The sequence below is a fragment of the Cupriavidus necator N-1 genome, assembly GCF_000219215.1.
In the GTDB taxonomy this organism is placed as follows: domain Bacteria; phylum Pseudomonadota; class Gammaproteobacteria; order Burkholderiales; family Burkholderiaceae; genus Cupriavidus; species Cupriavidus necator.
Genome location: NC_015727.1, coordinates 575,608 through 633,278, shown reverse-complemented (window position 1 = coordinate 633,278; position 57,671 = coordinate 575,608). Strand labels below are relative to the sequence as shown.

Below are 57,671 nucleotides of genomic sequence, written 5' to 3'. Positions count from 1 at the left end.
TTCACGCGTGAGATCGGCGCGTCAGCGATCGGCAGGCATCGCCACCCTTGCTGCGCATAGTGCACCTGAGTGGCTGCCATCGGCTGAACCGTGGCCCCGCCCCCTTTCGCCACATAAAGCATAACGAGCTGGACCGAGTCAATCTCGGCAAGGATCTCGACGGAGAGGTTGGCGCGCTCCAGTTCGCTGGTAAAGCGGCGTCGCAAGTTGTGGCTTGGCGACGACAGCACCATGGGCAGCGCCGCTGCTTCAGCAAGCGTCAACGACGTCTTGTCCGGCGCGATCAGCTGGCTGTCCGCAGGCACGATCACGAACACGTCCTCCTCGAGGAGCGGCTCGAAGACCAGGTCGCTGGCTGCTGTCTTGCTAAAAAGAATCGCGACGTCGAGTTCATCGCGCCGTGCCCTTTCTTCCAGATGCTGCGGCAGTGCCGAAACCACGTTCAGCACGATGCCGGGATAGTTTTCCTTCATATGCAGCAGCAGTGGCAGCCCCACCATGCATGTGGTGGTTGGCGCCAGGCCCAGCGTAACGCGGCCCTTCACGTTGGAGGACTCCTGACGTGCAATCAGCACTGCCTCGTCGAGCTGACGCAGCATCAGCTTGGCGTGGCGATATAGCGCGGCCCCATTCGGCGTGGGCACGACGCCCCGCGCAGACCGCACCAGCAGGGGCTTGCCGACCTCATCTTCAAGCCGGGCGATCTGCTGGCTGAGCGCGGGTTGAGCGACGAAGAACTGGCGCGATGCCTTGGTCAGGCTGCCACTCTCGACCACCTGGACGAAGTACCGCAGTCCACGCACGTCCATCAACGACTCCGTATAGCGACGTCAGGTGTTACCGACATCCTGGGTGAACGAGCCTATCATAAAGGGTTCCGTTATATAGCCACGGTTCCATTGTATGGAATATAGCATCGCTACCCATCGGGTTGCGGCCTGCGCATGCAGGACCATTCGCGAAGCAGAGCCTTGGCATCCAGCCAATCGCGGGTATCGAACCCCTCCGCGAATGTGCCATGAACTTCGGCCAGCAAATCACGGGCGGCGTCACGCTTGCCCTGCAGATCCCAGAGGCGGGCCAGGCTCAGCGCACATTGCAGCTCAACCGACCGCGCGCCTTGCTCACGTGCGAGCGCGACGGCCCTGCTGAGGCAGGATTCCGCTTCATTGTGCGCGGCAGCAATGCTTACGACGCCCCTTCCTGTCATCAGCAACAGTTCTGCCCGCCGGCGCAGCAGTGCAGCTCGATCGAACCGCTCGCCTGTGCATTCCGTCAGCGCGAGCGCATGGCCCAACACCCGATCCGCGGATTCGAACTTCCCCGCACTGCCATATGCATCGGCAAGAAGACCCAACAGTGATGGCCGCCCCAGCGCGGATTTCGTCGCCCGGTGAGCGCGAAGTCCCGATCGCATTTGCACGATGCCTTCCTCCCGCTTACCCAGTCGAGCGAGCGCCCATCCGCGAAGGATCGTTCCCCATGCGCCATAGAGCGGGAACCCGCGCTCGCTCGATACGGCAATGGCGGCATCTGCGTATTCCAGCGACTTCTGGACCTCATCCCGGCGCTGATATAGTTCCGCCGCGAAGATAAGACTCAGCGCCAGGCCAAACGGATCGGACGCCGCCTTGGCCAACTCCAGTGCCTCTTCGCAGCGATTGCGCGACTGATCCGGTAAGCCGAGATACCACAGGATCCAGCTAAGGGTGCTGCGTATATGGACCCCGGGGTTTCGTATAAGGCGTAGCAGGTGGTCATAGGATTGCCGACCGGGACGGTGCAGTGTCAAGGCCTGCTCCATGTGATGACGCGCCAGCCCGATCCTCCCCAGGCGAAGGAGTGTAACGCCCAAAGCCCGGTGAGCCTCCGCAAGCCTTTCCACGTCGTTTGTGTTCTGCGCCAGGCCCAGCAGACGCTCTGCCAGGGCGAGTGCCCGCTCCAGCTCCGCCCGCAATAGAAAGTGAGACCAAAGGCCTGACTGCGCGGAGAACTGCTCCGGCATTCCCCCGTCGCGTTCGCACAAGGCTAATGCGTGGGTGTAGGTTTCCTCGACCTCTGTCGACCCATGGCCGCGGGCGGCGATCCAGGCAGGACCGAGTGTCAGCAGCAGGCGGATCTCCTCGCGAGTCCGTTCGGGGGTATCCGGCAAGGCCCTTAGAAGCTCCAGGGCTGTACCGAGATGACGGATCCCTTCACGCTGCGCGCACTGCTGTAATGCCTGCTCGCCGGCAAGATGCAGATACTGGATCGCTTTGCTGGCATTCCCGCTTTTGCTGTAATGGTGGGCCAGCTCGTTAACGTAGTCGTCCAGCCGACCGGGAAACAGGGACTCTATTGCCTCGGCGGTGCGCTCATGCAGCTTGATCCGTTGACTGAGCAGCAGGGAATTGGCGGCAACTTCCTGGATCAGCGCGTGCTTGAACGCGTACTCGACTTCCGGGAATGCGGGACGCTCAAAAATGAAATCGCTGCGCTGGAGATGGTCGAGTAGCGGCGGCAGCTTCTGCTCGGGCAAGGCGGCAACACACCGGACCAGGCTTAATGAAAAGTCCTTACCGATAATCGCCAGGGTCTGCAACAGCTCCTTCTGCGCTTGGGGCAAGCGGTCAATGCGCGAGGCGATCACGCCCTGCACGGTGGTCGGGATATGAAGCGACACAGGGGCCGTCTGGATCCGGTAGCTGCCCGGCTCGCCCAGGATAATGCCTTCTTCCGCTAGCGTCCTGACTACTTCCTCCATGAAGAACGGATTGCCCTCCGTCTTCGCCGAAATCAGCTCCTTCAGCGGCCCAAGCCCGGGTTGATCACCCAATAGCGTCGTGAGTAGCCCCTGTGCATCGGTTTGACCCAGAGGGTCCAGATGCAACTGGAGGTAGCAAGGCAGGCATTCCCAGTCATGCGTGTAATCCTGCCGGTAGTTGAAAAGCAACAGGATCCTGGAACCCGGCACATGCTCTACGAGCGCATCAATAAATGCTTCGGTCTCACTGTCCAGCCATTGCAAATCTTCAAACAACAACAAGACGGGCTGGTTCTGGCTTTCTCTTACCAGTAGACGGATAACCGCTTCAAAAGTGCGCTGGCGCCGGAGCCGGGGATCCATCATTGGCACAGTTGACGACGGTTCCCGGATACCCAGCAGATCGAGCAGATAGGGGAGTTGATCCTCCAGCGCGCGGTCCAGCCTCAGCAGCCTGCCGGTAACCTTTTCGCGATACAACCGCTCATCATCAGACGTTACGATCTGGAAGTAGTTTTTCAACAGATCGATCAACGGAAGGTAGGGGAATGCTTTCCCATGCGAAACCGAGAAAGTTTCCAGCACCAGGCAACCCTGCTGCGAACGGGCTTTGAATTCGTGGAACAAGCGCGACTTACCAACACCAGCTTCGCCCGCCACGCCGATAATCCGTCCGTGCCTTGCGTTGGTCGAGACCAGCGCCGCATGCAAACATTCGAGTTCACGCTCGCGTCCGACGAACTTCGCCAGGCCCCGATAGGCCGACACTTGCAGTCGCGTGCGCAATGTACCAAGCCCGAGCAGCTGATAGACGTAAAGCGGAGTCCGAATGCCTTTTACGTTTGTGGCGCCGAGCGCTTTGAAATGGAAGTATCCGTCCGCAAGCTTGTACGTCGAGTCGCTAACGAGCACCGACGACGGCGCCGCCATCCCTTCCATCCGAGAAGCGATATGAATGGTGTGGCCAACCGGGTCATAGTCGGTGTGTAGATCGTCTTTTCGAATAGAGCGCACCACCACTTCGCCGGTGTGAATGCCAACCCGGACCTGCAGCGGGATACCCTTCTCCAGACGGATGCTGGCGCCATGGCGGCGCATCGCTTCCTGCATCCGCAATGCCGTATACAACGCTCGCAACGGGTGGTCTTCGTGCGCAATCGGGGCACCAAACAGTGCCAGGATGCCATCCCCTAATGACTTGGCGACGTACCCTTCATAGTGATGTACGGCTTCCATCATGATGGCCACGACCGGATCGATCAGCTCTCGCGCTTCCTCCGGATCGAGGTCCTGAATCATCGCCGTCGACTCGGCCATATCGGCGAACAGCGCGGTAATCGTCTTGCGCTCGCCAGCTTCCTGCCCTCTGGCCTCCATGGCTGCCCGTTCGGCCAGAATACGCTCGGCCAAGTGCGCAGGCGTGTACAGAACCGGCGCACCGACGAAATTCGCTGAAACGCTACCAGAGGCCAAAAGACTGCCAGGCGCAGGTAAGGCGGCGCCGCATGCACCGCAGAACTTTGCCGTGGCGGGGGACTGGTGGCCGCATTGCAGACAGGTCCGGCCCAATACATGGCCACATTCCTCACAGAACCTTCCTCGCGCGGGGTTGTCGAACCCACACTTTGTGCAGCGCATAGCACCCTCGAACAGCCCTTGGCTCCTACCATTACAGGCGCAAAGCACGTGCCTCGCAAGGCGGTTATGGCTGCCCGGGTCGCGTAGTGAGGTAAAAAGAAGGCCGGAGCCTGTCGTTCCGCCACAATGCCAGGCCAGACAGGCTCCGCGGGGAGCAAATGGAGAGCTGTGAAGGAGGAAGCGCCCCGATCCTTTTAATCCAGCCCCGCAGTCGATGACCGACTCACGACTTCGCGAGGACAATCCCCACTGGGACTCAAAAGCGCGGCCGTATCAAACAGGTCGCAGCGGCATGGCATCCGCAGCAATCATGTCGGCGGCCTTCTCGCCGATCATCATGGACGGTGCATTGGTATTTCCGGATGTCACCCGTGGCATGATCGAAGCATCAGCAATGCGTAAGCGTTCCACGCCCCGGACGCGGAGCCGCTCGTCCACGACGGCAAGGTCGTCGGTGCCCATCTTGCAAGTCCCCGCGGGATGAAAGGCCGAATTCCCGTGCTGCTGCATGAAGGCCATCAGTTCATCATCCGTTTCTACACCGGGCCCGGGCAGCGTCTCCTGGCGGATTCGCGACGCCATCGGCTCGGTAGCCATGATGGCGCGTATTTTGCGGATACCGCTGATCATGGCGCCAATGTCTTCGTAATGTGTCAGGAAGTTAGGGTTCAATACCGGTGGGTGTGAAGGATCCGCAGACCTAAGCGTTACGGTGCCACTTGCGGCGGGCCGGACGCGATACACCGAGGCAGCAACGGCTGGCGCGGGGTCAACCTCGATCCTGCCACCTTCGTGATAGGTGAACGTCATCGGTCGGAAGCTTATCTGCAGGTCAGCGTGGGGCTGCGCCTCCCCGCTTTTGACAAACGCCGCCACTTGGGACGAACCGAGCGCGAGGTAGCCACCGCCCGTCGCAAGATAGCGCATTCCCTCCCAGTACTTGCGCAACCCGCTGATATGACGGTTATAGGAGCTGTCATCGGCTGCCTGGAAGCTGCAGTGGATATAGAAATGGTCCTGCAGGTTCTGACCAACGCCTGGTACATCGCAGCGCACAGGTATGCCGTGGCGCTGCAACTCGTTGCCGGGGCCGATTCCCGACAGCATGAGCAACTGCGGAGAATTCAACGCGCCGGCGCTGACAATCACTTCGCGCGCGGACATGAACGTGATTCGTTGCCCATTCAGTATGACCTCGACACCGTAGGCTTGTCGCTCTTGAAGCAGGATACGCGTTACTAGGCAGTCCGATTGCACGACAAGGTTCTGCCGATGGCGCACCGGTTCCACATAGGCACTGTAGGCGGAATGACGGCGGCCACGCCGGATATTGTGCTGGATATAACCAACACCGTCATGGATCTCGCCGTTTAGATCCGAGCTTCTCGCTATGCCCTGGCGAACCGCGGCCTCGATGAAGTCCGCGGAGCTCGGATGCAATACCGCGGGATCACTAATGTAGAGCGGGCCGCCGATGCCACGATAGGCATCCTCTCCACGCGCGTTGTGCTCCATGCGCTTGAAATACGGCAGCACGTCTTCAAAGCCCCAGCCAGCGTTTCCTTCATTTCGCCAATCGTCAAAATCCTGCCGGTGCCCTCGGATATAGACCATCCCATTGATGGCGCTGGAACCACCCAGCCCACGGCCCCGGGGCCAGTACATGCGCCGGTGATGTAGCTGCGGCATGGGCTCGGTGAAGTAGTTCCAGTTGAGCTGCTTGTGGAAGAACATCTTGGCCATGCCGGCCGGCGTATTTACCCAAAAGCGGTCAGTCGACGGCCCGGCTTCAATCAGCAGGACCCGTATCTTCGGGTCTTCGCTAAGGCGGCGCGCAAGCACGCATCCCGCAGAGCCCGCCCCGACGACAATATAGTCAAATTTTTGCATTGCAATTCCGACTTTCTTTTGCGTATATCAAGCACGCGACAACATCCTGGGTCGCCGCGTGCAAGCGGTGCTGTCACTCTTTGACGAATTTCAGGTCGGCTGCCATCTTTTCCAGACTGGAAAATTCCGTGGCGAGCCGTTCGTCGAACGCTTCGGGCGAAAGAATATACGGTTCGGCACCATCGGCCTGGAATCGTTGCACCAACGCCTTATCGGTCAATGCGTACCTGAGTGCGTCCGAAAGACGGGTCATCACATCCTTGGGCGTACCGGACTTCGCCAACAGGCCGAGCCAGACACTGAAGGTGTAATCGAGCCCTTGCTCCCTGAAGGTCGGGATATCCGGTGCGGCGGGCAGACGCTGCGCCGACGTGACGGCCAGCGCCCGCATCTTCCCGCTCTTCACATAGCCAGAGCTGCTGATATACGCGTCAAAGAACATCGATACGCGACCGGCCATGACGTCCGTCATCGCAGCACCGTTGCCCTTATAGGGGACGGGCAGCACGTTTGACCCGTAGGAGCGCAGCACCGACTCGGCCGCGATATGCGGAGCACTTGCTATTCCGCCATGCCCATAGCTGAGATCTCCAGCGCTGGCTTTGGCAATGTACTCCTTCAGCGAACGCGCTCCGCCAGCACCCACCAGCATCAGAAACGGGGCGCGAGTCATCGGCCCGATCCCGCTGAAGTCCTTGATGGTGTAACCGGGATCCTTCTTGGTGTAAGGAAGCGTCAGGAAGCCCAACGACTGCGCTAGGATGGTAGATGTTCTTATCCGGCAGAGGTACAAGCGAATCAGAGGAATGCGTCAGATACGGTTCAGGATGCGGCCGCCATCGACCAGCATCGATACGCCGGTGATGAAGTTCGCCTCATCGGAAGCGAGGAATAATGCCGCATTGGCAACGTCCCAGCCAGTGCCCTGGCGGCCGAGGGGAACCTTGGCGTTACGCTCTGTGGAGACCTGTTCCCGAGACTGCTTCCATTCGCGCACGCGCGTGTCCACTGCCATGGGCGTTGCGATTAGGCCTGGCAACACGCAGTTGGCGCGGATGCCATATTGGGCATTCTGTAGCGCGAGTTGCTCGGTGAACGCGACAACGCCCGCCTTGGCCGCCTTATAGGCGACGTACGGATACTTGCCGACCGCGGCAGCCGACGAAACGTTGACGATCGCCCCGCCGCCTTGCTTGCGCATGATCGCCACGGCGTGCTTGCATGCAAACACGGTGCCGCGCAGATTGATGCGGCAGACGTTGTCGAAGTTTTCCTCGGTGATATCGAGCAGGTCGGCATCCCCGCCGGCAATGCTTACCCCCACATTGTTGTGCAGCACGTCAAGTGAGCCCCATTTCTGGGTAGCTTCGGCCATCGCACGCGCCAGATCTTCTTCGCGGGTGACATCCGCGGCAAAGCTGACGCATTCGAAGCCCTCTGCGCGGATGAGCTCCGCGGTCTCCTCGGCGGATTCCAGGCGCCGATCGACAGCGAGTACCCGAGCGCCCTCGCGCGCGAAGCGCATCGCCGCTGCGCGGCCATTACCGACCCCTTCGCCGGGGCTCTGACCTGCTCCGATGACCACCGCGACCTTGCCTTCCAGCCGTTTTGCGGACGTCCAACCCTGATTGCCTTCCGATGTGTTCATAGCACTTGCCTCCTGTTCTTTCGTAGCTGTTCGATTTCAGCCCGCGACATTCACGTGTTTGCTGAAGCGGGCCCATTTGTCGGTATCTTCCTGAATGACCTTGCGCAGGTCGTCAGGACTGCCGGATCTTGGCTCCGCGTAGTATTTCTCCCGGACTTGCGCTGCGGACACCGGCTCGCGCGATACGCGGTTAACGGCCACATTCAGTTTCGTGGCCACGGAGGCAGGCAAGCCTTTCGGCCCAACGAGACCGTAGTAGGTGTAAGGATCCAGGCCTTCCACTCCGCTGATACCGGCTTCCGCCAGGCTTGGTACTTCCGGTAGCACCTTCACCCGGTGCGTGCCCGTTACCGCCAGCGCCCGGACCTTCCCATTGCTGATTGCCGCCATCGCCCCTTGGGCCGGTGCGATGCCGACATGGACGGACCCTGTGTACATCGCCTGCACGATATCCGCATCCGCCTTATAGGGAATGTGGGTCATGGTGATGCCGGCAACGTTGCTCAAGTACGCGCCCGCCAAATGACTGGCTGAACCGATACCGGACGAACCGAAGTTCAGTTTCGTCGGGTTCGCCTTGGAATAGGCAGCAAGGTCGCGCAAGGAACGCACCGGCAGGTCGCGGTTGACCACGATCACGCCAGGCGCGGCAGCCACCAGCCCGACCATGGCGAAGTCCTTCAACGGCTCATAGGACAACGTGCCGCGCTGAACCCCCGGTGTCTGCGAAAGGGCGCTGCCGGTGCCCATGTAGAGCGTATACCCGTCCGCCGGCGCGGCCTTCAGTGCCTTGATCGCAACGATCTGGCCCGCACCGGGCTTGTTCTCCACGACAACCGGCGTCTTCAACTCGACGGCCAGCTTCTGGGCATAAAAGCGGGCAATCGCATCAGTACTGCCACCCGCGGCGAATCCCACCAGGATACGGATCGGACGGGCCGGGTACTCCGCGGCGTGCGTCGCCACGCTGAACATCGCTGCCATGCCAATGGGAAGGAAGCGCGTGACTGAACGGATAGCCATAAATTGTCTCCTGCACAAACTTCGCACGTGATCTGGCCTCACAACCGCATCAGCACGGACTTGGTCTGGCTATACGCGTCAATCGACTCCGCACCCATCTCCCGACCATAGCCGGATTGCTTGTATCCGCCAATGGCCATCACGGGGTCGGTTTCGGCATAGGTGTTGATCCACACGCGCCCGGACTTCAGCGCGCGGGCGACCCGGTGTGCGCGGCTGACATCACGGGTCCAGACCGCCGCAGCGAGCCCGTACTCGGTATCGTTGCCCATCGCGACAACGTCGGCCTCATCCTTGAACGGGATGATGGACAGCACCGGGCCGAAAATTTCTTCTCGCGCGATCCGCATCGCATTGGACACTCCGCTGAATACGGTCGGCTCGACGAAGTAGCCTGTATCACCAACGCGCGAACCACCCAGCACAAGACGGGCACCATCTTCACGTCCGGCGTCCACATAGGACAGGACGCGATGCATCTGGCGCTCGGAAATAATGGGACCCATCTGGGTGTCCGGTGCCAGTGGCGACCCGACCCGGTACGTTGCGGCGATCTCCGCTACGCGCCCGGCGATCTCGTCATGCAAGCTCTCATGAACGAACAGGCGCGTGCCAGCGGAACAAATCTGTCCGGAGTTCCTGCAGAACGCCACCACGGCGGTCTCAATGGCACGGTCAAGATCGGCATCCGGGAAAATGATATTGGGTGACTTGCCGCCAAGCTCTAGCGTCACCTTCTTCATGTTGCCTGCCGACGCCTGGAGAATCTGCCTGCCAACCCCCGTTGAGCCGGTGAAGGCAATCTTGTCGATATCCGGATGGGCCGCCATGGCCGCGCCCGCTGTCGCCCCATATCCCGGCACGACATTGACCACGCCAGGCGGCAAGTCGAGTTCCTGGATCAGTTCAGCCAACCGAAGCGTCGTCAGCGGCGATTGTTCCGCCGGCTTCAGCACGGCGGTGTTGCCGCAGACTAGCGCCGGCGCCAGCTTGGTCGCCGCCATGACGAGCGGCACGTTCCAGGCATTAATCAGCGCGCACACCCCCATGGGCTCACGCAGCGTATAGATGAAGCGGGACGCGTCCGTGGGATTGGTGGTGCCATGGGTCTTCGTTGCCCAGCCCGCGTAATACCGGAACAGCTCAGCCGCCGATGCGACACGGCCCACCGAAAATGCCAACGGCGCGCCCATGTCGAGGGTCTCCAGCACCGCGAGTTCCTCGGCATGCTGTTCGATGGCATCGGCGATTCTCAGCAGGTACCGGGCGCGGACATGTGGGGAAATCCCGGCCCACGAGGGCGCCTCCAAGGCCTGCCTGGCGGCGCGAACCGCCGCGTCGATATCTTCGCGGTCCGCCTCGGCCACCTCGACCAGCGTCTGCTCGGTGGACGGATCGATGGTGGCGAACGTTTTGCCGGAGACGGCGTTGACCCACTCGCCGCCAATCAGGAGGCGCTTCGGGCCGCTGGCCAGCCAGTCCAATGCCTTGCGATGGCCGGGATTAACTGGTGCGTTAGCCGGTTTGACGTGCGATGAGAAAGATGGCATGCGTTGATCTCCTGAATACTTTCGTGCTGTTGGGTCAGCGCCCTGTCTCGCTGGGCGCATCGCTTCCCCTATTGCTTCTCGAGCTTGATTTCCTTCGACAGCCTGGTGATGTCCTCGACTTCCTTGGCCATGAAGGCGTTGAACTCGGCTGGCGACATATAGGTGTCCTCGATCCCTTCTGCCTTGAATCGCTCCTTGAGGGCCTTGTTGGAATACACGGCATGCAGCGCTTCGGAAAGCTTCTGCACGACTTCCTTAGGGGTGCCTGCCGGCGCCACCAGGCCCATCCATGTATAGAAGCTGTAGCCGGGCACGCCTTGTTCGGCGAGGGTCGGGATATCAGGCGCGGTACTGACGCGGGTCGCCGACGAAACGCCCAGTGCCCTCAGCTTGCCACCGGCCAGATAGCCCTTGCCGCTGCCGTAGGCTTCGAAAATCATGCTGACACGCCCGCTCATCACATCGGGCATGGCCGGGCCATTGCCCTTGTAGGGAACGTGCAGAAGTTGCAGGCCAGCCCTCTGCAGGTACAGCGCTGCGCCAATGTGCGTGCCCGTGCCAACGCCTGCCGAAGCGTAAGTGAGCTTGTTTGGATTGGCCTTGGCATTTCTGATGAAATCCGCAGCGCTCTTGTTGGGACTGTCCGGCGCCACGACGAGGAGAAGCGGCGACTTGCCAAGGAAACCGATGCCGGTGAAGTCCTTGGTCACGTCATAACCAGCGTCTTTCTTCAGCACTTGCTGGTACGTCATGGTTCCCGCCGAGGCGAGCAGCGTGTAGCCATCAGCCTGGGCCGCCTTGACGACGTTGATGCCGATCATGCCGTCTCCGCCAGCGCGGTTCTCGACGATGACTTGCTGCTTCAGTCGCATGCTCATTTCCTGTGCGACCAGGCGCGTGGTGAAATCCACCAGCCCGCCGGGGCCGGTGTTCACCACAATGCGAACAGGACGGCTCGGATATGCATCCGCTGCGAGCGCGGGGGCTGCGCTTGCCATCGCCAGCGGCAGGATGGCGAACAGGTTCCTGACAGACTGCTTCATTTCTTGTCTCCCATACTATTTGTAATTGGGTGTTGGATCGCGATCAGCGCTCCGTTGAGCGCTCAGTGGCCGTAGCGGACCCCTGCCATCGATTCATAAACGCAGCGCATCTGCGAAACATCGGCCGTGTCGGGCAACTGGTTGCTCCCCTGCTCGACCAGGCTGCGGACGACCTGCAGGAGCATCATAGGGGCGCCTGCTGCGACCGCCAGGGCGCAAGTGGACTGGAGTCCATCGACCACGGACCGCAGGCGGATGTCTTCCGCCGCTTGGCCTGACATCAGGGCGGGCAATATAGTCCGCGAAGCCTCACTCCAACCGGAGCTTCGGTTGACGACGGTCGCCATGTCGGCGAGACCAAGGCCAAAACGAAGGCCAACGGCGGTGCATTCATAAGTGACTAGGCGGCATAGGGCCGCCACGCCATGTTCTAGGAGGCGCAGGGTCTGCTGCGCGTCGGGGCTTGCGCTGCCGACAGCGTTGCCCGTGGGCGCCGGCGCGAGTTGCGTCCCCGCCAGGGACGCGATCACCCCAACCATGTCTTCCAGCTTCGCGTTCGGGCCTAAGGTATTAGCGCCGGCTTGCAGCAGGCCCAGTGTCGTGCTGGTGATCGGCATCGGCACGCCAGTCTGGGCACCCAGCGAGACTGCCTGCGCCACGTCCTTCACCATCAACGCCAGTGCGAAGTTCGTCGAAGACTTGCCCTGCACCAGCGCGGGAAGCATCTTGTCGGTGGTCTGGTTCCGTGCCTTCCCACGGTTCAGATAGTCACTCATTGCCGCCAGCGACAAGCCGACCCTTGCGCCAAGCGCCGCCATCTCGAGTGTACCGAGACGGGCACATGCGTTCATGGCGTTGTTGACCGTCTTCATCGCCTGGCCATCGCCGACACGCTGGCCGCAGCGAACGATGGACTCGCTGATCACGCGCAGGACTGGTAGCGCTCTTTCATACACGGCATCCGGGCCGGAAGCCATCAGCGTCGCGCCGCCCTCGGCGACAACATGCGGACTGGCCGATACCGCCGCATCCATCATCTCCACGCCTTGGCAGGCCAACGCTTCGGCTATCTGCTGCGTCTCGCCGGGCACGCCACTGGTCTGGTCGATCACAAGCTTGCCCTTCGACAACCCTGCTGCCAGACCATCGGGCCCAAAGACGAGCCGGTGGACATCGGCACTGCGGGGCAGGCACACCAGGACAACTTCGCATTGCCGCCCCAGTTCCGCCGCGGACGAGGCCACCGCGGCGCCCTGCGACGACAAGTATTCGCATGCGGCCGGATTCAGATCCCACACGCAAAGGTCATGCGCCGGCAGGAAACGCCGGGCGAGCTCCCGGCCCAGTGCGCCGAGGCCGATATATCCAATCTTCAAGTCAGTCTCCTCTATGGTCCCGGCTGGGCGGCGATACCGCATGGCCAGGGAACTTGGCGAATCTCCGGGCTGAGCCGAATCGTCAGATCTCCATCATCTCGAAATCCCCCTTGGCGGCCGAGCACTCAGGACACATCCAGTCGTCCGGCACGTCATGCCAACGCGTGCCTGGGGCAATACCGTCTTCCGGGCAGCCAGCACCTTCGTCGTAGATGTATCCGCACAAGATGCACTGCCAGATCTTGAATGGCACTTCCGAACCGGATAGCTGGCTGGCTGCCTTGCTCGTTGCTTCACGATCTGTCATATCGGACAACTTTTCCAGCAGGCTTTCACTGGCGCCCCATCAGAGTGATGCACCCTTCGCCTCCCGCAGCGCCCCATCGGCCACGGCAATTTCAGCGAGCAGCTTGCTGGGCGCCCAGCGCTTGCCATATCGCTCATGCCATTCGGAAACCTGCTGCAAGACTGCCTGCGCCCCGACGGTATCCGCCCAGAACATTAAGCCGCCGCGATGACGGGGGAAGCCAAAGCCGTACAGCCACATGACGTCGATGTCGCTCGCGCGGTAGGCTTTGCCTTCCTCCAGGATCTTGCAGGCTTCATTGACCGAGGCGAACAGCAAGCGGTGCAGGATTTCTTGGTCGGTGAAGGTGCGCTGCGGAATGCCGAACTCCTCCGCCACCTCCGCGATGACCTGTTTCACCACATCGTCGGGATAGGGGGTACGGTCGCCCTCGCGGTAGGCGTACCAGCCGGCGCCGGTTTTCTGTCCTTTGCGGCCCATTTCCACAAGGCGGTCCGGCACATGCAGCTTGCGGTACTCAGGGTTGGCCTCTGCGCGGCGCTTGCGCCCTTCATAGCTGACATCCAGACCGGAAATGTCGTTGACGGCAAACGGCCCCATCGGGTAGCCGAAGTCGACCATGACCTTGTCGATCTGCTCCGGCGTTGCGCCTTCCTCGAGCATCAGCATTGTCTCGGTCATCATCGGGGCGCGACTTCTGTTCGTGGCAAAGCCGTCGCATGAGCCGGCGACCGCACATACCTTGCCCATGTCGCGCGCCATCTTCATGGCATTCGCCACCGTCTCGGGCGAGGTCTTGCTGCCGCGCACCACCTCACAGAGCTTCATGACGTTTGCCGGCGCAAAGAAGTGCGCACCGGCCACGTCCTGCGGACGCGCGGTGGCGTCCGCCATGATGTCGATATCAATGGCCGACGAGTTTGTCAGCAGCAATGCACCCGGTTTCATCACGGTATCGAGTCGGCCGAAGATCTCCTGCTTGATGTCAATACGCTCAAACACCGCCTCAACGACGGCATCGCAGTCTGCGATGGCTTCGTAGCTCTGCACCCCCTCGATCAGCGCCATCCGTGCATCCATGTCGCCTTGCGACAAGCTGCCTCGCTTGACACGGACCGCATAGGTGTCCTGGATGCGTTGCATGCCGCGATCGAGCGCCTCGCGAGAAACCTCCAACACTTTGACGGGAATGCCCGCATCCGCGTAGGACATGGCAATGCCACTGCCCATCGTGCCCGCACCAATCACGGCAGCGGATCCGATGCGCTGCGTCTTGGCAGCGGGCGCAGCGCCGGGAACCTTGGCGGCTTCGCGCTCGGCGAAGAAGGCGTAGCGAAGTGCTTTTGCCTCATCGGAACTTTCCAGCTCAACAAAGCGTTCCGCCTCCAGCGCTACACCCTCGTCAAACGGCATCGTGAGCGCGGCCTGCACGCATTCGAGCGCATAAGCCGGCGCCTTGACATGCCGCGACTTCTTGGCAATGGACTTGCGCGCGGCGTCGAGTGAAGCCATGGCCGCATCCGTCGCGACGCGCTGCACCATATCGCGCGCACGAGGCAACGGCCGCTGTGAAGCGACGTCCTTGGCGAAGCGAATGGCTGCCGCCTTCAGATCGATACCTTCGACGATGGCATCAACGATGCCGAGTCGCTGCGCCTCCCCGGCGCTGACATGACGGCCGCTGAGGATGACGTCCAGGGCCGCAGTCGGGCCGGCGATACGAGTCAGCCGCTGCGTACCACCGCCCGCGGGGATGATGCCAAGATTGACCTCCGGCAAGCCGAGCCTTGCGTCCGGGCTCGCAATCCGATAGTGGCACGCCAGCGCATGCTCGAGTCCACCGCCTAGCGCATAACCGTGCATGGCCGCCACCACCGGCTTCTCGCTCGCTTCGATCGCCGCGGCGCTGGTGCGGGTGGAAACCGGCCGGGCGCTGCCGAACCGGCGGATGTCCGCGCCAGCGATGAAGTTCTTGCCTTCTCCCAGCAATACGATGGCTTCGATACCGGCGTCCGCATTGGCACGCGCGATGCCCTCCATGATGCCTTCTCGCACACCGGCGGCCAGTGCATTGACCGGAGGATTGTTCACGGCAATCAATGCGACGCCGTCCTCAACGGCATAAGTGACAGTCTGGGCTTGATTCATCAGGTTTCCTTCCAGCCGCTACACGTGAAGCGGGCATGTCCGACGTGGTTTCATGTTCGAATTCATAGTAGCACGAGTTTCATTCAAAGGTATAGGTTTCTCTCAATGGAACTTGGTGCAGGTCGGGGAAGAAGGTGATCGGGCGCACTCATACATGCCTCGTGAGCGATTTCGCGCGCACCCTTAGTATCGAAAACCCTAGTGGTTTCAATCACTAAAACCGATTTCGTTTTATTGACTGGGGAATTCCTGTCGGCTAGAGTTGCCAGCGTTCCTGCCATCTGAAAGTCTCAGTTCTGCGCCGAGGATGCCTTCCGTTGTTACGAAAAGGCTCCTTCGCATTTGATGCCAAGTCCCGGCTGCGAGTCACCGGTGACGCATCAGGCCGGCAAACCCACTACCAATCGGTGTTCCGGATTGCGATGAGCGCTGCGTTCATCGTCCCCTGCAGTCTTGCTTGCTTCACCACTACAACCAAATTGAGGAGACCCCATGAAGTTGAGAGCTAACGTCCTGCTTGCAGCAATCGCTGGCGCCTGTTCCACGGCCGCCGTGGCGCAATCCAGCGTGACGCTGTACGGGTTGGTCGATACCGGCTTCGAGTACATCAACCATCTGACGCCGGGCGATCATTCCGTCCTCCGCATGACGCCAGGCAACATGGCCGGATCGCGCTGGGGGATTCGCGGCGTGGAAGATCTCGGTAGCAACCTGAAAGGCGTGTTCGTCCTCGAAAGCGGCTTTGAGTCCGATACCGGCAGATCATCGCAAGGCGGGCGCCTGTTCGGACGTTCCGCCTATGTGGGCTTGCAGGGGCAGTGGGGCTCGCTGCTGCTGGGTCGCCAGACCAACGCGCTTTATGGCATCGCCGGCGATATCGACCCCATGGGGATCATGGGCCGATACTCGTTGCTGGCCAACGACGGCGCTTTCGTCGGACGCGCGGACAACACCGTCAAGTATGTGGGCAATTTTGGGGGCTTGCAGGCGAGTGCCATGTACAGCTTTGGCGCGGAAAGCGGGACGGCAAACGGCAGCGAGGTCCCCGGCAACAGCAAGCTCGGTCGCGAGTTTGGCGGCAACTTCACGTACACCACGGGCCCCTTTTCCATTGCCGCCGCATATGACGAGCTGAACACGGGCACGACCACTGTCAATCCGGACGCCACGGCACGTCGCGCGACAGTGGCCAGCACCTATGCTTTCCAGAAGGCAAAGGTGTACGTGGGCTATCGCTGGGCCAAGGCTTACGATGGTGCGCTGCTGCCTGGGGCTCCGGTGGCCGGCAACCAACGCTCCAATCTCTGGTGGACCGGCGTGCGCTGGGAGGTCACGCAGCCGCTGCAGATCTCTGCCGCGGTCTACTACCAGGACTTTGCGGATACGAAGGCGGATCCCTGGATGTTTGCCGTGAACGCCGACTACTCCTTCTCCAAGCGCACCGACGCCTATATCTCGGTCGGCTACACGAAGAACCGGAACGGGTCCAACCTCGGCCTTGGCGGCGGCGGCTACGGCTTTGGGACGGTGCAGGCGGGCGCCAACCAGTTCGGTACCGCCATCGGCTTGCGTCACAGGTTCTGACGATCCCGCGCAAAGTGGATATCGAAAGGCCGCGCTGAGCAAGCGCGGCCTTTGTTATTGCGGAGATCGGCTTCGCAGCCGCTACGCCGTCCGGCTTGACGCGGTTCGATCGGCGAGGATCATGTCGGCCCCCTTCTCTCCGATCATGATGGTCGGCGCATTGGTGTTGCCGGAGGTCACGACAGGCATGATCGACGCATCGACAACGCGCAAGCGCTCGACGCCACGCACACGCAGGCGTGCGTCAACCACTGCCATGCTGTCCTTGCCCATCTTGCATGTGCCCGCGGGATGGAACGCGCACTGGCCTTCGCGCTCCATATAGTCGATCCATTGCGCGTCGGTGCGTACCGGGTCGCCCGGCACAAGTTCGCGGACGATCAGCGCAGAGAGCGGCTCCATGGCAAGTATTTCGCGCAAGCGCCGCAACCCCGCCAGCATCGCGCGGACATCTTCAGGATCCTGCAGGTAGTTCGGCACAAAGGCAGGCGACTGCATGGGATCGCTGCTACGCAGTGCCACCTCACCGCGCGAGGCCGGGCGCACGCGATAAACGGACGCGCTGATGGCGGGGAAACTGTCGACTACCGCTTTACTGGACCCATCGTAGGAGAATGTCATGGGCCGGAAACTGAGTTCCATGTCCGCATACTCGACATCTGGCCCGCTGCGCACGAAGGCGGCTGCAATCGATGAGCCGAGTGCAAGGTAGCCACCCTTGGTGATCAGATAGCGCGCGCCCTCAGCGTACTTTCGCCATCCGCCGAGATGCTGGTTGTAGGAGCCGCCAGGCGTGGTCTGCGCCTGCACGCGCACCGCGAAATGGTCCTGCAGGTTTTTGCCGACGCCCGGCACGTGCGCAACGGTCGCGATGCCGTATTGCCGCAGCTGCTGGCCGTCGCCGATGCCGGACAGCATCAGCAGATGCGGCGAACTCAGTGCACCCGCGCACAGTATGACCTCGCGCGCGGCTTCGAACCGCTGGGTCCGTCCCTCCAGCAAGACCTCGATTCCCGTAGCAGCCAGGCCACTGAAGAGCACGCGGCGTACATGCGCACCAGTACGGATCTCGAGATTCGGCCGGCGCCCGGCAACGGGGGCCAGGAATGCGTCATAGGTGGACTGCCGCACGCCGTTGCGAATCGTGGCGCGCAGCAGCCCTACGCCCTCCTGATCGCCTTCGTTGAAGTCATCCAGGCGTGCCAGGCCAGTCTGTTGCGCCGACGCCAGGAACGCCAGCGCCGCAGGGTGCAGGACCGACGGATCGCTCACGGTCAGCAGTCCGTGCGGCCCGCTGGCGGGTTCGGTGTCAGCGGCATCGCACACCGAGCGCCTGAAGTACGGCAACACGTCGTCCCAGCCCCAACCTGGGTTGCCAAGATCCCGCCAATGATCGAAGTCGCGCCGGTTGCCGCGCACATACACCATGCCGTTGATGGCACTGCTGCCACCAAGCGTCTTGCCGCGCGGCCAATAGATCCGGCGATTGCGCAAGCTCGGCACCGGCTCCGTCTGAAAACACCAGTTGTAGCGCTCGGACTTGAACAGCTTGCCCATGCCGGCGGGCGTGCGGATCCAGAAATCGTCAGCGGGCGGGCCCGCCTCCACCAGCAGCACACGCGTGCCGGGATCCTCGCTCAGTCGACGGGCCAGCACGCATCCTGCCGAGCCGGCGCCAACGATGATGTAGTCGTAGCAATTCACGCAGTCAGTCTCCCCTTCCGAAGCCAGCGAGCCGCCACCGGAACCGATGGGCCGTGGAGACGTTGCCGGGCAGCAAAAAAAGCTGGCGCACCGAAGCTTTACGCCTGGGGCTGCGCCAGCAGATTGAATCTCGCTGATCCAGCTCGACCCTCTACGCCCGCTGTTGGCAGGCGAAGAAGGCCCCCGATCAGTCGTCGCCGAGGCGCAGTTCGCTGGGCCTACGTTTCTCAATGTTGGACTTCAACAGCGCTGCGGTGCGCAAGATGCCGTGCGCAAACTTGCCATACGGCAGGGTCGCAAACAAGGCCATCACGACACCGAGGTGTACTGCCAGAAGCAAAGGCATCGCCGCCGTCTCACGTCCCGCCAGCAAGGCCAGTCCGGTCCCGCTGGTCAACAACAGCAACGCAATGAAGCCCCGATCCATCGGCCGCTGTTTCACATCGCCATGCATCGGATGACGCCGCAGGTTCAGCCACAGCAATCCGGCCGGGCCGATCAACAGCCCAATCCCACCCGCGGTTCCCAACAGCACCGGCAGGCTGAATACCGGATACGGCGCATGCCATCCCAATAGATAGTGGTAAGCCGTCGCCACCGTCGTCGAAGCAAAGCACAGCATGAAGCCATAGAACGTGAAATGGTGGAAGCGCCGCCGCGCCAGCGTAAAGCGATCGCTCGCCTCATTGCAGCCATCGCCATGCCCGCCATCCAGGTAGGTCAACGCCAGCACGTTCTTCGCCGCCTCGGCCACGGCAGGCGCGGAGGCCGTGCCGGCCGACACGTCCCGCCAGAAGCGGCGCACTCCGATGCCCAGCGCGATCACCGCAAAGCCGAACACCGCGCCGAACATGCCTGCCAGCGTATTGTGGGGGAAGACCCCATAGAAATTCCCGCCCGCATGCGTGCGCCACAGTGCGCCGCCCACCGTCACGGCCAGCACCAGGAACAACGCCAACCCGATCGCCAGCGCGACCGACACCGTCAGGCCGTTGCGCTTGTACAGCTTGCCCAGCGGCGCCGGCCACGCATATTCGCTATACGTCTCCAGCCGCACCTTCGCCATCGCCTGCGGCACGTTGACGCCGAAGTCATGCGGCGGCGCATACTGGCATGCGTGATAGCACGCCCCGCAGTTATGGCACAAGTTCGCCAGGTAATTGACATCGGCCTTGCCGAACTCAAGCCGGCGCGTCATCGCCGGGAACACCGCGCAGAAGCCTTCGCAGTAACGGCACGCATTGCAGATCTGCATCTGCCGCGCGACTTCGGCTTCATTGTCGGTCAGCGGCAGCACGCGGATCACGCGTCCAGTGCCGGGCGTGGCGATCGCGCCTTCTTCGTTCCCGGCCAGTTGCGCGGCTTCCCGCGCCAGGGCTTCAAGCTTCTGCATGGACGGCTCCCGTGTTGATGCCTGCCGCCAATGCAGCCTGCGTGCCGGCGATGCGCCCAAAAGCCGTGCCGATCGACATGCCGACCCCGGCCGTATATCCCTTTCCGAGCACGTTGCCCGCCATCATTTCTCCCGCCACGAACAGATTCCCACTCGGCTTTCCGCCGAAGTGCACCTGGGCACGATCGTTGACCTTGAGCCCCAGGTAAGTGAAGGTGATGCCCGGCCGCAGCGCGTAGCCGTAGAACGGCGCCCGGTCGAGCGGCCTGGCCCAATGCGTCTTGGCCGGTGCCAGGCCTTCGGTGTGGCAGTCGTCCAGCGCGGTATGGTCGAAGGTGCCGACGCGGCACGCCGCGTTGTAGTCCTGCACCGTGCGCACGAACTGCGCCTCTGGCAGCCCAAGCTTGCGCGCGAGCTCAGGTAGCGTGTCCGCCTTCTCGCCAGGAAACACCGGCGGCATGAAGCGGCCGATGGCTTGGCTGTCGATGATCGAATAGCCGATCTGCCCGGGCTGCTGCGCCACCAGCCGGCCCCAGATCGCATAGCGCTTGGGCCAGAAGTCCTCGCCTTCGTCGTAGAAACGTTCGGCGTCGCGGTTGACCACCACGCCCAGCGACACGCAATCGATGCGCGTGCAGATGCCGCCGTCGTACAGCGGCGCGCGCGCGTCGATGGCGACGCAGTGCGATTGCGATGGGTCGCCGATGGCGTCAGCGCCGGATTCGATCATGTGCTGCAGCAGCACGCCCTGGTTGAAGCGCGTACCGCGGATCAGGAAGTTGTCGGCGGGCCATTCGCCGCGTTCGTTCTGGCCCCAGGCTTCGCGCAGCCATTCGCGGTTGGACTCAAAGCCGCCCGCGGCCAGCACGCAGGTGCGCGCGGTAAAGCGCATGTCGCCGCTGCGTGCGGCGACGAAGCGGTCCCCATCCAGCTCAATGCTGTCGACCGGGGTGTCATAACGGATCTGCACGCCCATCGCTTCGGCGCTGCGGTAATACGCGTTGACCAGCGCCTTGCCGCCGCCCATGAAGAAGGCGTTGGTGCGGGCCACGTGCAGCGCGCCCGAAAGTGGCGGCTGGAAACGCACGCCGTGCCTGCGCATCCACGGCCGGCACGTCGATGACGCGCGGATCGCCAGCCGCGCCAGGTGTTCGTCCGTGATGCCGCCCGTCACCTTGAGCAGGTCCTGCCAGTACTCTTCTTCCGGATAGGCGTCGACCAACACGTCCTGCGGCGCATCATGCATGCATCGCAGGTTGCGGGTGTGTTGCGAGTTGCCACCGCGCCACGCGCGTGGCGCCGACTCCAGCAGCAGTACCGAAACCCCGGCTTCGCGCGCCATCAGCGCGGCGCAGAGCGCGGCATTGCCGCCTCCTATCACTAGTACATCGATCATCCAATTCTCCATCATGGCGCCGCGCGCGGCCGCCAGGATCTGACTGTCACGCCTGCCTGGCGGCTCGGTCGCAAGGCGGGAACACGCACCAGGAACCGTCGGCGTGGCGGAAGAACATCAAGCACAGCGCGCCCGAAGGCCGCTCAACCTCGACCTGCACATAGCCGCGAGGGCTCGCGTCGTCGCGCATGCGGGTGATCCTTGCCATCTCCGCCGCATCTGGCCCGAGCCACTTCTGCATCAGCCCGCGCAGGGACATTCCACCGATTCCCATTTCACCCTCCGTGGCGATCCGGCCTCGCACCGCGCCGGCTTTACCTGTCCTACACCTCGACCATCTCGAAGTCGCTCTTGCCCACCGAGCACTCCGGACACATCCAGTCGTCCGGAATGTCAGCCCAGCGCGTACCCGGCGCAATGCCCTCCTCCGGCATTCCCATCGCTTCGTCGTACACGAAGCCGCACAGTACGCACTGCCAAACCTTGAATTCGGCAAGGACGGCACTCGCACCCGAGTGGTCACCGCTCGCGCATAGCTGGTTCTCCATGGTCCTACTCCTTTCGTCATACCTGCCCCTTGCGGGCTCGGCGCTGGGGGACCTGCCTGCGGACAGCCCCCCCCTCTTGAATCACTAAAACGAGCCATGCCGGCCCTGTCCCGATGTTTTTCAGGTTCCCCACAACCTTGGACACGATGGTATCATGGGTTCTGATCATTAGCATCGATTCCAGTGTATGAAACCGAACGGCAGTTGTCCAGTAACCGACTGCAAGGAGACTCGGCATGACAATCAAAGGCAAGGCCTACATCATCGGGGCGTATGAACACCCCCTGCGCAAAGCGCCGGAGCACTCCGTGGCGCAGCTCCATGCGGAAGTCGCCAAAGGTGCGATCGAAGACGCGGGTCTGTCGCGGGACGACATCGACGGCTTCTTTTGCGCCGGCGACGCACCGGGAGCCAATGTCTGGTCGATGGCGAACTACCTCAACCTGAACCGGCTCCGGCATGTCGATTCCACGGATATGGGCGGATGCTCGTACTTGGCGCACGTGGCCCACGCGGCCGAGGCAATTGCGGCGGGAAAGTGCAACGTGGCACTCATCACTCTGGCCGGACGGCCAAATTCGGAGGGCATCTCCGGCACCCAGGTCCGCGTCCGCGGCGTCAATATGCCTGAGGCGCCCTATGAAATGCCCTACAGCCCGGTCACGCTGAACCTGTACGCCATGTGCGCCATGCGGCATATGCATGAGTTCGGCACGACCAGCGACCAGCTGGCCTGGGTAAAAGTTGCCGCTTCGCACCATGCGCAATACAACGAAAACGCAATGCTGCGCAACGTCGTCTCGGTGGACGACGTATTGGCCTCGCCGATGATCGCGGATCCGCTGCATCGTCTGGATTCATGCGTCGTAAGCGACGGTGGTGGCGCAGTGATCGTGGCGCGCCCGGAGATTGCCAGGGCCCTGGCACGCCCGCGCATCAAGCTGCTGGGCGCAGGCGAATCGACTAAGCATCAGATGGCCGGCAAGGTCGACCTCACTTACACCGGCGCGGCATGGACAGGCCCGCGGGCATTCGAAGAAGCGGGCGTTACCCCTGCCGATATTCAGTATGCGTCGATCTACGACAGCTTCACCATCACCGTGATCCTGCAGCTGGAAGACCTCGGCTTCTGCAAGAAAGGCGAAGGCGGCCGATTCGTTGCTGATGGCAACCTGATCTCCGGCGTGGGCAAGCTTCCGTTCAATACCGACGGTGGCGGCCTGTGCAATAACCATCCGGCAAATCGCGGCGGCATCACAAAGATCATCGAAGCGGTGCGCCAGCTGCGCGGCGAAGCCCACCCGAGCGTGCAAGTGCCAGATTGCACACTTGCCCTGGCCACCGGCATCGGCGGAGCCATTGGCCACCGCCACGGCGCCGCCACGCTCATCATGGAAAGGGAGTAAATGACATGCCGACGTTTTCCGAAGCCCGCAAGATCAGCGACCCCGCCCTGAATCCGGGTGACGAGCCCTATTTCGCCGCCGCTGCCCAAGGAAAGCTGCTGCTCAAGGTTTGCCGCGACTGCGAGCAATCGCATCACTATCCGCGTGCCTTGTGTCCTTTTTGCTGGAGCAGCGATGTGCGATGGGCCGACAGCCAAGGGACCGCCGTGATCTACACCTACAGTGTCACGCGCCGCGGCGCCGGCACGCCATACTGCATCGCATACGTGACTTTGGATGAGGGCCCCACCATCCTGACGAATATCGTGGACACGGATTTGGACACGGTCCGGATCGGCCAGCGCGTCAGGGTGGTCTTCAAGACGTCGGAAGGTGGCACATCGATTCCGATGTTCACGCCAGTTGCCGACAATACGCCCTGATCCGAATACCCACCGGAGAATCCGATGGCAAGATCCATCGCTTTATATAGCGCCGTTGACGACATGCTCACCCATTACGCGGTGGACGTCGATTCCGCTACGCTTGTCAGGAAGGAAACCGTCCGGGTTCCCGCCAAGGTGCAATATGCCTGGCGGCATCCTGCCAAACCGTGCTTGTATGTTTCCACCAGCAACGGCGGCCCGCGGGTCGAATCGGACTACAACCACGTCAGCGCCTTCGCCATCGGTGCGGATGGCGCATTGCTTCCCCATGGGGAAAGCAAGCCATTGCCGCGTCGCGCCGTACATATGTGCGTGGATCCCTCGGGGCGCTATGTCCTGAATGGCCACAACTATCCGTCGAGCGGGGTCACAGTGCATCGCGTAGAGGCCAATGGCGAAATCGGCGATCGCGTCGTGCAGGCCACCGCCCTGGACTACGGTATTTATCCGCATCAGGTCATGGTCACGCCGTCGGGCCGCACCGCAGTGATCGTCGATCGCGGCAACAAGGCGCAGGGCGACAAGCCGGAAGAGCCGGGGGCGTTGCGGACCTTCGGCTTCGAGGATGGTCAACTCTCGGCGGGCGGCGTGGTGGCCCCGCAGGGGGGATATGGATTCGGCCCGCGCCACATCGCGTTCCATCCGTCAAAACCCTGGCTCTACGCATCGGACGAACGCACCAACCGGCTTTATATGTTCCGCTACAGCGAACGCGGCATTGAAGCGGCGCCTGCCTTCGCCTGTCCAACGCTGCGCCAGCCGGAACTGGTGCGCCCGCGACAAATCGGCGGACCGATTCATGTCCATCCGGCCGGTCATTGTGTCTACGTTGCCAATCGGGCCGACCACACCGTCGCCGACGGCGAGCACAAGGTATTCGCAGGCGGCGAAAACAATATCGCGGTTTATGGGATCGACCCGGAAACGGGCGAACCGAAACTTCTCCAGCACGTCAACACACAAACCTTCCACATCCGCACCTTTGCCTGCGATCCGGATGGCCGCCTGCTGGTTACGGCAAGCATCAAGGCCCTGCACGAGCGCGATGGCGACCGTATCCGGCACGTGCCGGCGGCGCTCTCGGTCTTTCGCATCCAGGCCGATGGCTGTCTGGAGTTCTGCCGAAAGTACGATGTAGAGACCTCAGGCAGCCAACTCCAGTACTGGATGGGTATGGTTGGCCTTGACTAGTGGCCGGCAAATTGCCGACGAATGTTTATCCGCCCCACCTTAGTGAGCAAAAAACATGGATCTCGGAATCAAAGGAAAGACTGCGCTGATCACCGCCTCCAGCGGCGGCATGGGCAGGAACATTGCGCACGCCTTGGCTGCAGAGGGCGTCAATGTGGTGCTGTTCGCCCGCTCCGCTGACAAGCTGCAAGCCGTTGCGGATGAGATCGAACAGCAGCACGGCGTGAAGGCCGTTGCGGTCCCAGGCAATATGCTGGTTCGCGCCGACGTGGAACGCCTGGCTTCCTCGCTCCGGCAGAACGACGGTGGACCCGACATTGTCGTCCTGAATACGTCACGCCCCCCCAACCCGATCCGCGCCACACTCGAAGAAACCGACGAGGAGCGCTGGAAAGAGGCGTACCAGAACCAGTTGTGGGGCACCATCCAGGTGGTTACCCACGTCATTCCGCTGATGCTCGACCGCAACTGGGGCCGGGTCATTGCCATCACCTCGGCATCAGTCAAGCAGCCGATGCCGCATCACAGCCTGTCAACGGTGTTTCGGGCCGGCGTTACGGCTTATATGAAGCACCTGGCGAATGAGGTCGGTGCAAGTGGCATCACGGTGAACTGTGTTGCGCCCGCGTTGATCGACACTTCACACCGCAGCGGCGGTGCCGCCTATTCTGCGGAACAAACGGCCGCCCGCAAGAAACTGACGCCGCTGGGTCGACTCGGTACCCAGCAGGAGACAACCGGCGTGGTAACGTTCCTGGCTTCGATGCAGGCAGGATTTGTCAACGGCGCGACGATTCCGGTGGAAGGCGGGATGGTGGGGTCACTGCTCTGACGCCCAAGCGTCCGGCAAGCGGGGGTGAAGGGTGGTAGGCCGCGTGCAGCGTGCCTACCCCATTGGACCGGCTAGTCCAGCTTGCCGCCGAACTGCAGCGAAATATTGGCGGCGGCGCTGACCACTTGCTTGACGAGTTCCTTTTCCCGCGTCTGCAAACGCACCGTCGGCGCACCAAGTGAAATGCAATAGTGCACTTCCTCGTGCACGTCCTTGATGGGAGCCGATATCGCCGAGATGCCTAGCAGGCGCTCCCCGTGCGAGACCGAATAGCCCTGCTCGCGCACTTTCTCGAACTCCGCGAGCACATCGGCCTTGGTTCGCTTGGTCGCCTTGGCGACCGCGGTGACGAGAGGCGCCGCCTCGTCCTTGGGCATATACGCCATCAGCACCTTGGAACCCGAGCCCATGAGCAGCGGAATCTGCTCGCCCGCCTGGACCACGGCACGCAGCGGCGATGCGTCTGTCGACACCGCGTCGATGCAGATGCGATTCTGGCCACTGACCGTATGGAGCGAGATTGTCTCCTTGGTTTTCTCCGCCAGCTCGACCAGGATCGGGCGGGCGATCTCGCGGATGCCGAGCGTACTCTTGACCAGGCCGGCCAGTCGCGTGAAGCGGAACGAGAGGCAGTATTGCTGGTCTTCCAGGCGAACCAGATAGCCGGCCTGGTCCAGGCTCTGGACAATGCGGAACGTCGTAGACTTCGGCAGCTCGATGCGGTCAGCAATCTCTTGTAGCGTCAGGCTGCTCCGTTCGGCGGTGAAGCTTTCGAATACAGCAAGAATACGTTGCACCGAGCGCATCATTTGGAGGTGTTCCATCCATATTTTCAAACCCTGTATGGTACATCACGGGCAGTAGGGTTGGTGCCACGCCCCCCGACGCCTCCTACCGTCCCCCCACCGCCGTAGGCAGCCCCACCGGACGGGCTCCTACAGCAGCCCTTAAAAAGCGCTTCATTAGGCACTTTTTACGCAGAGAAGAAGCGTGTTTTAGCGACCCTCGAATACGGGCTTGCGCTTCTCCTTGTAAGCCAGGATTGCTTCCTTGTAGTCACGGGTCGACTGCACCACAGCCATATGCGATGCAACCGTTTCAAGACTCGTGCGCAGGTCAGTGCGAAGCGATTGATACATCAGCTTCTTGATATCGCGTGTCTGGATCGGCGGGCCATCGGCCAGGCGAGCAGCGAAAGCAATCGTCTCTTGCATCAAGTCATCCGCGCTGCAAACCCGATTGACCAGCCCGATCCGCAGCGCTTCGTCTGCCGGGACGAAGTCGCCAGTCCAAAGTAGCTCCAAGGCCTTGGCTGGTCCCACGAGACGCGGCAGGAAATAGCAACCGCCGTTGCCTGGCAGAAGGCCGACACGGATGTATGCCTCTGCAAATCTCGCGGTGCTCGCTGCAAAGCGCAGGTCGCACATCAGCGAAAGGTCCATTCCTGCCCCAACGGCCGCACCGTTTACGGCGGCGATCAGCGGTTTTTCGAATTCTTCCACCGCGAGCGCGACCCGATGTGTGACGTTCTGGAGCCGCTGCTTGCGTTCCAGTGGTGTCGGTTCGGCTTCCGAGCCACGTCGCCCGAGATCGCCGCCCGAACAGAATGCGTCCCCGCTCCCGGTGATGACAAAGCTGCCGATGGCCGGATCGTCATTCGCCTTCTTCAGCGCCGTGCCTAGCAGCTCGAGCATTTCCTCACTCAGCGCGTTCTTCTTTTCGGGACGATTCAGGCGCGCGACCACCACCCGTCCAATCGTTTCAGTTTCCAGATCTGCCATTTTTCTCCTCCTGATTTTTAACGAGGCAAGGATTGTGCTTCGCCCTTGGCGATGGCCTTGCGGTGCCGGGCATGCTCAGCACGCGCTTCAGACAGCGCTGCTTTCAGCTGCCGGTTGATCCAGTGCTTGTTGTCCGCAAACACGCGCCGCTCCTTGGCGCCCAGCGTGGTTGCCAGCACCGTCGCTGCATGTTTTAGTTCGTCGGCGGGTACCACGGCCGCAACCAACCCCCGCGTCAAGGCCTCGCGTGCGGACATGCGCCTGCCGGTCTGGATCAGGTCCAGCGCGAGCGCGCGTCCGCCAATGACCTCAAGAATGTTGGCCCCGGAAAATGTGGGAATGCCCAGGTCGATTTCCGGCAGAGACAGCGAGGCCGCGTCCGCCGCGACACAGGCGTCCGACAGCAATGCCAGCATCGCGCCGCCGCCGCTGGCGATGCCGTTCAGTGCGGTGACGACCGGGACCGGGTTGTCCATCACAGCATCTTGCAATGCTGCCAGCGCCTGCGACCGGCGCTCACGCTGGCGCGCCATGTCGCCGTCCTCGGGCTGCTCGCGCACGTCCGCGCCGCCACTGAACACGCGGGCGCCCGCTGCGGTCAGCAGCACGGCCTTGACGGTGGGATCACTCGCGCCGGCCCTGATCGCAGCGGTGATGCCTTCCATAATGGCGACTGTCATCGCGTTCGCCTTCTCCGCACGATTGATGGTGATCCACAGAAAGTCGTCAGCGCGTTCGACTATCAAATGCTCTTGCCTGCTATCCATTAGAGGTCTCCCCTGTCTTTCTACTTTTGCTATGCAGCCGCACGCACCTTACCGCCGCCAGACACGAAGATGTCAGCGAAGAACTCGCTTTCGGGCAGGCGGCAAGCCTTGATAAAGTCATCGCGGGCGGACTGCACGACAATCGGCGCGCCACACGCGTAGACCTGGTGGCCGGACAGGTCCGGGTAGTCGTCCATCACGGCCCGGTGGACAAAGCCGGTGCGACCGTCCCAGGCATCCTCATCGCTGGCCTCGGATACCACCGGCACGTACCGGATCCCATATTTCTCCTGCCACGTCGTTGCGAGCGCATTGAGGTAGAGATCGGACGGACGTCGGCCGCCCCAGTACAGGCTCATCGGACGGGCGCTTCCCTTGCTAGCCACATGCTCGATCATGGCCTTGATCGGTGCGAAGCCGGTGCCACTGGCCACGAAGATAATCGGCTTGGTGCTCTGCTCCCGCACAAAGAACGCACCGACGGGGCCTTCAATCCGCAGCAGGTCGTTCTCCTTCATCACATTGAAGACGTGGGTGCTGAATGGGCCGCCGTAGTTGCGCAGATGCAACTCGACCACGTCCTCGTCCTCCGGCGAATTGGCCATCGACAGGCTGCGGCGAATACCACCCGGCATCACGATATTGATGTACTGGCCCGGCAGGAACCTCAGGCGTTGCTTGGCGGGCAGTCGCAGCCGGATGCGCATGACGTCGTGCGCCAGCCGCTCCAGTTGTTGTACGCGGCAAGGCAGGCGCACGATGGGGATGTCCATGTTTTCACGCACCACGCTGCTTGCGATCGCCAGCGCAGATCGCGGCTTGGCCTGGCAAAGCAGCGCATAGCCTTGCTCCCGCTCAGCATCCGACAAAACGCAGTCGTCGGAGGCGCCGTGATCCACATCGCCCGCCAATACCTTGGCTTTGCAGGTGCCGCACGTGCCGGTGCGGCAGCCATGCGGTAGCGGAAAATTGTGGCTCAGTGCGGCGGAAAGGATCGTATCGCCCTCGCGCACCGCAAGCGTGTGGCCGACAGGCTCGAACGTGACCGGGTGCGTCACCGGTTCCATCACGGTCTCAGTCATGACTGTTCCCCGGAGACCGGCTGTGATGCCGAGTGAGCACAGGGAATGATGACAGCATCGGCGGCCACCACGCCATTGGGCAGGACAAACAACGGGTTGATGTCGACCTCGCCCACCTGATCGCGCGATTCCCAGGCAAACTGCGACAGCGCAGCCAGCGCGCGCGCCGCGGCATCGACATCCAGCGCCGGCTTGCCGCGGACACCGTCCAGGATGCGCCGGCATTTCAGTTCATCGAGCATTTCCCGCGCGCTCACTTCGTCGAACGGTGCCAGCCTGCAGGTCGTGTCGCCGAGGAGTTCGGCATAGATGCCGCCCGCACCGACGGCCACTACCGGACCAAAGACCTCGTCGTTGACCACGCCCGCGATCAGTTCGAAGCCACCCTGGATCATTTCCGTGACCAGGACCCCCGAGATGCGGGCGGCCGGCGCCTTCTGGCGTGCGTTCTCCAGGACCTCGGCGATCGCTGCCTCCAGTTCGGCGCGCGTGCGGATACCGACCTTGACACCGCCGACTTCGGTCTTGTGCGCAATGTCCGGCGAGACGATTTTGACCACCAGCGGCGCGGTCATGTTGTCGAAGACGGCGGCGTCCTCCACACCCCTGACGATCACGTCGTTGGACACCGGAATGCCAGCTGCCGAGAGGATGGCTTTCGCATCGGCTTCGGACAGCGATGCATTTTCCGCGTTACGCGGAAACACGTCGCGCGGTGCGGTCGCATTTTGCGGTGCCAACGAGGCTGCGGCGCGTTCGACACGGGCGCGGGCCTGCCTGTAGCTGGCCAGCATGGCCAGTGCGCCGGCCGCGCGTGAAGGCGAAGGCAGCACAGGAATGTTCGCCTTAGCGAATACCGTCAGTGCTTCCCCAACCTGGCTGGCTGGCGCCGAAGAAAAGACGACGATCGGCTTTTCGGTCGATCGCGAAATCTCACCCAGCACCTCGGCAGCGACCAGGCTCCCCGCCTTGCCGGTCGTCGCGATATTGACGCACACCGCATGCACATTGGGATCATCCAGCGTGGCACGTACCGCCGTCTCCAGATTGGCGCGATTGCTGGTGGAGAAGTAGCCGGCGGTCAGGTCGATGGGATTGTGGACTGCCCCGATGTTGGGAATGACCCCCTGCAGGCTTGTTTGGGTCTTTTCAGTCAGTTCGCAGAGCGACAGGCCTGCCGGCTCGCCGGCATCGGCGAAGACGATGGCGGAGCCGCCGGACACGCCCATCACCGCTACCCCGCCGCCCGCCGGATACTTGCCGCCTTCCAGCGCCTTCAGATAATCAACGGCCTGGTCAATTTCCCGAATCTCCACGATACCGCTCTGCTTGAAGGCCGCCGAGTAGTAGTCATAGCTGCTGGTCATGCTTGCGGTATGGGACGCCGCGGCGCGCGCGCCCTGCTCGGTCACCCCGGCCTTCCACAACAGCAGTGGCTTGCCACGGGCCATGGCCCGTTGGCCAACGTCGAGCAGCGCCCGGCCGTCCCGGGTACCTTCGATATACGCAAGGATGATTTTCGTTTCGTCGTCATCGAGCAAGGCATCGATGAGCTGAACGGCATCGATATCGCTTTCGTTGCCGGTGGCAATCACATGCCGGAAGCCGATACCCGCTGCCTCGCATGCCAGCGCAATGCTGTAGCCGAAACCGCCGCTTTGCGTGACCAGCGAGACGGAACCCGGCTTGAGCTTGGGCTCGCGCGTAATGCTGCCGAACGCGGCATACACATTGGCGTGGAGGTTTGCGAAGCCGAGGCAGTTGGGCCCCACGATACGCATGCCGGAGCCACGCGCGATCTCCAGCATCCGCCGTTCGCGCTCCACACCTTCAGGGCCGCTTTCTCGGAAGCCACCGCTGAGGATCAGCGCGAATGGCACGTGCTTCTCCGCGGCCGTTTCCAGCACCGGCAGCACGCCCTTGGCCGGGACACCGATGACGACGAGATCCACGTCCTCGTCAATATCGGCAACGGACCCGTAGCACTTCAGGCCGTCGAACTGCTCGTACTTCGGGTTCACCGGAAAGATCTTGCCGCTGTAGCCGTTCTTGAGCAGGGCCCGCACGACCTGCGAACCCGGGCGCGCGACGTCGTCAGAGACACCCACCACGGCGATTGATCGAGGCTCGAATAGATGACTGAATTTGTTCATACCTAGAGTTGATCCATTCCCGACCGACATCGGGACAAAACTGCGCACCTGGTGCGCGACAACGTCTGCGACGAGCAGCCCCCTGCGGGCCAGGCGCTGGGCCGGCTCCGATAGTCCTGACTTTAGTCTGAGCTGCCGCGCCAGTCAACATTTTTGGAATCGGTTCTGATGAACGAAACCACAACAACGCTTCCGTAATGGTTCCGTTGTTCGAAACTGATGCTATTGATCAAAACTTCTGCTACGATGGTGACATGGGTTGCCAGAAGGCGCTGAGCAACCCGCAAACGAGCGCGGAGCCCTTCCGCGATTTGCGGCAGACGCAAAGGAGAATGACGATGATTTACACGCGAAGTGGCGCCGACGCCATTGCGAAGCGAAATGTTGTGGTTTCCCCGGGGACTGGCAACAAGCATTGGGGAACCGTGTACTTTGGCCCGCGCTCTTCCAACGAGCGGCAGCCGGGCCCGCAGGCCACGATGTCGGAACTGGACGCCAACGAAACCATCGTCCCGCACTTCCACGGTGTGACGATGTTTCAACTCTTCGTCGCCGGGTCGGGTACCATCGGCAACCGTGGCCAGGTGTTGCAGCCGCTGACGGTCCAGTTCAAGGATCACCACACCGCGTACGGCCCGATCGTTTCCGGCCCGCAAGGCCTGTCGTTCGTGGCGATGCGCATGTACACCGGGAATTCCGAGCCGATCTATCTCGACAAGCCGGGGTACCGCGAGAAGCTGGAACAAAGCAAACGCAGGCACCTGACTTCAGAGCCGGTGCGCTTTTCCACCGAGCCGGTTCTCAAAGCCCGCACGGAAGTGGCATGGGAGACGCTGTTCGCAGACGAATCGGATGGCATGGCCGCACAAGTCGTCCGGCTCGGTGAAGGCATGACCGTACAGGGTCCTGATCCCCGTGCCGCTGGCGGCTACTACATCTTCGTCGGAAACGGCAGCCTAGTTCATGGCGACGAAGAACTGCCGCAGTGGTCCATGGTGGTCGTGGAGCCGAACGAGGAAAAGTTCGAGATCCGTGCTGGCGCGAAAGGCCTGGAGGCAATGGTGCTTCAATATCCGCGCGAAGACCGCGCGGCTTGGCAATAGCGAGTGTGGCGGCACGCCCTCTGGTAGGGCGTCTGCCCGCAGCAGCGTGTGCGATTAGCTGGTCCAGGCTTTACCGAATGTCTCGCCCCCGGGGATCCATCACTGAACCGGGCTTTTCCCGCGTTGGCGGGCTTTTTTTGGTCCGTTGGCGTTGAAAAAGCCACCGTGATCTCCGCTTTCGCGGCGACCACGGTGGCTTAACGGAACGCCTTTACCCCTTGTTTCGTGGGCCTGCCTCAGGCGGTGACGATTACCTCGTCCCCTTCAACATGGAAGGTATGCGGCATATCCACGGACGCCCATTCCAGGTAATTGACGACCTCGTCGAACTTCGGATGTCCGCGGCGCAAAACTTCCGGCCGGTACCGCTGGTCCATCGCCATGGGCAGGAATCCGACGCGCAGCACCCCTTCCTTTGACACCACTGCTTTCGCTAACAGGCTCAGGGTACACGCCTTGCCATATGGCATGAGCGGGTAATCGGGATCGAGATCGGTATGATTCCGGACCGCACCATGTGCCCATGCCGGCTCTGACCAGGACGGTGCCGGGAAGCCCTTCGTCATGGCAAAAACGCCCAGGCTGTAGAAAATCGTCTTGCCTTTGTAGACTTCCACCGCCTTCGGAATGTGCGGCGCATGCGCGACGACCAGGTCGGCGCCTGCATCGATGGCGGCGTGCGAAACGGCTACCTGGTAGTCCGCGATCACGCGTGGCAGGCGAATGACGCCGGAGTGAAAAGCCAGGATGACAATGTCCGCTTCCTTGCGCAGCTCCCGGATGTCTTCCAGAAGCATGGCCAGATCCTCGGGATCGGGCTCCGTCCGGATGCCAACTGGTTGGTGCGGACCGCGGGTTTCGTAGGACGTCCTGATCCGGATCGACGTGACGCCGGGCTTGTCGGGCCTGGCTTCGCTGCCGGCCGCGGCGACCGACGTATAGCCAAGGTAGGCCACCTTCACGCCGTTCTTTTCCACGATTGCGGCACGGCGGGCTTCCTTGAGGTTCCGACCCGCACCTGTCACCTGAATGCCCCGCGAATTCAGCAAATCGCGGGTATCCAGCATGGCGTCAGGCCCGGCGTCATAGGTGTGGTTGTTCGACATGGTGACGGCGTCAAACATGCCGTTGGTGTAGATCTCCGCCATCTCGACCGGCTGCGCTACCTGTGGTGCGTGGTCCGCCTTGATACCTCGGTTCGAATAAGTCCGCATGCAGTTCACGAACCGCATGTCCGCCTGCTCGAGCACGGGGCGCACCAACTCCGTGTAGCCCTCAATCGCAAAACCATCCCGCGCCCCATGCGCAGGACCACAGTCACCGCCGATCAACACCGTCACACTGCCAGACATACCTATCTCCTCACGACGCTTCGTTAAGTTCCGATTATCGGAATCGGTGCCACTTGTAAGAACAGATGTTAGCACCTGCCAGGATGCGTGCCAAGGCGCGGCCGCCGCTTCGGCTTTGCCCGTGGACCCGGTGGCGCACCCTTACCGCGGTTATTGGCCTTCCGCCTTGATGTTGGCGGCTCGGATCAGTTCACCCCATCGACGGTAGTCCTGCGCGACGAAGGCGGCCATTTCATCACTATTGGACCCGACCGGATCGGCACCGTTGGCTTGAAAACGTTCCCGTACGTCGGCGCTGTTCATGATTTTGACGACAGCCTGGCTGAGTCGTTCGACAACCTCACGTGGCATTTTTGCCGGGCCGATCAGGCCGTACCACCCCGAGGTGCCACCAAGATCCTTCAATCCCGCTTCTGACAGAGTCGGGACATCCGGCAGCATGCTGGACCGGCCGGTTCCGGTCACTGCGATGGCTCGTACCTTGCCGGACCGGATCGCCGGCAATGCAGCGACGATAGTCGGCAGTGACATGTCCACGTAGCCGGCCATGACATCGTTCAATGCCGGGCCCGAGCCTTTGTACGGCACGAACGAGAATCTAACGTTGGCAGCCCGCTGCAGCAGTTCCGTAGCCAGATGACCCGGCGCCGCCTGGCCCGTCGTGGCCGAGGTCAGAGGCGTTTTGTGGGACCGGGCCAGATGCATCAGTTCGTCCAGGTTGCGCGCCGGCAGCTTCGGATTAACCACGATCACGTTAGGAACGTTAGCCAGCAGCGAAATCGGGGTGAAATCCTTGACCGGGTCACGCGCCGATTTTGTGTACAGGTAGGGATTGGTCGTCATCCCCATGGAAGTCAACAACAGCGTGTAGCCATCGGGGGCCGCAGCCGCGACGGCATTGGCCGCGACCACGCCATTGGCGCCCCCGTGGTTCTCGATGACAACTGGCTGGCCCAACGCCTTGTACAGCCTTTCCCCGACCAGCCGCCCGATCAGGTCGGTCGAGCCGCCTGGCGGAAAACCGATTAGCAGCTTGATCGGTTTATCCGGGTAGCCTGCGTGGGCCGCAACCGGTTGCATCAATACCGCGCTGGCCGCGAGCAAAGGCAGTGAAATGAGCAAACGACGGATACTCCTCGACTGCAATGGAACCATTGTCTCCATGATTCTGTTCTCCAGGGTGGGAAGGATTTCGCGTGCCGCTTCGTGCGGCATCTGTCCGGCACAAGCCAAGTGCCGAATCACTTCGGCGCTTGGCGTCAATCTGGCTCGGGCCTGCTTACATCCGGTCGGTTCGCCCACCGTCCACATAAAGTGTGTGGCCGGTAACAAAGCTGGAATCGTCAGTGGCGAAGAACAACACGGTTGCGGCAAGCTCTTCCAGCCGCCCGGGCCGATTGAGAACAGCCATACTGGTACGAACACGGATATGCTCCGCCACCTCATCCGGGCTCCGCGTGGCGCCTGTCAGCGGTGTCAGGAAAAAGCCCGGCGCCACACAGTTGACATTGACACCACTGGGGCCAAGTTCTCGCGCCAGTGTCTTCGTCAGTTGGATGACCGCGGCTTTGGCAGAGGCATAAGGCGCGCTGGCCCCGGGGGTCAGCCCGCCGATATGCGGCGTGGTCCCGGTACCCAGGCTTGACGAGATATTGACGATCTTGCCGTACTGCTGTCGTTCCATATAGGGCGCCGCCGCCTGCGCGCAAAAGAAGACGCCTTTCAGGTCGAGATCGAGCACCGCACTCCAGTCCGCATCGCCCATACTGCCGAATGCCCGGTAGCGGGTGATGCCAGCATTGTTGATGAGGATGTCGACTCGCCCTTCGGCGGCGACCACGTCTTCCATGAAGTTGCGCAGGTCCTGCTGCTGCGTCACGTCCACCTTGTAAGCACGCGCCTTCCCGCCCAGGCCTTGAATCTCTTCTGTGGTCGACGCCATCGCTGCTTCATTCACATCCACGATGATCACGATGGCGCCTTCGCTGGCAAAGCGCAAGGCGATGGCCTTGCCGAGGCCGGAGCCGCCTCCCGTGACAATCGCCACCTTATCTCTCAGTCGCATCTTCATTCTCCTTGATTGAACTGAAGAAATTGTAGGTGGCGGAGTTGCGGCAATGGGCCGTGAATCTTCAACGCAGCATTGCAAGTCATTCAATGTCACGCTGCAAAGCAGGGGACACGCATCGCCCTATGATGCTGCTCACGGGCCGGCTGCCAATGCCGGAACTCGATGCTGGAATATCACCACCAGGAGATACAGAAATGCTTTGGATGATCAACTGCACCGACAAGCCGAATTCCGCTGCACTGCGCGAGAAATACCTGACCACGCATCGCGCTTATCTGGATGGCTGGAACGACAAGATCTTTTTCTCTGGTCCGCAACAAAACGACGATGGCTCCGCCTTCGTGGGTAGCTTTTTTATTATCGACGTACCGAGCCGGGCCGAGGCGCAGCGCTTCATCGAAGGCGAAACCTTTCACGCTGCCGGCGTGTTTGAAACAGTGAATATCCGCCGGCTGAAAAAGGGGCGTTTCCATCCCCAGGTGGCTGAGGCCGCCTGACCGGCCCTAGCCGAAAGGGTCTCCGCAAGAAAACCGACCCGCTCTGACGCGGGTCGCGTGTCACCATGGCAAGCTTTTTACTATGGACGAAGCAGCCTGGTCAGGGTCGTCACCGACGTCAGCGACTCCAGTCTCTGCACCGCATCCACCACGGCTTGCGCGGGAACAGCAAAGCCGGACAGGCTTGCCAGGCGATTGAACTTATCGATCTGCTCTCCGATGTCGCAAGGATTCCCAGGCGTTCCGTGCGCGTCGCGCGTCTGCGCATGCAAGACGCCGCCACCTTTCAGATGGACTTCAACACGGCAGGCAAACTGCTTTGGATACACCTCATCCGCGACAGGATCCACCAGGAGCTCGACCCGCTTCGCCAGCTCGGCCCGGACCGGGTCGCCAATCGCATCCAGGCTGAACGCCTTCGGATCTCCCGGATCCCCGGTAAGCGCGACCGATGCACAGTAAGGGATGCTGTACTGCGCATCCATGGTATCGGCCACCTCCGTATTGCCGTTGTACCGAACGGCGAATGCGCTTGTCGCGACCACGATTCTGGCGACCTTGTGCGCTTCGACGCCGCTCTGCTCGCGCATCGCAAGAAGCAATTGCACCACCCCCTGGATCCAGCCACAGATGGGATACACCTTTACCCAGACGTCATCAAGGGCCCAACGGTTTCCAAGGTTTGCATCGAGCAACGCCGGTTTTGCAGTGTCGCCGCTGAATGCATCAAGCAATCCAAACTTGCCATCGATCGCCCCGGGTGGCGCGGTGAAACCGCGGCGCGCAAGCATCGCCATGCGAACCGCCGCTTCGGCAGCGCGGCCAGCGTGCATGCGTTTGACCATGCCCGCGGAGCCAACCGCGAAGTTCTTGACTCCGGATGCGCAGGAACACGCGAGTCCGACTGCGTTGAGCAACTGGTCCAGCGGCAGGCGCATCGCCACGCCCGCGGCAATCGCCCCGGCGACGGGGCCCACCACGCTGGTCTTGTGAAAGCCGCGCTGCGAGGGATCCATGCCCAACGCCATGCTGATGCGTGCGGTCGCCTCGTACCCCGCCGCGATGGCCCGCAGCATCTGCACACCGGTGGCCTCCGCGGCTTCGGCTGCGGCGAGCACGGCCGGCACGATGACCGCCCCCGGATGAATCAGGGCCTCGGATAACAAGTCGTCCAGTTCGAACCCGTGCATCGCCGTGCCGTTGCACAGCGCGGCATGGCTGGGTGCGACGTTGCCGACCCGGCCAACAATGGTGCACGAACCGTGAGTGCCGTCCGCGAGCACCTCCGCGGTCATGATCTCGCTCCAGGGCTGACGTGCCCCAAGCAGTGCGCAGCCCAACGCATCGAGCAGGCACCAACGGGCTTTCTCCATGGGCGCGGTCGGGCATTCGTTGCCAAGCCCGTGCAGGAACTCGATGAGCCGGCGTGCGTTGGCCAGCGGCTGATGTGACGTCTCTGTGATAGGTGTCATCTTGAGGGGATTCCGAATGGTCGACAAAATTTTGCCGGCGCGCACGCGCCCTACCTTACTTGGCTTCGATATGCGCAGCCTTCACGACTCCGGTCCAACGCTCCACGTCCTTGACGAGGAATGCGTTCATATCCGCGCTATTCGATCCGACCGGTTCGGCGCCTTCGGCGATGAAGCGCTCCCTGACATCGGGCATCTTCATGATCTTTGCGACCTCGTTGCTGAGCAGCACGGCAATGTCCCCGGGCATGCCGGCCGGCCCCACCAGCCCATACCACCCTCCAGTGTCATACCCCGGCACGCCCGCCTCCGCGACGGTCGGTACATCGGGCATCAACGGCGAGCGCTTGCCCCCTGTGACGGCAAGCGCCCGGACCTTGCCAGCCTTCACCAGCGGCAAGGCCGTCGGAATCGTGGGGAAGGAAATATCGACGTGACCACCGATCAGGTCATTGATTGCCGGGCCCGATCCTTTGTAGGGAACATGATCCAGCCGTATCCCCGCCATCACCTGCAACAACGCGCCAGAGAGGTGCCCCGGGGAACCGTTCCCCGCGGACGCCTGCGTCAACGGTGACTGACGGGTGCGCGCCAGTGCCAGAAGTTCGGCAAGGCTCTTTGCCGGCACACCGGGATAGGTAACCAGGACATTGGGCACAATGGCAAGCAGTGAAATCGGGGTGAACCCCTTGACTGGGTCGTAATGCACCCGCTTGGTAAGCAGTGGATTCGTGGTGAGGCCGATCGAAGACAGCATCAACGTATAGCCGTCCGGTGGCGAATTCGCGGTCGCATCGCTTGCGATCAACCCGTTCGCGCCGGGCCGGTTTTCAACCACGACGGGCTGGCCCAGTGCCATGGAAAGTTTCTGCGCGACCAGGCGTGCGGCGACATCGGTAAAGCCTCCCGGCGCGAATCCGACGAGGATCTTGACAGGCCGGTTGGGATAAGGCCGCTGGGCCCAGGCGCCGCCAGCTGTCGACGCGACCGCCAATGCCAGTGTCGTGGTCAACAGTCTTCTGCGTGAAAATAGCTTGCTCATGCCTGTCTCCTGCCAGATATCAGTGGGTCAACTGCTGCAAGCGTTCTACGACGCGCTTGTTGACGAGGACGCCTTGCTTGCGCCGGAGCTCCCGCTCGCGAAAACCGCGCTCGGAAGGAATGCGGATTTCCGCGACACCGGCTTGCCGCGGAAGTCCTCTGATGCTGACCAGCAGTTCCTCCATCTCCGACGTGAACTGTTCAGTCGGCATCAGAAGTTCCGGATTGAATGCCACGAAGAGGTAGCCAAAGTCACTGACGTCGCCGTTGCGCATCCGTGCGCCCGCCACCAGTCCGAGCGCCTGGATGGCGACCGACAGGCCATAGCCCTTGTGTCCGCCAAAGGGCAGCACACCGCCCTCCAGCAATTCGCTCGCGACGCGCGTCGGTTGGCCGTGCTTGTCGATGCCGACGTCCTCATGAAACGTCTCGCCCAGAAACGCCTTCATCAGCAGTTCACCCGACATGACCGAGGCCGTGCCCATATCGAAGATGAACGGATCGATCTTGCCGGGTAGCGCAATGGCGAGCGGATTGGTGCCGAGCGCCTTGCGAACCGCCCCGGGCGGCACCACGGTGGGACTGCTGCTGCCAAAGTAAAGCGTGGCAAACCCTTCCCGGGCAATCTTCTCCAGGTAATAGGCATTGCGCCCGGCAAACCAGCTATTGCGCAGGCCGACGATGGCAATGCCGGACTGGCGTACCTTTTCGATGACGACCTCGACGGCACGGTTGAGCGAGATGTAGCCCACATTGTTTCCGCCATCGAGCAACGCTGACACCGGCGTCTCGCGCACGATCGATACCGGCGTACGCGGCTTCTTCAGTTCCTGCCGTTCAGCAATCACTAGAATCCGTGGCAAACCCGCGAATTCATAGCCCCAAGTGGCCGCGTCAACCAGGTGTGCGGCGATCGTCGCGGCCTCTTCTGGCGTGTACCCCAGCTTGCCCAGTGCGTCCTCGCCGAGCGCTTTCGCCTCGTTCACGCTCATGCGAATGGTGTTGTCGTTGTCGGTATCCAGCAGCTTTTCGGTCATGGTATCGAATCGAGTATCGAGGTTGAGGTGGTGCAGAGAGACGTAAGCGTTGACTGCGCACTTTGCTTCATTCGACGTGGAGATTTACCTTTTTCACTACCGGCCTCCATTTGCCCAGTTCGCTCACGATAAAGCGGGACATCCTCTCGGGCTCGCCCCCGACGATCTCGTACCCGGCTTCGGCGAGTTGCGCGCGCACCTTCGGATCCGCCAGGGTCTTGTTAAATGCCGCATTGAGCCGGGCGATCACCTCGGGCGGCGTCCCGGCCGGGACCAGTACGCCATTCCATGAGCTCACGTCGAAGGTCGGCACGCCTGATTCCGCTATCGTTGGTACACCTGGCAGTACAACAGTCCGCTTCGACGTCGTGATGCCGATCGCACGCAGCTTTCCGGCCTTGATTTGCGGCCCGACGACGACGGGTATGCCGATCAGGGCGTCGATTTCGCCGGACAGCACTGCTGTCAGGGCTGGACCGCCGCCTCGATAGGGCACGTGCAGCATGTTGGCGCCGGTCATCGACGCCAACAGTTCACCGCCAAGGTGGCCTATGGACCCCGGCGCTGACGACGCATAGGTAACCTGTCGCTTCTTCGACAGCGCAATGAGTTCCTGCACGTTGTGAACCGGCAGGTTGGCGTTGACCACGAGCACCTGCGGGACCAGCGTCAAGAAGATCACGGGCGCAAAGTCATCTTCGGTGAAGGGCATTCTGGGGAACACAAGCGGATTGATCGAATGCGTCGCCGAATATGCAAAGGTCAGTGTGTACCCGTCCGGGGCCGCTCTGGCCCCTGCTGCAGCGCCAATGTTGCCCGCTGCCCCCCCGCGGTTGTCGATCACAACGGGCTGGCCAAGAACCTGCCCCAGCCGCGCATGCAGTATCCGCGCGAGCAGATCAGCGCCCCCACCCGGCGGCCACGGCACGATCCAGCGGATGGGCCGGTCCGGATAGGACTGTGCCGCGCCGGCCATTGCCGTCATCGCGACGGCGCAGGCGAAGGCGGCCGCCATCAGTCGCAGAACCACTACACGAAGCCGCGCACCGCTGGCGCTGGCCGCAAAGAAGAATCCCGTCATTCGTGCTCACCCCATCAGAAGTGTTGCGTGTCAGTTGACTGGCGCCGTGCGTTGCGCTACGCCACTCACTTTGGCAGCATCATGTCAACGATGATCCTGACCAGGTCGACATAGCTGCGCATGATCAGGTACAGGAAAGCTGCGCCTAACGTGCCGGCAGCAAGGAAGGCAGGCGAGCCGCCCGCGGTCCAGAGCAACAAGCCACCCAACGGTGGGCATAGGGCAAGCAGTAGCGCCAGTACGTTGCCGTGGTTGACGAGGAAATGCAGCGCCGGAAAAGTCGGGACCGCTTGATCGGTGTGAACTTGCATATGTAGTACTCCGCTATCGAAAGGAAATGTGTCGCTATGACGCAAGTACGTCACAGCGTTCGGTGACATCAGACGATGGTCGACGATTCACGCCGGGATCAACGTCGACGCAATCGCATTCGCTGCGCGCAAGCCAAAGACCGTGGACCGGCTGAGCCCGCCGATGTACGCGACTTGCTCTCGATCACCACCGCCTTCGATGCCACCCGTCGCGCAGCCAGCCGCGTACAGGTTCGCAATCGGCCGGTTGGCTGTGTCTAGCACTCGCCCGTCAACGTCAATGGCGATCCCGCCCATGGTGTAGGTGATGCCGGCGCAGAGCTTCACCGCGTAGAACGGCGCCTTGCGGATTGGCCAGGCCTGATAGCCATCGGTGGTGCGCGTTGGTGCCAGGTTGCCGGCCAAGCCGCTGTCTACGGCCGCGTTGTACTGCGCCACCGTCTGCTGCAGGACTTCAGCGGGCACGCCGACCTGGCTTGCCAGACTGCCGAGGTCGGTGGCGGAGAAAAGGGTGCCTCCGCTCGACACCAATGTCGGGTTGGCGGAAATCAGATACTCGCGCCCGGGCCCGTTCCAGATATCCGCATCGAAAATTACCGTTGCGCCCAGCGGATCCGCCTGCGCCGCGATCGTGTTGGCCATGGTCACGCCGCCCAGGCCCTCGTTCACGAACCGCCGGCCGGACAAGTCGACGACAATTCCCGCTGCGCACACGAAATCCATCATCGGGAATGGCGACAGGTCATCGTTGTGCATGGCGTCCTGCGCCAGCACATGGCCGTAGAACCGGTTGAGCCCCACCAGTTGCGCGCCCGCTTCGCGAGCCATCCGTAGCCCATCGCCATGGCCAGTCTGCGCGTTCCGCTGTTTGAGCTTCTCCGGCGCGGGGCTGATGAACTCGCGCAGCAGATCCATGTTCGAATGGAATCCGCCGTCGCAGATCACGACAGCCCTTGCCTCGATATCGACCGGTCCCGACGTGAACTCCGCGTGCAAGCCGACACAGGCGCTGTCACGCATGGTCAGGCCGGTGGCGCGAGCGCCGTGCAGGATTTTGCCGCCGTGTTTCTGCAGGCCGCTGGCCAGGGTGCGCAACAGCACATCACCACCGCGGCCTACCCAATACTCGCGGCCCCGCGTCGCGATCGGCGGTGCCAGGGTATGCTTGCGGTACGACTCATACCCCACCCTGATAAACCGAACGCCCTGCCGCTTCAGCCATCGGGTCGCTTCGCCAATGTCGTTTGCCAGCGCCTCCACCAGTTCGGTGCTTGCGGAGTCACCGGTGCGCCTGGTGATGGCACGCAGGATCACCTGTGAATCGTCTGCCACGTCCTGGTGCGCGACGTGGAACGCGCCGCCAGCCAAGCGCGTGTTGCACAGGTATTTCCCCGACTCCCCGCTCTCCAGCACCAGCGTTTTGATGCCTTGTTCCGACAAACGCACGGCCGTTGTCAGACCCGCGATCCCTGCGCCGACGATGACGACATCGGTATCGATCGATTTCATGGAACCCCCCGCTTTTCTTGCCGTTAAGAAGCCTGCGCTGGCTGACCTTTCGTTATGGAGCAGCGAATGACGAAGCCATTCTAGGGTCGTGCTCGCGGCGAAACCACGAGCCGGTTTTAAGCACCTTCAACTGCCAATTGATAATGAAGGCAGGATCTTCGCAGGGCGGGCTTCAGGAGCGGCAGCCCGCACGCCTCCGGCTTGCGGTGACGCCCGGGAAATCGGCAAAGCGCTGCCACGCCGACGCGGCGCGTGCGAATCGGGCCGCATTGCCAGTCACCTCACTCCTGGCGAAAATCGGGATGCAAGCTGAGGACGTGATACAGAAAGTCCGCCATGACGCGGATCTTTCTTGGTATCTGGTTACGTTGCTGCATGTAGATCGAGTAGCTCAGTTCGCCGTCGACCTGCCCATCCAACACTGTCTCAAGGCGTCCGGAGCGGAGGTAAGGGCTCACGCGGTAGCGCGTGAGGAGCCCGATTCCGGCGCCACTGAGCATCGCCTCGATGAGACTGTCGCCGTCATTGGTCACCAGGCACGCTCGTCCCTGGCCGGTTACGACCTCGTGTCCGGATCGCAGCCGCCATGGCCGCACCGCGTTCGTCACCCAGCTCCGGATATCGAGCCGGCGATGGCGCGCCAACTCCTCGATGGTCATCGGCCTGCCGTGGCGTTGCAGGTAGGCGGGGGAAGCACAAAGGACGAATGGCGATGTCACCACGCGTCGCGCGATCAACGTCGTGTCCGGCAGGGGGTGGGGAAGGACGCCGACGTCGATGCCTTCGGCGACGACGTCGGGAATCCTGTTCTGAACAATGAGGTCGACGGAAACGCGCGGGTAGTTCTCGAGGAAGCGTCCCAGTGCCGGAGCGATGAAGCGCGAAGCCATGCCGACCGGCGCGGCAAGCTTGACGGTGCCGAAGGCTTCCTCCGAGGCGTCACGCATCCGCTCGATCTCATCGTCGATCGAGCGAAACGCCCCAACGCAGGTACGGTAGAAGCTGGCGCCTTCTTCGGTAAGGCTGATCTTCCGAGTACTGCGATTGAGAAGCCGGACACCGACCCAGTCCTCGATCAGCTTGACGTGAATGCTGGCCGCTTGTGGCGTGATGCCCAGTTCTCGGGCAGCACGGCTGAAGTTGCCGGTCTGCACAATCCGGATAAAGGTATTGATACCGCGCACATTCTCCATGATGTACAGGTCACATTGGCGACCTCTCCGGCGTAGAAGTCCTTCACGCGCTGCCGCCCTGCGGCGGGTCCCCTGTTTCACGACCTCTGGTTCCGATAGCCGGAACGTGGTCTGATATTCGGAACCATGATACCATCGGTCGCGCCGCGCGGTGATAGGGCATTTCCCCCTATCCTTCCCAGGCTGATTCGCCAAGGCAACATAGATGAAACTACCTACCGCATTGATGCCGCTTGAAGGCCCTGTATTCCGGAGCCTCTGGTTCGCCTGGCTGGCGGCGAACATGACAATGTGGATGAACGACGTTGCATCTGCGTGGTTGATGACAACGCTGACCGACAGTGCCGTGATGGTCGCGCTGGTCCAGAGCGCGAGCACTCTGCCGGTATTCCTGCTCGGGCTGCCCAGCGGGGCGCTGGCAGACATTTCTGACCGGCGCCTATATCTCGCCTCGACCCAGCTTTGGGTCGCGGCCGTGTCCCTGCTCACTGCCGCGCTCGCGTTTGCCAATGCGCTATCCGCGGAGTTGCTCCTTGGCCTGACCTTCCTTAACGGTATCGGGCTGGCCATGCGCTGGCCTGTCTTTGCCGCCATCGTCCCCGAGGTGGTCACCAAGGGACAGCTGCCAGCGGCACTTGCCTTAAACGGCATCTCCATGAATCTTTCCCGCGTCGTGGGTCCGACCGTCGCAGGAGCATTGCTGGCCGGACCCGGCACCGCCTGGGTGTTCGTTCTCAACGCCGTCGTTGCCGCGGGGGCGCTCGTCGTGATCCTGCGCTGGCGCTCGGTCAAGCGGCAGACAACGCTACCCGGGGAACGATTCTTCGGCGCCGTCCGCATCGGCCTGCAGCATGTGCGCGAGTCACCGCGGATGCGCGCGGTCACATTGAGAGTCTTCCTCTTCTCCCTGCAGATGAGCGCACTCGTTGCGCTGATGCCCCTGGTAGCACGCCGCTTGAGCGGTGCTGGCCCGGGTATGTTCACGCTGCTGTTGGCGACCATGGGGACAGGCGCCATCGCCGCTGCGCTGCTGATGCCGCGATGGCGAGCACGACTCGGCCGGGATCAGATCGTTTTGTGGGGCTCTCTGATGCACGCGGCGGCAAGTGGGGTCGTAGCACTTGCGCCGGCAACCTGGATTGCCCTGCCGGCCATCTTTATCGTTGGCATGGCGTGGATCTCGACGGCGAATACCCTGTCGACAGCGGCACAGCTGGCTCTGCCCAACTGGGTGCGCGCACGTGGCATGTCGGTCTATCAGATGGCACTGATGGGCGGCACCGCCCTTGGCGCGATGCTGTTCGGCAGTGTTGCAGCCAGGTTCGGCGTACAGGCGGCCATCGTATCGGCGGCAGTGGCAGGTGTGCTTCTGCTTCCGATCGTCCGGCGCTGGTCCGTGGGCGGCAAGGATGTCAACCTCGATCTGGTGCCTGCTACTGAGGTGATGGAGCCGGTGACCGCGGTTCAGCCGGACGAAGGCCCCGTCATGGTGACGGTCGAATACCACATCAACCCTGCGCATGCTGCGGAGTTCGTTCAGGTAATGCACCTCACACGCGCGGCCCGGCTGCGCCGGGGTGCGCTGTCCTGGGGGCTTTTCCGGGACACTGCGATCCAGGGATGCTATCTCGAGTACTTTCTCCATGAGAACTGGCTCGAGCACCAGCGCAGGCTGGAGCGATTCACCGCCGCAGACGCCGAGCTGCGCGAACGACGCCTTGCCTTTCACATTGGCGAACAGCCGCCAGTGCGCAAGCGCTATGTCGGGGACCAGCGGTACCACTTCTGACGCCAGCCATTCTCCGGAAGCGAAAACAAGAGATTCAGCCTCTCCGAAACCTCTTGCTTAATTAATGCTTAATAGGCCTATAAGAGGTACTAATGAGTGTTTCGGACAATAATCCGTCGCTGGCGTTACCCTCGCCCGCGCGATTAGCGTTCCGTACTTTCATTCGCATAACCAGAGATTTGCCATGCCCCAACTTCAAGTCAACGGCCAGGCCAAAGATATCAACGCGCCAGACGACATGCCGTTGCTATGGGTGCTGCGCGATGAGCTCGGCATGACCGGCACCAAGTTCGGTTGCGGCATGGCGCTTTGCGGCGCCTGTACGGTGCACTTGGATAACACGCCGGTCCGCGCTTGCGTCACCCCTGTTTCCGCCGCTTACGGGCATGCGATCTCCACCATTGAAGCCATGGAGGCCGACCGCGTGGGCCGGCTGGTGCAGCGGGCATGGGTGGAGCACAACGTCGCCCAGTGTGGCTATTGCCAGGCGGGACAGATCATGGCCGCTGTGACCCTGCTCAAGGCCACGCCCGCGCCCACCGAAGAGCAGATCGACGAGGCCATGAGCGGCAATATCTGCCGCTGCGGCACGTATCCGCGCATTCGCGCGGCCATCAAGCAGGCGGCCAGCCAGCTGTCGCGGGGGGCTCGGTAAATGATGACAACCGCTCAACTCTCCCGGCGTGGGTTCCTGAAAGGCAGCCTGGGCGCGCTGACACTTGCCGTCACCGCACGCGGCGCGGTCAGCACGGTATGGGCCTCCGAGACCGGACCGAAAAAGTATGGTGCCGACACCATGCCTGGCGGCACAGTCGACGACCCGTTGGCCTTTGTCTCGATCGCGGCGGACGGCACGGTCACCATCGTGGCACACCGCGCCGAGATGGGCACCGGTGTGCGCACCAGCTTGCCGATGGTCGTGGCCGACGAGATGGAAGCGCGTTGGGAACGTGTAAAGGTCGTCCAGGCGGAAGCCAATGAAGCCCGCTACGGCAATCAGAACGTCGACGGTTCGCGCAGCGTGCGGCATTTTTTTGTGCCGATGCGCCGCGTGGGCGCAGCGGCTCGCCATATGCTCGAAGCTGCCGCGGCGGCACGCTGGTCCGCACCCATCGCGGAAGTTCGCGCGGTGCAGCACGAAGTTGTCCACCAGCCCACGGGCCGCCGGTTTGGCTATGGCGAGTTGGCCGCGGACGCAGCCAAGGTGCCGGTCCCGCAGGTCAATGCGCTCAAGCTCAAGGACAAAGCCGATTTCCGCTATATCGGCAAGGAGCGGGTGCGGCTGGTCGACCTGGAGGCAATCGGTAAAGGCCTGGCCACCTACGGCATGGATATGCGCCTGCCCGGGATGGTTTATGCTGTGGTCGCGCGTCCGCCGGTGGTGGGCGGGAAGCTGCGCCGCGTCGATTCAGCCAAGGCGCTGGCAGTACCTGGTGTGCTGAAGGTGGTTGAAGTACCGGCCTTCAAGGGCGCGCCAGGTTTCCAGCCGCTGGGTGGTGTCGCCGTGGTCGCGCGCAACACCTGGTCGGCGATGCAAGGCCGCGCCGCCCTGGAGATCGAATGGGACGACGGGCCCAACGGCGGCTACGAATCGGCAGCCTACCGGCAAACGCTGGAAGCCGCCGCCCGTACACCCGGCAAGGTAGTGCGCAATGCCGGCGATGCGCTGCAGGCCTGGAGCCAGGCGCCCAGGGCGGAGCGCTTTGCCGCTGAATACTACGTGCCGCACCTGGCCCACGCATCGATGGAGCCGCCGGTGGCCACCGTGCAGATCCGCGGCGATCATGCCGAAGTCTGGACGTCCGTCCAGAACCCGCTCGCGGCCCAGCGCGCCGTGGCCACGCGGCTGAAGCTCAGGCCCGAGAACGTCAAGGTGAATGTCCTGTTGCTTGGCGGTGGCTTTGGCCGCAAGTCCAAGCCCGACTTCGTCGACGAGGCCGCGATCGTGGCCCAGGCCATGCCAGCGGGCACGCCAGTCAAACTGGTGTGGACACGGGATGACGACATCCATCACGACTACCTCCACACTGTCTCGGCAGAGCGCCTGGAAGCCGTGGTCGGCAAGGACGGACAGGTGCAGTCCTGGCTGCACCGCAGTGCCGCGCCCACGATCGCATCGCTGTTCACGGAAGGAGCCAAGGGGCAGCAGTTGTTCGAGTCCGCCATGTCGGCCATCAACATGCCCTACCGCATTCCCAACGTGCGGGTTGAAACGGCGGAGGTGCCCGCCCATGCTCGCATCGGCTGGTTCCGCTCGGTCGCCAATATTCCGCATGCCTTCGCGGCGCAATGCTTCATCGCCGAACTGGCGCATCGCGCGCGCAAGGACCCCAAGCAGTTTGCGCTCGACCTGATTGGCACGGCGCGCAAGATCGATCCTGGCACGCTAGCCGACAACTGGAACTACACGGAATCACCGGAGCGCTATCCCTTCGACACGGGCCGCCTTCGTGGCGTCATCGAAGCCGCCGCACGCGGCGCTGGCTGGGGCCGCAAGCTGCCCAAGGGCCACGGACTGGGCCTGGCATTCTGCTACAGCTTCATGAGCTACACCGCCACCGTGGTCGAGGTGGCAGTGGACGCCAAGGGCGAGGTGCGCGTAGTGGCCGTTGATATGGCAATGGACTGTGGCCCGCAAATCAACCCCGAGCGCATTCGCGCGCAGATGGAGGGCGGCGCCATCATGGGCTTGAGTCTGGCATTGAGCAGTGAGATCACGTTCGACAAGGGTCGCGTGCAGCAGAGCAACTTCCACGACTACGAGGTGCTGCGCCACCACGCCTCGCCGCGCGTGATCCGTACCCATCTCGTGAACGACAATCATGACCTGCCGCCGGGCGGCGTCGGCGAGCCTCCGGTGCCGCCAGTGGCACCGGCGCTATGCAACGCGATCTTTGCCGCCACGGGCAAGCGCGTGCGCAGCCTGCCGGTGCGCAAGGTAGTGTAAGGCCTAGTTGCCACCCTCCCGGCGCGCCAATGGCGGCGCGCCGGGAGGGAACTTGCTCTACCCGTTTCAAGCTGCCAACGAAGCGCAGTCGATTACGAACCGGTACTTCACATCGCCCTTGAGCATGCGTTCGTAGGCGTCGTTGATTGCCTCGGCGCGAATCATCTCGATGTCCGCAACGATGCCGTGCTCGGCGCAGAAATCCAGCATCTCCTGCGTCTCGGGAATGCCGCCGATCATCGAGCCGGCCAGGCTGCGGCGCTTCATGATGAGGCTGAAGACCTGCGGCGACGGATGCGGCGTGGCGGGAGCACCCACCAGGGCCATCGTGCCATCGCGCTTGAGCAGCGCGAAGAAGGCGTCCAGGTCGTGCGGCGCGGCCACTGTGTTAAGGATGAAGTCAAGGCTCTTGGCATGAGACGCCATCTCGTCCGCATTGCGCGACACCACGACTTCATCCGCACCCAGCGCCCTGGCAGCCTCACGCTTGGACTCGGACGTGGTGAACGCCACCACGTGCGCGCCCATGGCGTGCGCCAGCTTGATGCCCATGTGTCCCAGGCCACCGATGCCAACCACGCCGACCTTCTGTCCCGTCCCCACATTCCAATGGCGCAGTGGCGACCAGGTCGTGATGCCCGCACACAGCAGCGGCGCCACGGCGGCCAGCTGCGCGTCGGGGTGGCGGATACGGAGCACATAGCGCTCGTCCACGACGATCTGCTGGGAGTAGCCGCCCAGCGTATGGCCGGGCGCGTCCGGCGTCGGGCCATTGTAGGTGCCGACCATGTGATCGCAGTAGTTCTCGAGCCCGGCGTCGCAGTCTTCGCAATGCTTGCAGCTATCGACGAGGCAGCCGATGCCGACCAGGTCGCCGACCTGGAACCCCGATACATCCGCGCCGAGCGCGGACACGCGGCCCACGATCTCGTGTCCCGGCACGCAGGGATACAGCGTGCCCGCCCACTCGGAGCGCACCTGGTGGATGTCCGAATGGCATACGCCACAGTATGCAATGTCTATCTGCACATCGTGCGCGCCGGGTGCACGGCGGGCGATGTCAATGGATTCGAGAAGCTGGTCGCTTGCGTGTGCGCCATAGGCTTTGATGGTCATGATTTGTACTCCGGGGGTAATCGGAAACTAGTCCTGGGTAAACACGACCCGTACTCCGTCCCGGCCGAGCGCCTGGGCCAGGCCCGCGGCATTGTCCACGCGGCCGAGTCGCGTGTACGAGTACGACGAGTCGAAAGTCAGATAGAACACGACCAGGGTGTCCGAGCCGTACAGCATGAGGTCGCCATTGCGGATCGTTCCCGGCCGGCTCGCATTTGTCGGCAGCGCTTGCGGCAGGCTGACATACTTTTCGTTGCCGTTGAGCTCGCTCATGTCCAGCGTCAGCGGCAGCAACGCTGCGAATGCGCGCGCGGCGGCGCTGTCAGCCAGGGTGATGGCAAAGCGGCGTTCGTTGACGGTCATCCACATGCGTGATTCCTCCGGTTTGCTTGATGCCGCACCGGCATCGGGAGCCGCTGCCGCAGCCTTGCCGGGCGCCGCGGGCTGACCAGCTTCGCATCCGCCGAGCACGAGCAAGCCTAGCAGAAGGGCCCCAACACGGGGGCCAAGTCGGCCGATGGGCATGGCGCTCTCCTTGGCTGCGGGGGCTCAGGCGGCCTGTGGCGCTTGCGAGCGCGATGTCAGAAAGGTCAGGACCGCCGCCACCAGGAGCACTGCCGCGCTCGCCACGAAGGTGCTTTGGTAGCCGCTGTGGTCGAACAGCACGCCGCCACCGGTGGAGCCCAGCGCAATGGCCAGCTGTATAACCGCGACCATCAAACCGCCGCCCGCCTCGGCGTTCCTGGGCATGGCCTGGGCGATCCAGGTCCACCAGCCTACAGGGGCCGCCGTGGCCATCAGCCCCCACAGCCCCAACAGTGCAGCAGCACCGGCGATCCAGGTCCCAAAGGGAATCAGCATGGCCGCGATCACGGCCATCAGAACCGGAATGGCGAACAGGGTTCCATACAGGCCTCGCCGCAGTAACGTGCCGATCAGCGTGGTGCCGATGAATCCCCCCACGCCAATGACAAGCAGGATCAGCGAGAGCGTCGACACGCCGACGTGCGTCACCGTTTCGAGGAATGGCCTCACGTACGTGAAGAGCATGAACTGCCCCATGAAGAAGGCGCCGCATGCGGCCATGCCGAGCGCGACGGTGCGGCTCTTGAACAGCCTGAACACATTGCCGGAGCCCGGCGAACGATCATGCGCCTTCATGGCGGGCAGGCTGACCCATTGCCATACCAGGGCGAGCGCTGCCACGGGCACTAAGCAGAAAAAGGCGCCGCGCCAGCCCATGACCGAGCCCAAATAGCTGCCCAGCGGCGCCGCCACCACCGTGGCGAGCGCGTTGCCGCCGTTGAAGATCGCGAGGGCGCGCGGCACCTGGGCGGCGGGAACCAGCCGCATGGCGGTCGCCGCGGACATGGACCAGAACCCACCGATCACCACGCCGATGAGCGCACGGCCAGCCATGTAGGTCTGGTAGTTCGATGCCAGCGCGACCACGACGCCAGACAAGGCCATTACCCCGGTTAGCACCAGCAACAGCGTCTTGCGGTTCATGGTGCCGGCAAGCGTGGAGATCGACAGGCTGATCAATACAGCGAACGCGCCGGAGATCGCGATGCCTTGCCCAGCCATCCCTTCGGACACATGGAGATCGGCTGCCATCGGCGTCAGCAGGCTAACGGGCATGAATTCGGAGGCCACCAGCGCGAAAACGCACAGTGACATGGCAAGAACGCCGCTCCAATTGGCGGTTGGCGCCTTCGCCTCGCTATGGGGTAAAACAGTCCCCTCGGGGACTTCAGCGGTCTGGGTTGTCATGAATTTCTTCGGAAAGCGCCGTGCGAGCTTAAGGAGCGAACACGACCTACACCATGAAGACGGGGAATCTGGGTAAACCGGAGGTGTGGGTACTGGCTGACACAGCACGAGAGATGTTGGCGTAAGTTCGCCCGCGCTACTAGCTAATCAATACTTAAAAGGGATATAAGGTCCACTAATCAATCAACCGTGGGACACTACGTTATGGTCAGACGTAATCTCAACGATCTCGTGGCGTTTGTGACGGTCGCACGTGAAGGCAGCTTCACGCGGGCCGCCGCACTGCTTGGCGTGACGCAGTCGGCGCTCAGCCAGGCCATCAGTGGCCTGGAGACCCGCCTTGGGATAAGGCTGCTCACCCGCACCACGCGCAGCGTGTCGCCCACCTCAGCAGGTGAACGCTTGTTGACAGCCATCGGTTCCCGCTTCGACGAGATTGAAGCGGAGCTGGATATGCTGACGGAGATGCGCGACAAGCCAGCCGGCACGGTACGCATCACCTGTGGCGAACATGTTCTTCGGACAACGCTGCTCCCCAAGCTCGCCCCGCTGTTGCAGGACTATCCCGATATCAAGGTCGAATTCGACATCAACTACGGGTTCAGGGATATCGTGGCCGACCGCTTCGACGCGGGCGTGCGTCTGGGCGACACCATCGACAAGGACATGATTGCAGTCCCCATCGGGCCACCGTTGCGCATGGCGGCCGCGGCCTCGCCGACGTACTTCGCGGGCCACCCGGGGCCCAAGAGCCCGCGTGACCTGGTCAACCATAACTGCATCAACCAGCGCATGCAGAGCTCGGGCGGGCTTTACGTCTGGGACTTCGAGCGGCGCGGCGAAAAGCTGAACGTGCGTGTTGCCGGACAACTGATCTTCAACACGTCGCTCAGCATGGTCGATGCGGCGTTGGCGGGGCTGGGCATCGCGTTTCTTCCCGAAGAAGAGTTCGCCCCGCACATTGAGCAAAACCGCCTGATCCGCGTGCTGGAGGAATGGTGTGCGCCGTTCCCCGGGTACTACCTGTATTACCCGAGCCGCCGGCAGCCATCACCGGCGTTCTCGCTGGTTGTCAACGCGTTACGGGTCACGAGTTTGCCACGGCCAAAACGGCGATAGCCGCCGGCCTGCGGAAAGCAACGTCAATGACAATGTCTCAGCCTTCGCCTTCTCCGAGCGACCGCACCTTGCTGTCGTTAATGTCCTGTGTGTTCGCCGTGTTTCTGGTCACAGGCGCTGCATTGCCTGCCTTGCCGTTGCACATCCATGATGGACTGGGTCTTGGTACATTCACCGTTGGGCTGGTCTCCGGGGCCCAGTTCGCTTCCGCGCTGATCTGTCGGCTGTGGTCTGGCATGATCTCAGACCGACGCGGACCGAAGTTTGCCTTAACGGTCGGACTCTGGACAGCTGCGCTCGCGGGGCTGCTGTATCTCTTGTCTCTAAAGGTCGCAAGCGACGCTAGACTGTCCATAGGGATCTTGTTGTTGGGGCGTGTGCTGCTGGGCGGCGCCGAGAGCTTCATCATGATCGGCGCGCAGAGTTGGTGCCTGTCACTCGCTGGACCGGGCAAGGTTGGCAAAATGATCGCCTGGATTGGCACTGCGATGTTCGTAGCCTTGGCCGTGGGCGCGCCCTTGGGCAGTTTTCTATTCGCCAACTTTGGTTTTGCGTCGATCGGCCTGACGACCTGCGTCGGTGCAGCAGCGCTACTCCCACTGGTTGGCTCCATGCCAGCCATCAGGCCCACGCCTCAAAGTCGGAAGGCCGCCAAACTGGTTTTGAGAGCTGTGTGGATCCCGGGGCTGGCAATGGCCTTCTCCAGCCTTGGCTACGGAATCATGACGGCTTTTTCCGTACTGCTGTTTGTACAACAGGGCTGGCAGCCCGCCTGGCTGTCGTTCACCGCGTTTGCCGCCGCCTTGATTGTGGCGCGTGTGTTCTTCGGCCCGTTACCAGACCGGCTTGGCGGGGCACAAACCGCTATGATGTTCATCATCATCCATAGCGCTGGCTTAGCGCTGATCTGGCTTTCTTCCCTTGCATGGCTTGCGTTTGTCGGATCAGCAATGGCCGGCTTTGGCTACGCGCTTGTGTACCCGGGATTCGGCATGGAAGCGGTGGCACGGACGCCAGCGGACGCCCGAGGGCTCGCTATGGGGATCTATACGGCCTTCATTGATCTTGCGCTTGGCATATTGGCCCCGCTTCTTGGCCTCCTTGCCAATGTCATCGGACTGGACAGGATATTCCTCATTACGGCACTCCTCGCGCTTTGTGCCGTACCGATAGCCATGTGGCTGCGATCCCAGCCATGTCGAGCGCCCGCGGTCGTGGAGTAGCCTGAGTTGCGCTCCAAAGCACTCATGCTGCGCTCGGCACCGAATGCACTCGGACAGCGGAGGAGCACGGTGCAGGCACGTCTACCTCAACAGTCAGTATGGCGCCTTTTCGGATGCGTTCCGACAATTCGTTGTCATTACCGCGATAGACGCTGCAAAACAGTTGCCGGCCATCCGCCCCTCCCAATGTGCAGGATATGGCGCGGCCATCAAATGCAATGATGTCCGTGATCGAGCCACCATCCAATACGCGAAGGAACTCGCCCGTATTAAAGCAAGCGACCCAGATTGCGCCTGCGGCATCGGCACAGATCCCGTCCGGCTCCCGTGCTCCCAGATCGGCATAGAGACGACGGTTTCCGAGTTCACCTTGGCCGTCGATATCAAACGCGGTCAACCTTCCGAGCCAGGTCTCGGCCACGATCAGGGTCTTGCCGTCGTTGACGATCACCGATCCATTTGGAAATTCGAGCCCCCTCGCCGCAATCTTAATCGTGCCATCGCGATCCACGCGGTGAAGAGACGTCAGCGCCCTCGGTTCGCCAGCATCGTAGTCGTAGCCGAAGTTGCCCACGTAGATGCGGCCCTGCGCATCCACCGCAAAGTCATTGAGGTCACCGGCAGCCATGGCGGAAAGATCAGCGTATTCGACAATAGATTGACCATCGATCTTCATCAGTCTGCGGTCCTTCGAGGACACGACGATAGGTGTCCCGTCAGGCAGGAAACCAAGCCCGGAGGGACGATGGGGGACGACGCAGACCTTCTGCCGCGTTCCGTTCAAATCCAACGCATAAACGGCGTGATCGAACACGTCTGATATCCAGAGCCGGTTATCGTGCCAGCGCGGCGCTTCCAGAAAAATGAAATCTTCCGCAAGCAGCGAGGGTTGGTACTTCTTCATGTGCGCCTCCATGTGGCTTTCACGCCATCGTTATGACGAGGAGTCCGGCGAGTGATCCGGCCACCCTCCCGAGCAGCCGGAACACCGGCCTACCAGCCGCCGTCGATTTGGATGTTCTGCCCCGTAATCAGATCGGATTGCGGTGAAGACAGGAAGACAGCGAGGTTCGCGATGTCGACCGCCTCGATCCGTCGCTTGAGGCTTTGGTTCTCGAGAATCCAGTTGTGATACTGCTCTCGGGTATCCGCACGGTCGCGGAATTCAGCGTCTGAGATCACGGCCCCCGGCGAAATGCCATTTACGTTAATCCCGTGAGCACCAAGTTCGCGCGCCAGGCCCTTGATCAGACCAAACAAGGCACCCTTCGACGCGATGTACGGCACGTAGCCATCCCATCGGCCAGTGAGGGTCAGCGAAGTCACATTGACGATCTTCCCGTACTGGCGAGCCTTCATTGCCCGGCTGCAAGCCCGCGCCAACACGAAAGCCGCTGACGAATTGATGCGAACCTGATCCTCGTATTCCTCGATCGAGAACTCTTCAAAAGGTTTCATGATCACGAGGGCCGCATTGTTGACGAGGACATCCATTCCGCCCAAGTCATCCGCTAGCCTGGAGACCGATGCTTCGGTTGCGGACAGTTGGTTCAGGTCGCAGCCGAAGTACCGCACATCTTTGCCGAGCTGGCCCAGCGTCTGCTGAGCGTCCGCGATGCCGGGACGGTCCAACGCGATAACGGTCGCTCCTTCTTCGGCAAAACGGGACACCATCGCGCGCCCGATCGTTCCCAGTGCTCCGGTGACGAGTACCTTTTTTCCTGACAATTGAGTCATTGTTTGCCTTTCTCCAATCTTCATGGTTGTGTCCCGACCCTGTCGAGATCCAATACACCCGGGATGCTTCATTCATCCCGTCTTCCATCCGGGTGAGACAAAGCCGGCCTCACCCCTTGCCAGCACCCTGGGATCACCACTCGGCCGGGCAGACCGTAAGATTTGCCTTGGTGATCACCGGGGTGTCGTACGTGACGAACTGCGCCCTCCTTGTGTTCTTTCCGGTCACAGCGTCATACAGCGCCTGGGCAGCCAGCCGGCCCACCATTTGCGGCCTGGTGCAGACCGAGCCATCGATGCCCCCGTTCCTGATCGCTTCATTGCCAAGCCGTGAGCCGCCGGCCGTCGCGATGAGCTTCGCCTTGGAGCCGCTCGATCGCAATGCCCGCGCGCAGCCGAGCGCCATATCGTCGGCCTGGCTGAAAACCAGGTCCAGATCGGAATTTGCCGTCAGCATGTTCTGACAAACGGACTCGCCCTTCGCAGGCGTCCAGTCTGTGGGTTGCGACGCAACGATCTGATACTTGACGCCCGCTTTTTCCAGCGCGTTCTTGAAGCCCTCCGTCCGTTGCCTGACCACTGCAAATCCCGGTGCGCCCTCGACGATCCCGATCTTTGCCACGTGGTCCTTCGGCAGTATCCTGGCAGCGAGTTCACCCGCACGCTCCCCTGCGACGACATCGTCAGTGGTCACGAGCGCGGTCAGCTTTCCATAGACCTGCCGGATCGGGACTTTATTGGGATCGCCAATTTGCACGGCGGCGGCAACGAAAGGAATATTGCTGTCCGCGGCGCGATCCACCCACGTTCTGGCCACCACCGAATCCACCGCGATCATTGCGATGCCGTCGACTTTCTGTGCGATCAGATCGTCAATGACATTACCCTGCCGTTCGACACTGGCGCGTGCATCGAGAACGAGTGCCTTGCAGCCCAACTCCTTGCAGGCGTCCTGAAAACCCTTGCCGAGCGCGACGTCATAGGGAAATTGCATGCTGTTGGCAACGTAGGCTAGTGTTATGTCCTTCGCGCTGGCCGTATTCATTGCGAGTACTGATGCTGCTGCAAGTCCGGCTAACCGGAGTTTCTTGATAAGCGATTCCATGCCTGTCTCCTGAATGATCATTTGTTTTGCTTAACGATGGATATTGCTGCGGGCGATCGTCTACGTTCGGGACTGAGCGATCCCGATCAGAACATCGACATGATCCCGGAGATGAGACCGAACTGACTGTGACCGTAGTTCGGTCCGACATTTCCGGTTGCGCCGCCTTGTGTCCGGTTCGGACCGTACGGATCCAGAAAGCCGTTTCCCAGGCCAACGTTGGAAGTCGCGCTGTTGCGCAGATAAGCGAGCTCGGTGTACAGGAGCGTCCGCTTGGACAGGCTGTAAGTGCCGCCAAGCGTGTACATCGTCGCATTGCCGTTTCCCTTGTTCGCATTGGCGTGGTACAGGGCGGCCGTCATATTCAGTAAAGGATGCACCATGTACGCAACCCCGAACCACTCATGATCGACGGCGGTCGGCACTCCGCTCACGCCGACAGGCAATGCGCGAGGCGTAACGCCATAACTCTCAAAGGAAGCGTCCGGCGCGCTCAAGTGCTGATAGCCGACGTATGCCTTGAGCGGGCCCCACACATAGGTGCCGCCCGCCATCACGGAACGCGAA

The 57,671-nt window shown here is 62.2% G+C and carries 50 protein-coding genes (2 of these 50 only partly in view); 12 read left to right on the top strand and 38 right to left on the bottom strand.

The genetic code is table 11. The features are described from left to right. The 11 genes from CNE_RS32930 to CNE_RS32880 form a co-directional block, all read right to left on the bottom strand. Positions 1 to 809, bottom strand: partial view of a LysR substrate-binding domain-containing protein gene (locus tag CNE_RS32930; RefSeq protein ID WP_013959075.1) — the 5' portion only. The gene continues 139 nt to the left of window position 1, outside the view; the window shows 809 of its 948 coding nt (coding positions 1-809); the start codon lies at positions 807 to 809; its stop codon lies off the left edge, out of view. 110 nt (positions 810 to 919) lie between these two features. Further along, entirely contained in the window at positions 920 to 4,381 is a 3,462-nt protein-coding gene (locus tag CNE_RS32925; protein WP_013959074.1) for an ATP-binding protein, read from the bottom strand. A gap of 273 nt (positions 4,382 to 4,654) precedes the next feature. Continuing rightward, positions 4,655 to 6,271 (bottom strand): GMC family oxidoreductase, encoded by a 1,617-nt coding sequence (locus CNE_RS32920; protein ID WP_013959073.1) that lies wholly within the window; start codon positions 6,269 to 6,271, stop codon positions 4,655 to 4,657. A 73-nt stretch (positions 6,272 to 6,344) separates the two neighbouring features. Next, a complete protein-coding gene (locus CNE_RS32915) occupies positions 6,345 to 7,064 on the bottom strand; it encodes a tripartite tricarboxylate transporter substrate binding protein (RefSeq protein WP_013959072.1) in 720 nt (239 codons plus the stop codon). 18 nt (positions 7,065 to 7,082) lie between these two features. Then, positions 7,083 to 7,919 carry an SDR family NAD(P)-dependent oxidoreductase gene (locus CNE_RS32910; RefSeq protein WP_013959071.1) on the bottom strand — a complete coding sequence of 279 codons (837 nt, stop codon included), beginning with the start codon at positions 7,917 to 7,919 and terminating at the stop codon, positions 7,083 to 7,085. 36 nt (positions 7,920 to 7,955) lie between these two features. Continuing rightward, positions 7,956 to 8,942 carry a Bug family tripartite tricarboxylate transporter substrate binding protein gene (locus tag CNE_RS32905; RefSeq protein WP_013959070.1) on the bottom strand — a complete coding sequence of 329 codons (987 nt, stop codon included), beginning with the start codon at positions 8,940 to 8,942 and terminating at the stop codon, positions 7,956 to 7,958. A 38-nt stretch (positions 8,943 to 8,980) separates the two neighbouring features. Beyond that, positions 8,981 to 10,492, bottom strand: a complete 1,512-nt coding sequence (locus tag CNE_RS32900) for an aldehyde dehydrogenase family protein (protein WP_013959069.1) — start codon at positions 10,490 to 10,492, stop codon at positions 8,981 to 8,983. Between the two features lie 68 nt (positions 10,493 to 10,560). Next, positions 10,561 to 11,535 (bottom strand): Bug family tripartite tricarboxylate transporter substrate binding protein, encoded by a 975-nt coding sequence (locus CNE_RS32895; RefSeq protein ID WP_013959068.1) that lies wholly within the window; start codon positions 11,533 to 11,535, stop codon positions 10,561 to 10,563. Between the two features lie 62 nt (positions 11,536 to 11,597). Then, the gene (locus CNE_RS32890; protein ID WP_041229235.1) at positions 11,598 to 12,911 is read right to left on the bottom strand and encodes an NAD-binding protein; all 1,314 of its coding nucleotides are present in this window, start codon (positions 12,909 to 12,911) and stop codon (positions 11,598 to 11,600) included. 82 nt (positions 12,912 to 12,993) lie between these two features. After that, positions 12,994 to 13,218 carry a rubredoxin gene (locus tag CNE_RS32885; protein WP_013959066.1) on the bottom strand — a complete coding sequence of 75 codons (225 nt, stop codon included), beginning with the start codon at positions 13,216 to 13,218 and terminating at the stop codon, positions 12,994 to 12,996. 39 nt (positions 13,219 to 13,257) lie between these two features. After that, entirely contained in the window at positions 13,258 to 15,366 is a 2,109-nt protein-coding gene (locus CNE_RS32880) for a 3-hydroxyacyl-CoA dehydrogenase NAD-binding domain-containing protein (protein WP_013959065.1), read from the bottom strand. A gap of 492 nt (positions 15,367 to 15,858) precedes the next feature. On the opposite strand from CNE_RS32880, the gene CNE_RS32875 reads away from it, so the two are divergent. Next, positions 15,859 to 16,950: a porin gene (locus CNE_RS32875; RefSeq protein WP_013959064.1), complete on the top strand. Its 1,092-nt coding sequence runs from the start codon at positions 15,859 to 15,861 to the stop codon at positions 16,948 to 16,950. Between the two features lie 81 nt (positions 16,951 to 17,031). Here CNE_RS32875 and CNE_RS32870 read toward each other — a convergent pair whose 3' ends face one another. From CNE_RS32870 to CNE_RS42785, 5 genes are all read right to left on the bottom strand, one after another. Further along, positions 17,032 to 18,654 (bottom strand): GMC family oxidoreductase, encoded by a 1,623-nt coding sequence (locus CNE_RS32870; RefSeq protein WP_013959063.1) that lies wholly within the window; start codon positions 18,652 to 18,654, stop codon positions 17,032 to 17,034. A 187-nt stretch (positions 18,655 to 18,841) separates the two neighbouring features. After that, positions 18,842 to 20,047, bottom strand: coding sequence for a tricarballylate utilization 4Fe-4S protein TcuB (gene tcuB, locus CNE_RS32865; RefSeq protein WP_013959062.1), 1,206 nt, complete (start codon positions 20,045 to 20,047; stop codon positions 18,842 to 18,844). Next, positions 20,034 to 21,443, bottom strand: coding sequence for an FAD-dependent tricarballylate dehydrogenase TcuA (gene tcuA, locus CNE_RS32860; protein ID WP_013959061.1), 1,410 nt, complete (start codon positions 21,441 to 21,443; stop codon positions 20,034 to 20,036). Before tcuA ends, tcuB begins: the two co-directional genes overlap by 14 nt. A 46-nt stretch (positions 21,444 to 21,489) precedes the next feature. Next, positions 21,490 to 21,717 carry a hypothetical protein gene (locus tag CNE_RS32855; RefSeq protein WP_041229027.1) on the bottom strand — a complete coding sequence of 76 codons (228 nt, stop codon included), beginning with the start codon at positions 21,715 to 21,717 and terminating at the stop codon, positions 21,490 to 21,492. Between the two features lie 49 nt (positions 21,718 to 21,766). Next, complete coding sequence (locus tag CNE_RS42785; RefSeq protein ID WP_041229233.1) at positions 21,767 to 21,910, bottom strand: rubredoxin; 144 nt, start codon at positions 21,908 to 21,910, stop codon at positions 21,767 to 21,769. A gap of 317 nt (positions 21,911 to 22,227) precedes the next feature. Between CNE_RS42785 and CNE_RS32845 the strand changes: the two genes are divergently transcribed. The 4 genes from CNE_RS32845 to CNE_RS32830 are packed head-to-tail and all read left to right on the top strand — an operon-like array spanning position 22,228 to position 25,845. After that, a complete protein-coding gene (locus tag CNE_RS32845) occupies positions 22,228 to 23,397 on the top strand; it encodes a thiolase domain-containing protein (RefSeq protein WP_013959058.1) in 1,170 nt (389 codons plus the stop codon). 5 nt (positions 23,398 to 23,402) lie between these two features. Continuing rightward, complete coding sequence (locus CNE_RS32840; protein ID WP_013959057.1) at positions 23,403 to 23,819, top strand: Zn-ribbon domain-containing OB-fold protein; 417 nt, start codon at positions 23,403 to 23,405, stop codon at positions 23,817 to 23,819. Positions 23,820 to 23,843: 24 nt separating this feature from the next. Next, positions 23,844 to 25,013, top strand: coding sequence for a lactonase family protein (locus CNE_RS32835; RefSeq protein WP_013959056.1), 1,170 nt, complete (start codon positions 23,844 to 23,846; stop codon positions 25,011 to 25,013). Positions 25,014 to 25,068: 55 nt separating this feature from the next. After that, the gene (locus tag CNE_RS32830; protein ID WP_013959055.1) at positions 25,069 to 25,845 is read left to right on the top strand and encodes an SDR family oxidoreductase; all 777 of its coding nucleotides are present in this window, start codon (positions 25,069 to 25,071) and stop codon (positions 25,843 to 25,845) included. A 71-nt stretch (positions 25,846 to 25,916) separates the two neighbouring features. Here the strand turns inward: CNE_RS32830 and CNE_RS32825 are convergent, their stop codons facing one another. The 5 genes from CNE_RS32825 to CNE_RS32805 form a co-directional block, all read right to left on the bottom strand. After that, positions 25,917 to 26,654 carry an IclR family transcriptional regulator gene (locus CNE_RS32825; protein WP_035816008.1) on the bottom strand — a complete coding sequence of 246 codons (738 nt, stop codon included), beginning with the start codon at positions 26,652 to 26,654 and terminating at the stop codon, positions 25,917 to 25,919. Positions 26,655 to 26,840: 186 nt separating this feature from the next. Then, on the bottom strand, positions 26,841 to 27,626 hold the full coding sequence (locus tag CNE_RS32820) for an enoyl-CoA hydratase/isomerase family protein (protein ID WP_013959053.1): 786 nt from the start codon (positions 27,624 to 27,626) through the stop codon (positions 26,841 to 26,843). A 17-nt stretch (positions 27,627 to 27,643) separates the two neighbouring features. Then, positions 27,644 to 28,393 (bottom strand): enoyl-CoA hydratase/isomerase family protein, encoded by a 750-nt coding sequence (locus CNE_RS32815; protein ID WP_013959052.1) that lies wholly within the window; start codon positions 28,391 to 28,393, stop codon positions 27,644 to 27,646. A 29-nt stretch (positions 28,394 to 28,422) separates the two neighbouring features. Continuing rightward, complete coding sequence (locus tag CNE_RS32810; protein WP_013959051.1) at positions 28,423 to 29,475, bottom strand: CDP-6-deoxy-delta-3,4-glucoseen reductase; 1,053 nt, start codon at positions 29,473 to 29,475, stop codon at positions 28,423 to 28,425. Next, entirely contained in the window at positions 29,472 to 31,676 is a 2,205-nt protein-coding gene (locus tag CNE_RS32805) for an acetate--CoA ligase family protein (RefSeq protein WP_238553207.1), read from the bottom strand. The genes CNE_RS32810 and CNE_RS32805 overlap by 4 nt, the downstream gene beginning before the upstream one ends. Before the next feature lie 290 nt (positions 31,677 to 31,966). Here CNE_RS32805 and CNE_RS32800 point away from each other — a divergent pair, with 290 nt between their 5' ends. Beyond that, on the top strand, positions 31,967 to 32,731 hold the full coding sequence (locus tag CNE_RS32800; protein WP_238553206.1) for a hypothetical protein: 765 nt from the start codon (positions 31,967 to 31,969) through the stop codon (positions 32,729 to 32,731). A 236-nt stretch (positions 32,732 to 32,967) separates the two neighbouring features. Here the strand turns inward: CNE_RS32800 and CNE_RS32795 are convergent, their stop codons facing one another. From CNE_RS32795 to CNE_RS32785, 3 genes are all read right to left on the bottom strand, one after another. After that, positions 32,968 to 34,083 carry a CapA family protein gene (locus CNE_RS32795; RefSeq protein ID WP_013959048.1) on the bottom strand — a complete coding sequence of 372 codons (1,116 nt, stop codon included), beginning with the start codon at positions 34,081 to 34,083 and terminating at the stop codon, positions 32,968 to 32,970. 150 nt (positions 34,084 to 34,233) lie between these two features. After that, complete coding sequence (locus CNE_RS32790) at positions 34,234 to 35,247, bottom strand: Bug family tripartite tricarboxylate transporter substrate binding protein (protein WP_013959047.1); 1,014 nt, start codon at positions 35,245 to 35,247, stop codon at positions 34,234 to 34,236. 115 nt (positions 35,248 to 35,362) lie between these two features. Beyond that, positions 35,363 to 36,148, bottom strand: coding sequence for an SDR family NAD(P)-dependent oxidoreductase (locus CNE_RS32785; protein WP_041229229.1), 786 nt, complete (start codon positions 36,146 to 36,148; stop codon positions 35,363 to 35,365). A gap of 128 nt (positions 36,149 to 36,276) precedes the next feature. Between CNE_RS32785 and CNE_RS32780 the strand changes: the two genes are divergently transcribed. After that, the gene (locus CNE_RS32780) at positions 36,277 to 36,651 is read left to right on the top strand and encodes a YciI family protein (protein WP_158310036.1); all 375 of its coding nucleotides are present in this window, start codon (positions 36,277 to 36,279) and stop codon (positions 36,649 to 36,651) included. Between the two features lie 80 nt (positions 36,652 to 36,731). On the opposite strand, the gene CNE_RS32775 is transcribed toward CNE_RS32780, so the two are convergent. From CNE_RS32775 to CNE_RS32745, 7 genes are all read right to left on the bottom strand, one after another. Then, a complete protein-coding gene (locus CNE_RS32775) occupies positions 36,732 to 38,168 on the bottom strand; it encodes an MmgE/PrpD family protein (RefSeq protein WP_013959044.1) in 1,437 nt (478 codons plus the stop codon). A 10-nt stretch (positions 38,169 to 38,178) separates the two neighbouring features. Next, positions 38,179 to 39,165 carry a Bug family tripartite tricarboxylate transporter substrate binding protein gene (locus tag CNE_RS32770; protein ID WP_013959043.1) on the bottom strand — a complete coding sequence of 329 codons (987 nt, stop codon included), beginning with the start codon at positions 39,163 to 39,165 and terminating at the stop codon, positions 38,179 to 38,181. A gap of 19 nt (positions 39,166 to 39,184) precedes the next feature. Continuing rightward, on the bottom strand, positions 39,185 to 40,201 hold the full coding sequence (locus CNE_RS32765) for an Ldh family oxidoreductase (RefSeq protein WP_013959042.1): 1,017 nt from the start codon (positions 40,199 to 40,201) through the stop codon (positions 39,185 to 39,187). A gap of 67 nt (positions 40,202 to 40,268) precedes the next feature. After that, on the bottom strand, positions 40,269 to 41,282 hold the full coding sequence (locus CNE_RS32760; RefSeq protein WP_013959041.1) for a Bug family tripartite tricarboxylate transporter substrate binding protein: 1,014 nt from the start codon (positions 41,280 to 41,282) through the stop codon (positions 40,269 to 40,271). A 65-nt stretch (positions 41,283 to 41,347) separates the two neighbouring features. Beyond that, a complete protein-coding gene (locus tag CNE_RS32755) occupies positions 41,348 to 41,593 on the bottom strand; it encodes a hypothetical protein (RefSeq protein WP_013959040.1) in 246 nt (81 codons plus the stop codon). An 87-nt stretch (positions 41,594 to 41,680) separates the two neighbouring features. Next, complete coding sequence (locus tag CNE_RS32750; protein WP_013959039.1) at positions 41,681 to 43,102, bottom strand: FAD-dependent oxidoreductase; 1,422 nt, start codon at positions 43,100 to 43,102, stop codon at positions 41,681 to 41,683. 281 nt (positions 43,103 to 43,383) lie between these two features. Next, on the bottom strand, positions 43,384 to 44,295 hold the full coding sequence (locus CNE_RS32745) for a LysR family transcriptional regulator (RefSeq protein ID WP_013959038.1): 912 nt from the start codon (positions 44,293 to 44,295) through the stop codon (positions 43,384 to 43,386). Between the two features lie 205 nt (positions 44,296 to 44,500). Between CNE_RS32745 and CNE_RS32740 the strand changes: the two genes are divergently transcribed. The 3 genes from CNE_RS32740 to CNE_RS32730 all read left to right on the top strand — a co-directional run bounded on the left by CNE_RS32740 (position 44,501) and on the right by CNE_RS32730 (position 49,031). Continuing rightward, positions 44,501 to 46,084: an MFS transporter gene (locus CNE_RS32740; protein WP_013959037.1), complete on the top strand. Its 1,584-nt coding sequence runs from the start codon at positions 44,501 to 44,503 to the stop codon at positions 46,082 to 46,084. Between the two features lie 184 nt (positions 46,085 to 46,268). Next, the gene (locus CNE_RS32735; protein ID WP_013959036.1) at positions 46,269 to 46,739 is read left to right on the top strand and encodes a (2Fe-2S)-binding protein; all 471 of its coding nucleotides are present in this window, start codon (positions 46,269 to 46,271) and stop codon (positions 46,737 to 46,739) included. Then, on the top strand, positions 46,740 to 49,031 hold the full coding sequence (locus tag CNE_RS32730; RefSeq protein WP_013959035.1) for a xanthine dehydrogenase family protein molybdopterin-binding subunit: 2,292 nt from the start codon (positions 46,740 to 46,742) through the stop codon (positions 49,029 to 49,031). It begins immediately after the preceding gene. Positions 49,032 to 49,097: 66 nt separating this feature from the next. Here CNE_RS32730 and CNE_RS32725 read toward each other — a convergent pair whose 3' ends face one another. Genes CNE_RS32725 through CNE_RS32715 form a run of 3 tightly spaced genes read right to left on the bottom strand, consistent with a single transcriptional unit; the run spans position 49,098 to position 51,920 of the window. Continuing rightward, positions 49,098 to 50,147 carry an NAD(P)-dependent alcohol dehydrogenase gene (locus CNE_RS32725; protein WP_013959034.1) on the bottom strand — a complete coding sequence of 350 codons (1,050 nt, stop codon included), beginning with the start codon at positions 50,145 to 50,147 and terminating at the stop codon, positions 49,098 to 49,100. A 27-nt stretch (positions 50,148 to 50,174) separates the two neighbouring features. After that, on the bottom strand, positions 50,175 to 50,672 hold the full coding sequence (locus tag CNE_RS32720; RefSeq protein ID WP_013959033.1) for a cyclophilin-like fold protein: 498 nt from the start codon (positions 50,670 to 50,672) through the stop codon (positions 50,175 to 50,177). Between the two features lie 24 nt (positions 50,673 to 50,696). Beyond that, positions 50,697 to 51,920: an MFS transporter gene (locus CNE_RS32715; protein ID WP_013959032.1), complete on the bottom strand. Its 1,224-nt coding sequence runs from the start codon at positions 51,918 to 51,920 to the stop codon at positions 50,697 to 50,699. Between the two features lie 204 nt (positions 51,921 to 52,124). Here CNE_RS32715 and CNE_RS32710 point away from each other — a divergent pair, with 204 nt between their 5' ends. Both CNE_RS32710 and CNE_RS32705 read left to right on the top strand, forming a co-directional pair. Next, positions 52,125 to 53,039 (top strand): LysR family transcriptional regulator, encoded by a 915-nt coding sequence (locus tag CNE_RS32710; protein WP_013959031.1) that lies wholly within the window; start codon positions 52,125 to 52,127, stop codon positions 53,037 to 53,039. A gap of 26 nt (positions 53,040 to 53,065) precedes the next feature. Further along, the gene (locus tag CNE_RS32705; RefSeq protein WP_013959030.1) at positions 53,066 to 54,262 is read left to right on the top strand and encodes an arabinose transporter; all 1,197 of its coding nucleotides are present in this window, start codon (positions 53,066 to 53,068) and stop codon (positions 54,260 to 54,262) included. 22 nt (positions 54,263 to 54,284) lie between these two features. Here CNE_RS32705 and CNE_RS32700 read toward each other — a convergent pair whose 3' ends face one another. The 4 genes from CNE_RS32700 to CNE_RS32685 all read right to left on the bottom strand — a co-directional run. Further along, positions 54,285 to 55,166 carry an SMP-30/gluconolactonase/LRE family protein gene (locus tag CNE_RS32700; protein ID WP_049800752.1) on the bottom strand — a complete coding sequence of 294 codons (882 nt, stop codon included), beginning with the start codon at positions 55,164 to 55,166 and terminating at the stop codon, positions 54,285 to 54,287. A gap of 89 nt (positions 55,167 to 55,255) precedes the next feature. Further along, positions 55,256 to 55,999, bottom strand: a complete 744-nt coding sequence (locus tag CNE_RS32695; RefSeq protein WP_041229026.1) for an SDR family oxidoreductase — start codon at positions 55,997 to 55,999, stop codon at positions 55,256 to 55,258. A gap of 133 nt (positions 56,000 to 56,132) precedes the next feature. Beyond that, positions 56,133 to 57,104 carry a sugar ABC transporter substrate-binding protein gene (locus CNE_RS32690; RefSeq protein ID WP_013959027.1) on the bottom strand — a complete coding sequence of 324 codons (972 nt, stop codon included), beginning with the start codon at positions 57,102 to 57,104 and terminating at the stop codon, positions 56,133 to 56,135. 86 nt (positions 57,105 to 57,190) lie between these two features. Then, positions 57,191 to 57,671, bottom strand: the end of a protein-coding gene (locus CNE_RS32685) for a porin (protein ID WP_013959026.1). The gene runs 701 nt beyond the window's last position; 481 of the gene's 1,182 nt are visible here — the last part of the coding sequence; its start codon lies beyond the right edge, outside the window; the stop codon is at positions 57,191 to 57,193.

What these genes read in the sequence shown, in the direction of transcription:
- CNE_RS32785 (WP_041229229.1), bottom strand. Translation starts at nt 36,148, where the DNA reads ATGCGACTGAGAGATAAGGTGGCGATTGTCACGGGAGGCGGCTCCGGC.
- CNE_RS32765 (WP_013959042.1), bottom strand. Translation starts at nt 40,201, where the DNA reads ATGACCGAAAAGCTGCTGGATACCGACAACGACAACACCATTCGCATG.
- CNE_RS32905 (WP_013959070.1), bottom strand. Translation starts at nt 8,942, where the DNA reads ATGGCTATCCGTTCAGTCACGCGCTTCCTTCCCATTGGCATGGCAGCG.
- CNE_RS32795 (WP_013959048.1), bottom strand. Translation starts at nt 34,083, where the DNA reads ATGTCTGGCAGTGTGACGGTGTTGATCGGCGGTGACTGTGGTCCTGCG.
- CNE_RS32720 (WP_013959033.1), bottom strand. Translation starts at nt 50,672, where the DNA reads ATGCCCATCGGCCGACTTGGCCCCCGTGTTGGGGCCCTTCTGCTAGGC.
- CNE_RS32815 (WP_013959052.1), bottom strand. Translation starts at nt 28,393, where the DNA reads ATGGATAGCAGGCAAGAGCATTTGATAGTCGAACGCGCTGACGACTTT.
- CNE_RS32705 (WP_013959030.1), top strand. Translation starts at nt 53,066, where the DNA reads ATGACAATGTCTCAGCCTTCGCCTTCTCCGAGCGACCGCACCTTGCTG.
- CNE_RS32830 (WP_013959055.1), top strand. Translation starts at nt 25,069, where the DNA reads ATGGATCTCGGAATCAAAGGAAAGACTGCGCTGATCACCGCCTCCAGC.
- CNE_RS32790 (WP_013959047.1), bottom strand. Translation starts at nt 35,247, where the DNA reads ATGGAGACAATGGTTCCATTGCAGTCGAGGAGTATCCGTCGTTTGCTC.
- tcuA (WP_013959061.1), bottom strand. Translation starts at nt 21,443, where the DNA reads ATGATCGATGTACTAGTGATAGGAGGCGGCAATGCCGCGCTCTGCGCC.
- CNE_RS32760 (WP_013959041.1), bottom strand. Translation starts at nt 41,282, where the DNA reads ATGACGGGATTCTTCTTTGCGGCCAGCGCCAGCGGTGCGCGGCTTCGT.
- CNE_RS32710 (WP_013959031.1), top strand. Translation starts at nt 52,125, where the DNA reads ATGGTCAGACGTAATCTCAACGATCTCGTGGCGTTTGTGACGGTCGCA.
- CNE_RS32885 (WP_013959066.1), bottom strand. Translation starts at nt 13,218, where the DNA reads ATGACAGATCGTGAAGCAACGAGCAAGGCAGCCAGCCAGCTATCCGGT.
- CNE_RS32695 (WP_041229026.1), bottom strand. Translation starts at nt 55,999, where the DNA reads ATGACTCAATTGTCAGGAAAAAAGGTACTCGTCACCGGAGCACTGGGA.
- CNE_RS32750 (WP_013959039.1), bottom strand. Translation starts at nt 43,102, where the DNA reads ATGAAATCGATCGATACCGATGTCGTCATCGTCGGCGCAGGGATCGCG.
- CNE_RS32845 (WP_013959058.1), top strand. Translation starts at nt 22,228, where the DNA reads ATGACAATCAAAGGCAAGGCCTACATCATCGGGGCGTATGAACACCCC.
- CNE_RS32910 (WP_013959071.1), bottom strand. Translation starts at nt 7,919, where the DNA reads ATGAACACATCGGAAGGCAATCAGGGTTGGACGTCCGCAAAACGGCTG.
- CNE_RS32880 (WP_013959065.1), bottom strand. Translation starts at nt 15,366, where the DNA reads ATGAATCAAGCCCAGACTGTCACTTATGCCGTTGAGGACGGCGTCGCA.
- CNE_RS32920 (WP_013959073.1), bottom strand. Translation starts at nt 6,271, where the DNA reads ATGCAAAAATTTGACTATATTGTCGTCGGGGCGGGCTCTGCGGGATGC.
- CNE_RS32755 (WP_013959040.1), bottom strand. Translation starts at nt 41,593, where the DNA reads ATGCAAGTTCACACCGATCAAGCGGTCCCGACTTTTCCGGCGCTGCAT.
- CNE_RS32770 (WP_013959043.1), bottom strand. Translation starts at nt 39,165, where the DNA reads ATGAGCAAGCTATTTTCACGCAGAAGACTGTTGACCACGACACTGGCA.
- CNE_RS32735 (WP_013959036.1), top strand. Translation starts at nt 46,269, where the DNA reads ATGCCCCAACTTCAAGTCAACGGCCAGGCCAAAGATATCAACGCGCCA.
- CNE_RS32700 (WP_049800752.1), bottom strand. Translation starts at nt 55,166, where the DNA reads ATGAAGAAGTACCAACCCTCGCTGCTTGCGGAAGATTTCATTTTTCTG.
- CNE_RS32690 (WP_013959027.1), bottom strand. Translation starts at nt 57,104, where the DNA reads ATGGAATCGCTTATCAAGAAACTCCGGTTAGCCGGACTTGCAGCAGCA.
- CNE_RS32730 (WP_013959035.1), top strand. Translation starts at nt 46,740, where the DNA reads ATGATGACAACCGCTCAACTCTCCCGGCGTGGGTTCCTGAAAGGCAGC.
- CNE_RS32715 (WP_013959032.1), bottom strand. Translation starts at nt 51,920, where the DNA reads ATGACAACCCAGACCGCTGAAGTCCCCGAGGGGACTGTTTTACCCCAT.
- CNE_RS32820 (WP_013959053.1), bottom strand. Translation starts at nt 27,626, where the DNA reads ATGGCAGATCTGGAAACTGAAACGATTGGACGGGTGGTGGTCGCGCGC.
- CNE_RS32900 (WP_013959069.1), bottom strand. Translation starts at nt 10,492, where the DNA reads ATGCCATCTTTCTCATCGCACGTCAAACCGGCTAACGCACCAGTTAAT.
- CNE_RS32925 (WP_013959074.1), bottom strand. Translation starts at nt 4,381, where the DNA reads ATGCGCTGCACAAAGTGTGGGTTCGACAACCCCGCGCGAGGAAGGTTC.
- CNE_RS32740 (WP_013959037.1), top strand. Translation starts at nt 44,501, where the DNA reads ATGAAACTACCTACCGCATTGATGCCGCTTGAAGGCCCTGTATTCCGG.
- CNE_RS32875 (WP_013959064.1), top strand. Translation starts at nt 15,859, where the DNA reads ATGAAGTTGAGAGCTAACGTCCTGCTTGCAGCAATCGCTGGCGCCTGT.
- CNE_RS32745 (WP_013959038.1), bottom strand. Translation starts at nt 44,295, where the DNA reads ATGGAGAATGTGCGCGGTATCAATACCTTTATCCGGATTGTGCAGACC.
- CNE_RS32895 (WP_013959068.1), bottom strand. Translation starts at nt 11,535, where the DNA reads ATGAAGCAGTCTGTCAGGAACCTGTTCGCCATCCTGCCGCTGGCGATG.
- CNE_RS32835 (WP_013959056.1), top strand. Translation starts at nt 23,844, where the DNA reads ATGGCAAGATCCATCGCTTTATATAGCGCCGTTGACGACATGCTCACC.
- CNE_RS32855 (WP_041229027.1), bottom strand. Translation starts at nt 21,717, where the DNA reads ATGGGAATCGGTGGAATGTCCCTGCGCGGGCTGATGCAGAAGTGGCTC.
- CNE_RS32780 (WP_158310036.1), top strand. Translation starts at nt 36,277, where the DNA reads ATGATGCTGCTCACGGGCCGGCTGCCAATGCCGGAACTCGATGCTGGA.
- CNE_RS32725 (WP_013959034.1), bottom strand. Translation starts at nt 50,147, where the DNA reads ATGACCATCAAAGCCTATGGCGCACACGCAAGCGACCAGCTTCTCGAA.
- CNE_RS32825 (WP_035816008.1), bottom strand. Translation starts at nt 26,654, where the DNA reads ATGATGCGCTCGGTGCAACGTATTCTTGCTGTATTCGAAAGCTTCACC.
- CNE_RS32800 (WP_238553206.1), top strand. Translation starts at nt 31,967, where the DNA reads ATGATTTACACGCGAAGTGGCGCCGACGCCATTGCGAAGCGAAATGTT.
- CNE_RS32840 (WP_013959057.1), top strand. Translation starts at nt 23,403, where the DNA reads ATGCCGACGTTTTCCGAAGCCCGCAAGATCAGCGACCCCGCCCTGAAT.
- tcuB (WP_013959062.1), bottom strand. Translation starts at nt 20,047, where the DNA reads ATGCAGAAGCTTGAAGCCCTGGCGCGGGAAGCCGCGCAACTGGCCGGG.
- CNE_RS32810 (WP_013959051.1), bottom strand. Translation starts at nt 29,475, where the DNA reads ATGACTGAGACCGTGATGGAACCGGTGACGCACCCGGTCACGTTCGAG.